This window comes from Rathayibacter sp. AY1A4, from assembly GCF_002930955.1.
Lineage (GTDB): Bacteria > Actinomycetota > Actinomycetes > Actinomycetales > Microbacteriaceae > Rathayibacter.
In genome coordinates this window covers 110608-164916 of the sequence record NZ_PSTN01000004.1, presented here as the reverse complement: position 1 = coordinate 164916, position 54309 = coordinate 110608, and the positions used below count along the sequence as shown (strand labels likewise).

Sequence of the window (54309 nt, the reverse complement as noted above, 5' to 3'; positions counted from 1 at the left end):
AGGCCGTCGGCGAAGGTCGGCAGACCCTGCACGTCGGCGCCCGCCACGGCGGCGTAGGTGTCGCGGGCGAACGCCGTGAAGGCGTCCTGGTAGCCCATCGGATGACCGCTCGGCACGATCGAGAGCCGGGCCGCATCGGGCGCGAGGATCGAGGCGTCGCGCGGCACCAGCAGGGCGCTGTCGCGCCGGCCGACCCACAGTGTCTCGGGGAGCTCCTGCTCGAAGCGCAGCGACTCCTCCAGCCCGGACACCTCGAGCACCAGCTCGTTGCGGTGGCCCGCGGTGACCTGCGAGACGAGGAGCGTGCCGACGGCGCCGCCCTCGAGCCGGACGATCAGGCCGGCCACGTCCTCGGTGCTCACCGGGCGGCCGCCGCGCTCGGCGTGGACGGTGCTCGTGATCGCGGCGAGCGAGTCGATCCGGTCGCCGGTGACGAACTCCAGCAGGTCGACCAGGTGCGAGCCGATGTCGCCGAAGGCGCGCGAGCGGCCGCCGGCGGCCGGGTCGACGCGCCAGTTGTCGTCGGAGGCGCCCAGCAGCCAGTCCTGGAGGTAGCTCCCGCGGACCGTGACCAGACGGCCGGTCTCGCCGGAGGCGACGCGGGCACGGGCCTCGCGCACCATCGGGTGGAAGCGGTAGGCGAACGGGACGGTCGCCACCACGCCGGCGGAGGACGCGGCCGCAGCGAGCGACTCCGCCTCCCGCAGCGTCGCGGCGAGCGGCTTCTCGCAGACCACGTGCTTGCCCGCCTCGATCGCCGCGAGCGCGAGTGCGGCGTGCGTGGCGTTCGGGGTGCAGACGTGCACGAGGTCGATGCTCTCGTCCTCGATCAGGGCCCGGGCGTCCGGGTAGGCGCGCTCGACGCCGAGCTCGGCCGCCGCCCGCTCGCCCTTCTCCGGGGTGGAGGAGGCGACTCCGGCGAGCACCGCTCCGGCGCTGCGGGCCGCGCGGCTGTGCACGGCCGCCATGAAGCCGCCGCCGAGCACGCCGACGCGCAGGGGCGCGGGCATCAGGAGAGGGTCGCTTCGGTCGGGTCCCAGCTCTCGGGCAGTGCGGGGCGGGGCGTCACGGAGCTGGTGACGAGGACCTTCTCGCCGGTCTCGGCGGCCTCGAGGAGCGAGAGCATCACGTCGGTGACGTGGTACGCGAGGTCTCCGGAGGCGGCCTCGGGGCGGTCGGCCCGGATCGCGCGGGCGAGCTCGAGCACGCCGGTGCCGCGGGAGGCGGTCGAGCCGGTCGCCGCGATGACCTCCGGCTCGGCGGACCCGCGGCGGTGGAGGGTGATCTCGCCGTCGTGCTGGTTCGGGTCGGGGAGGACGAGGGTGCCCTCGGAGCCGTTGATCTCGACGAAGCCGGTGCGCGGCAGGCTCGACTCGAAGCTCCACACGCCCTGGGCCGAGGCCCCGGACTCGAAGCGGAGCAGCCCGCCGATGTGCGTCGGGATGGTCACCGGGAACTCGGTGCCCTCCTTCGGGCCGGAGCCCACGACGCGGGTGGCGCGGGCCTGGGACGAGACGGCGGTGACGCTCTCGACGGGGCCGAGGTTCTGCACGAGCGTGGTGATGTAGTACGGGCCCATGTCGAGCAGCGGTCCGCCGCCCTCGGCGAAGAAGAACTCCGGGTTCGGGTGCCACGACTCGGGGCCGGGGCCCTGGAAGAGGGTGAGGGCCGAGAGCGGCGTGCCGATGGCTCCGCTCTCGATCACGCGCTGCGCCGTCTGGAGGCCCGCGCCCAGGAAGGTGTCGGGAGCGGTCGCGACGCGCAGCCCCTTCTCCTTCGCCAGCGCGAGCAGCTCGATCCCGCTGTCGCGGTCGAGCGAGAAGGGCTTCTCGGTCCACACGTGCTTGCCCGCCTCGACCGCGCGGCGCGCGACCTCGACGTGCGCGGCCGGGATCGTGAGGTTCACGACGATCTCGACGCCCTCGTGCGCGAGGAGCTCCTCGACGGTGCCGGAGGCGGGGACGCCGAAGGCCTCGGCCTGGGTCCTCGCCCGCTCGAGGTCGATGTCGGCGACGAAGAGCATCTCGAGGTCGGGGAAGACGGTGAGGTTGGTCAGGTACTGGGTGCTGATGTTGCCGGCGCCGATGACGCCGACGCCCACGCGGCCGGTGCCGCTCATGCGCCGAGCCCCGAGACGTAGCGGTGGGCCGACTCCAGGCCCTCGAAGATGTCGCCGGCGTAGGCGTCGAACTCCAGCACGGGCAGGGCCTGCGGAGCGGCGGCGAGGATCGCCGGGACGTCCATCGCGCCCTCGCCCGCGGGCAGCTGCTCCTGGGTGTCGGTCGAGATCGGGCCGTCCTTCACGTGCAGGAAGCGCACCTGGTCGCCGAGGCGTCCGAGCACCTCGACCGGGTCGTCGCCGCCGACGGCCGCCCAGTAGGTGTCGAGCTCGAGGACCATGCGCGGGTCGAGCAGGCCCGCGAGGTGCTCGAAGGCGCTGCGGCCGTCGACGCGGTTCTCGAACTCGAAGGCGTGGTTGTGGTAGCCGAGCACCAGGCCGCGGGCGGCGGCGGAGTCGACCAGCGCGTTCAGCTCGTCGGCGATGCGTGCGACGTCGTCCGCGGTGGTCCAGCGGGTCGGGTCGACGAAGGGGTCGATCACGGTCTCGACGCCGAGCGAGGCGGCCGTGTCGAGGATCTCGTCGACGGTGGCGTCGCCCTGCGGGCCGAGGAGGCGCGCGTGGGCGCTGGGAGCGCGCAGTCCGCTGGCCGGGAGCGCCGCGCGGTAGGCGTCGGCCAGGTCGACGAACCCGAAGAGCTCGACCGTGGTGAAGCCGATCGCCGCGAGGCGGTCGAGGGTGGCGGGAAGATCGGCCGCGAGCGGCTCGCGCACCGAGTACAGCTGGACAGAGAGGTCTGGGGGTGTGGCCACCGGTGGGGCTCCTGATCGCATCGGAAGGTGTGCCTCGAACCCTACGCGGACTTTTGCTCGCGGACAAGCAAAACTAGCCCTGCGCGCCCGCCAAGTCGGGCGCCCGCCGCACAGAAGCACGGGCGCTGTGGTTGACTCTGGCCATGTCCCCGCGCCGCCGCATCACCGTCAGCGCGGTCGGCGAGCTGCTGCTCCTGCTGGCCGACGGGGCTCCCCGGACGCGGGCCGACGTGGTCGCCGAGACGGGCCTGCCGCGCGCGGCCGTCTCCGCCCAGCTCGACGTCCTCACCGCCTCGGGCCTGGTCGCCCGGCAGGACGACGCCCCCTCCTCCGGCGGCCGTCCCGCCGCCCGCGTGGCCTTCGACCCCCGGGCGCGCAGCCTCCTCGCCGTCGACCTGGGAGCCGCGCACGCCGTCGTCGCCCTGACCGACCTCGACGGCACGGTCCTCGCCCGCCGCCGCGAGAGCATCGCCATCGCCGACGGCCCCCTCGCCGTCCTCGGCCACGCCCTCGACGTCGCCGCGGCCCTGCTCGGCCGGACTCCGGCGGCCGGCCCGCTCGCAGGAGTCGGCGTCGGCGTCCCCGGACCCGTCGAGCACGCGACGGGCCGCCCGGTGAAGCCGCCGATCATGCCCGGCTGGGACCGCTTCGACATCCCGGAGTTCGTCGGCCGCCGCCTCCCCGTGCCCGTCCTCGTCGACAACGACGTGAACCTGCTGGCGCTCGGCGAGCACGCCGACCACTACGCCGACGTCGACGACCTCCTCTACGTGAAGGTCTCCACCGGCATCGGAGCCGGGATCGTCAGCGGCGGCGCCCTGCAGCGCGGAGCCCTCGGAGCCGCGGGCGACCTGGGCCACGTGCAGGTCCCCGGCGACCGCGGCGAGGCCGACCTCGAGGCGATCGCGAGCGGCTCGGCGATCGCCCGCCGGCTGACCGAGTCCGGGATCGACGCCGCCAGCACCTCCGACGTCGTCACCCTGCTGACCGGCGGGGACCCCACCACCGTCGAGCTCACGCGCGCCGCGGGCCGCGACATCGGCGAGGTGCTCGCCACCTGCGTGAACCTCCTGAACCCGTCCGTCATCGTCGTCGGCGGCAGCATCGCCCAGGCCAGCCACGAGGTCCTCGCCGGGGTCCGCGAGGTCGTCTACCGCCGCTCCCTCCCCCTGGCGACCCGCGCGCTCGACATCGTGCAGGCCGCGGCCCAGGGCGGAGGCGTCCGCGGTGCCGCCCTGATGGTCCGGCGCCATCTCCTCTCCCCCGCGCACGTCGACGCCTTCCTCGACGCCTGAGCCGCCGGCTCGGGCCGTCGCGCCCCGGTGAGAGGCCGCGGGTCGGCGTGCCGATTCGACCGGGCGCCGCAGGGGGCAGAGAATGAATCGGTGCCCGACCTGCAGCTCTCCTTCCCCTGGGAGACGCAGCCCGTCTTCACGGACGCCGAGCCCCCGCACCTCCGGAGGGTCGTCGCCGACTCCTCGGACCGCGTCGCCTGGCTCCGCGCCCGCTCGCGCGGCATCACGGCGACCGACGTCGCCCGCCTCTCCTCCCCCGCCGCGATCGGCAGGGCCGCGCTCGACAAGCTCTACGGCACCGGCTTCGGCGGCAACGCCTTCACCGACCACGGCCGCGCCCGCGAGCCCGAGATCGCCGCCTGGGTGCGGAGCGAGCACGCGATCGAGCCCAGCAGCACCCTCTTCCACGCGAGCCAGGAGCGGCGCCACCTCGCCACGCCCGACGGCATCGGCCTCCGCGAGGACGGCCGGCTCGAGCTCTGCGAGATCAAGACCACGACGAAGCCGTGGCGGAGCATCCCGCGCCACTACCTGCGGCAGGTCTTCTGGCAGCAGTACGTCCTCGGCGCCGAGCGCACGCTCGTCGTCTGGGAGCAGCACCGCGACTTCGTGCCGATCGAGGGCGAGCCGAACTCCCGCTGGGTCGACCGCGACGAGGACGAGATCCACATCCTCGTGCGGCTGGCGGGGATGCTGATGGCCGAGCTGCACGAGCGGACGCGCGCCCGGTGACGGTCCTCCTCCTGCACGGCCTGGGCGGCGACCGCTCCCAGCCCCTGGGGCTGCTGCGCTCCGCCCTCCCCGCCGGCAGCGAGGTCATCGCTCCGGACGTCCGCGCCCACGGCGCCTCCGAGCTGCTCGGCGCGCCCGGCGACTTCGCCCTCGAGGCGCTGGCCGACGAGGTGACGGAGGAGGTCGTGCGGGCCGGAGCCGCGCACAAGCCGCTCACGGTGCTCGGCATCTCGATGGGCGCGGCGATCGCCCTGCGCCTCGCCGTCCGACGCGTGCTGCCGATCGACCGCGCCGTCTTCGTGCGTCCCGCCTTCACCGCCGAGCCGCTGCCCGAGAACCTCACCGTGTTCCCCGTCATCGCGCAGCTGCTGCACGACCACGGAGCGAAGCGCGGCGAGCGGATGTTCCGCGCCTCGGGCCCGTTCGCGCGCGCCGCCGAGGTGTCCCCCGCGTCGGCGGAGGCGCTGACGCTGCAGTTCCGCTCCCCGCGGGCGGCCGAGCGCGCCGTTCGGCTCGCCCAGATCCCGCGGAACGCCGCCTACCGAGACTCCGGAGAGCTGGGCGAGGTCATCGCGCGCACCCTGGTGATCGCGGCCGAGCGCGACCCCGTGCACCCGGTCGAGGTCGCGGAGGCGTGGGCTAGGGCTCTTCCGGATGCGGACTGCGAGCGGGTGCCGTCGCGGGACGAGGGCTTCGCCGCTCAGCAGGACCGGATCCGCGGGCACGTCCGCGGCTGGCTCGCTCGGCGCTGAGGTCCTCGAGCGCGAGCACCAGGCCGACGAACGCGAGCCAGAGCACTGCGATCGCCGTCGCCACGAACTCGAGCGTGCCGCCGAGCCGCAGCCACACGCGCAGGAGCGACAGGATCCCGCCCGTCCCGGCGACGACCGCCACCGAGATCCCCGCGGCGAGCGAGAGCCGCGCGACCGCAGGGCGCCCCCGCACGGTCGCCAGCTGGAGCATCGCGGCGCAGGCGGCCCCGAAGCCGAGCACGGCGGCCGAGGTGTGGATGAGGTCCTGCCAGCGGAAGGCCGGCCCGACCGGCAGCGGGCAGCCCGCCGTGCAGGTCACCTGCGAGGCGAGCGCGAAGCAGGCGGCCGCCAGGAGGATCGCGCCCGCCGGGCGGAGGGCGGGGAGCAGGCGGGCGCGCACCGGCCAGGCGCCCGCGGCGATCAGCGCGCCGCCGGCCGCCACGAGCAGAAGGGCGGCCTCGAAGGCGCCCGCCGTCGGCAGGTCCGGCGCGCCCATCTCGCTGACGTAGACCCAGCGGCTGGTGCCGATGCTGATCCGGGCGGCCAGGAGGACCACGAGCCCGGCCAGGACAAGGAGGGCACCGCCGACCAGCAGGGTACGTCGGCGTCGCATCCCCTCATCGTGCCAGACCGGGCGCCCGCGGCTCCGCGCGCCAATCTTCTCCCGAGGGTGACACCCCCGTAACAGCGCCGACTCATTGCCTCGATTGACTGGTCGCGGCGTCGGATGCGGGGATCGGGGGCGACGTCCTCGGCACGCTCCACCCGCACGCCTCAGCGACAGGAAAGGCGACGATGCACACCAGCGCGCTCGGGCACGGCCTCGCGATCGGCGAGATCCCGGAGGAGGTCGTCCTCCCCGACACGATGACGGCGGCGGTGATCGACGCGCCGGGCGACGCCTCCGCCCTGCACCTGGCGACCGTGCCGACACCCTCCGCCATCAACGCCGAGTTCACCGTGAAGGTGGTCGCGGCCGGCGTGAACCCGCTCGACGCGAAGACGCGCGCGGGCCAGGGGGTCGCCTCGCAGATCGCCTCCTACCCGGCGGTCCTCGGCCACGACTTCTCGGGCGTCGTCGTCTCGAGCCCCTACCCGGCGCATCCGCTGCGGCCGGGCGACGAGGTCTACGGCTTCGTCATGGTGCCGCGCTACTCGGGCTCCTACGCGGAGTACGTCAGCGTGCCGAGCGTCTCCATCGCGCGGAAGCCGTCGACGCTCTCCCACGTCGAAGCGGCCGGCGTCCCGCTCGCGGCGCTCACCGCCTGGGGCATGGTCGTCGAGCTCGCCAAGGCGCACGAGGGTCAGCGGATCCTCATTCACGCCGGGTCGGGCGGAGTCGGCCACTTCGCGGTGCAGTTCGCCGCCTACTTCGGCGCCTCGGTGATCGCGACCGGCTCGACCCGCAACCTGCAGTGGCTGCACGAGCTCGGCGCCGCGCAGGTGATCGACCACACGGCCGAGCGCTTCGACGAGCTGCTGTCCGGCGTCGACGTGGTCATCGATCTGGTCGGCAACGTCCACGACGACACGGGCTCGCGCTCGCTGAGGGTCCTCCGCCCCGGGGGCCTGATCGTGAACGCGCCCACCGGGAGCTGGCCCGGGTTCTTCGAGGAGGCGGCCGCTGCGGGCGTGCGCGCCTCCACCTACCGCGTCGCTCCCGACGGGGCGACCCTCGGCGTGGTCTCGCGCCTTCTCGAGTCGGGCGACGTCCGCGTCTTCATCGACGGCATCTTCCCTCTCGCCCGCGCCTGCGAGGCGCACGAGCAGCTCGAGACGGGCCACACCCGCGGCAAGATCGTCCTCACCGTCTCCGAGGGCTGATCTCCGCGAGGGGCCGCTCCGGTACGCGACGCGGAGCGCGTCGCGTGCCCGGGTGGCGTCTCGCGGGGAGGGTCAGGTGAGAGAGCGCTCGAGGACGAAGTCGTCCTCCCAGCGGTCGCCGACGAGGAAGCGCTTGCGGCCGACGACCGCGAAGCCGTGCTTGGAGTAGAAGCGCTGAGCACGCGCGTTCTCCTCGTTGACGCCGAGCCAGACGCCCGCGGCATCGTGAGCCCGCGCCTCCTCGAGGGTCGCGGCCATCAGCGCGGCCGCCGCTCCGGAGCCGTGCCGGCCGGGCAGGAGGTAGAACTTGCTGAGCTCGACGGTCGGACGCAGCCGGATCGCCGCGACGACGTCGGCGTCGGCGGGCTCCCCGCGCACGAGCATCGCGTAGCCGGTCAGCGCGCCGGAGTCGTCGTCGACCAGGAGCGAGCGGAGCGGATCGGCGAGGTGGTCGCGGAAGCGCTCGACCGAGAGCACGATGCGGACGAACTCGGCCTTCGCCTCCGCGGTGGTGTGCGGCGGGCAGGCCAGCGGGAAGGTCGCGGCGGCCAGCTCGGCAACGGCCTCGGCGTCGGCGGCCGACGCGCGGCGGACGGTCACGGGAGGCGCGGCGGAGTGGAGCGGCGGATCACCGGTCCAGTATGCCGGGACGACGAAGGAGGGGGCCCGCCGAAGCGGACCCCCTCCTCACGTCAGTGCGTGCCCGGCTCAGGCCAGGACGTTGACGTCCAGCGGGATGCCGGGGCCGAAGGTCGTCGAGACGGCGGCCTTCTGGATGTAGCGGCCCTTCGAGGAGGACGGCTTGAGGCGGAGGATCTCGTCGAGCGCGGTCTTGAAGTTCTCCTGGAGCTGCTCCTCGGTGAACGCGGCCTTGCCCACGACGAGGTGCACGTTGGCGTGCTTGTCGACGCGGAACTCGATCTTTCCGCCCTTGATCTCGGTCACGGCCTTCGCCACGTCCGGGGTCACGGTGCCGGTCTTCGGGTTGGGCATGAGGCCGCGGGGGCCGAGCACCTTTCCGAGACGGCCGACCTGGCCCATGAGCTCCGGGGTCGAGACGGCGGAGTCGAACGAGGTGTACCCGCCCGCTACCTTCTCGATGAGCTCGGCGCCGCCGACCTCGTCGGCACCGGCGGCAAGCGCGGCCTCGGCGGCCGGACCGGTAGCGAACACGATGACGCGGGCGGTCTTGCCCGTGCCGTGGGGCAGGATGACCGTGCCGCGGACCATCTGGTCGGCCTTGCGGGGGTCGACACCGAGCTTGAGGGCGACCTCGACGGTGCTGTTGAACTTGGCGGAACCGGTCTCGCGGGCGAGCGCGACGGCCTCGTCGGCCGTGTAGAACTTGCCCTCTTCGAGCTTGGCCGCGGCGGCCCGGTAGGCCTTCGACTTCTGTGCCATGTTGTTTCTCCTTGAAACGAGAATGTGGTTCTAGAGCCTGGCGGGCTCTCCCACGGGGGTGATGGAGTTCTGGTGGTGCCGCGATCGCGGCCGTGACTGCTGCTCGCGGGAGGCGGAGAGGTCCTGCGGAGGCGCTTCCGGACCGGGCGCGACCCCGCTGAGGGGCCGCCGTCGGGTTCTCGAGGCTTCCGCGGTGGGTCCGCGCCGGTGGGCGCGTCGCTCCCGCCGTCGAGCAGCCGTCGCGCTACTCGACCGTGATGCCCATCGAGCGGGCGGTGCCGGCGATGATCTTCGCGGCGGCGTCGATGTCGTTGGCGTTCAGGTCGACCTGCTTCGCCTCGGCGATCTCGCGGACCTGCGCCTGGGTGAGCTTCGCGACCTTCACGGTGTGCGGGGTCGAGGAGCCCTTGGCGACGCCGGCGGCCTTCTTGATGAGCTCCGCCGCGGGCGGGGTCTTCAGCACGAAGGTGAACGAGCGGTCCTCGTAGACGGTGATCTCGACGGGGATGACGTTGCCGCGCTGCGACTCGGTCTGCGCGTTGTACGCCTTGCAGAACTCCATGATGTTGACGCCGTGCTGACCGAGCGCCGGACCGATCGGGGGCGCGGGGTTGGCCGCGCCGGCCTTGATCTGGAGCTTGATCAGGCCGGTGACCTTCTTCTTGGGGGCCATTCTGATTCCTTTTCTCAGGGTTCGAGCGGTCGGGGGCTCCCGGCCGCTCTCCCGCGCATCCGACGGTGCCGGATCGCGGTGGAGGAGGGTCGTCCGGCGCGCACAGAGGCGGGCGCCGACACGAAAACCCGTACGAGCTTACACGAGCGGGGCCACCCCCGACAGGGCGGAGGAGGGGCCGACGCCCGGGTGCGCGTGGGGCGGTGCCGGAGGGAGCGCCGCCCGGAACGGCGAACGCCCCCTCCGACGTGCGGAGGGGGCGTTCACGCGGCGCGGAGGCGACGCGTCAGAGCTTGGTGACCTGGTCGAACGACAGCTCGACCGGGGTCTCGCGCTCGAAGAGCGAGACGAGCACGGTGAGCTTGCCGCTCTCGGGCTTGATCTCGCTGATCGAGCCGGGAAGACCCGCGAACGAGCCCTCCTTGATGGTGATGGTCTCGCCGATCTCGAAGTCGACCTCGGCGGGCAGCACGCGCTGGGCCTGCTTCTGGCCCTTGGCACCGGAGGTCTTCGAGGGGGCGACGTCCTTGATCTCGACGAGGCTCTTCAGCATCGTGAAGGCCTCCTCGAAGCGCAGCGGGGTCGGGTTGTGGGCGTTGCCCACGAAGCCGGTGACGCCCGGCGTGTGGCGGACGACCGACCACGAGTCCTCGTTGAGGTCCATGCGCACCAGCACGTAGCCGGGGATGCGCACGCGGGTGACCATCTTGCGCTGGCCGTTCTTGATCTCGACCACGTCCTCCATCGGGACCTGGACCTCGAAGATGTAGTCCTCGGCCTCGAGCGAGACCTTGCGGTTCTCGATGTTGGACTTCACGCGCTTCTCGAAGCCGGCGTAGGAGTGGATGACGTACCACTTGCCCGGCTTGCCGCGCAGCTCGGTGCGGAAGGCCTCGTACGGGTCGATGTCGGCGAGGTCCTCACCGGCGGACTCGGCGTCCTCGGCGGCGACCTCGGCCTCGTCCTCGACGGCCTCGAGGGCCGCTTCGGCCTCCTCGACGGTGTCGATGTGCGCGGCCTCGTCGACCGCGGAGTCGGCCTCGGGGTCGTCGACGGAGCCGATGGCGTCCAGCGCGGCCTCGAGGTCGGAGGCGAGGTCGTCCTCGGACTCGTTCTCGTCGATGATGCTCAGCGCACCCTGCTCGGCGGGCTCGACGGCGTCCTCAGCCTGCGACTGGACGTCGCCCTCCTGCTCCTCCTCGACCTCCGACGACTGCTCGGCAGCCGTCGCCCAGTCGACGTCGTCGCGGTTTCTGTCAGACACTCGTCACAACTCTCTCTCGATCGATCGGTCGCGCCCCTCGGGGCGCGTCCCGCTGTCGCCGGCACCCTCCGCTCGCGCGGCCCGGATGCTCTCGGGTCAGGCGGCGGGTGTGCCGAACACGTACGTCACGGCCAGGGCGAAGACCCAGTCGAGGAAGGACACCAGCGCCATCATGATGACGACGAAGATCAGCACGACCACGACGTAGTTGCCCAGCTCCTTGCGGGTGGGCGTCACGACCTTCTTCAGCTCGGCGATGACCTGCCGGATGAAGAGGGCGATGCGCGCGAACGGGTTGCGCCGCGCGGCTCGCTGCTGATTGGCGATCGCGACGACGTCCTCGCTCGGCTCGTCGACTGCTTTCCCGGCCACCTGCACGCACCTTTCCCGCACCGGAACCTCCGGTGTGGCCGACCGCCCGTCATGGGCGGCCCTGGACCGATGACCGCAGCGTCGCGGGGACCGCGTGCGACGGGCATCGATGTGCAGGGCGGACAGGGCTCGAACCTGCAACCTGCGGTTTTGGAGACCGCTGCTCTACCAATTGAGCCACCGCCCTATGGATGCCGTTGCGAGCATCCGAGGAGGAGACCGACCCGCCGCCCGTCCGCCGCGACCCTCGCGGGCGCTGTGGATGAGGGCAGAGATCGACTACCTCGGACGAGTGTACGTGGACCCGCAGGGCGTGTCCAGCCGAGCGGCGGGGGGCCTCGGAGCCCCGTGCGCGCGCAGGATACGCTGGCCGTCGTGTCCTCCACCACGCGCATCTCCGCCCGCATCGCCGCCATCGCCGAGTCCGCCACTCTGAAGGTCGACGCCAAGGCGAAGGCCCTCCAGGCCCAGGGCCGACCGGTCGTGTCCTACGCCGCCGGCGAGCCCGACTTCCTCACTCCCGAGCACATCGTCGAGGCCGCCTCGGCCGCCGTGCTCGACCCGGGGAACTACCGCTACACCCCCGCGGCGGGCCTCCCCGACCTCCGCGCGGCCATCGCGGAGAAGACGGCGCGCGACTCCGGATGGGCCGTCGACCCCTCGCAGGTCGTGGTCACCAACGGCGGCAAGCAGGCCGTCTACCAGGCCTTCCAGACCCTCCTCGACGACGGCGACGAGGTGCTGGTGCCGACCCCGTACTGGACCACCTACCCCGAGGCGATCAAGCTCGCCGGCGGCGTGCAGGTGGACGTGTTCGCGGGCGCCGACCAGGGCTACCTGGTCACGGTCGAGCAGCTGGAGGCAGCGCGCACCGAGCGCACCAAGGTGCTCCTGTTCGTCTCCCCCTCCAACCCCACCGGCGCCGTCTACTCGGCCGAGCAGACCCGCGAGATCGGCGAGTGGGCCGAGGAGCACGGCCTCTGGATCATCGCCGACGAGATCTACCAGAACCTCGTCTACTCCACCGGCGACCAGGACGACGCGAGCCCGCTCGAGCACGCGACCTCGATCGTCGAGGCGGTGCCGGCCCTGCGCGACCGGACGATCCTCGTCAACGGCGTCGCGAAGACCTACGCGATGACCGGCTGGCGCGTCGGATGGATGGTCGGCCCGGCCGACGCGATCAAGGGCGCCTCGAACCTCCAGTCGCACCTCTCGAGCAACGTCTCGAACATCTCGCAGCGCGCCGCGATCGCCGCCCTCACCGGCCCGCAGGAGCCGGCCGAGGAGATGCGCCTGGCCTTCGACCGCCGCCGCCGCACCATCGTCGCCGAGCTGAACTCGATCGACGGGATCGAGTGCCCGACCCCCGGCGGCGCGTTCTACGTCTACCCCGACGTGAACGGGCTGCTGAACCGAGAGTGGAACGGCACCACCCCGACGACCTCCCTCGAGCTCGCCGACCTCATCCTCGAGCAGGCCGAGGTCGCCACCGTCCCCGGCGAGGCCTTCGGACCGAGCGGCTACCTCCGCCTGTCCTACGCCCTCGGCGACGACGCGCTCCTCGAGGGCGTGCGCCGCTTGCAGCGGCTCTTCGGCACCGTTTAGCCTCTCTCCTCCTGCGTCGTCGATCGGCCGCGGTCGGCTCGACGTCGGGGTGCGTTGCAGAGAGCGGGACGCGTCCCGCGGACGATCCGCTGACACGCGGATCGCCGCTTGGCCGTGCCGCACGGTGACGGCGGGTACTGCGACGGGCCTGTCCGACAGGTGAGGGGTGCGTGGCATCTCGGGGCGGGGAGGGCAAGAGGGAGGCGGAAATCGGGGATCACTGTCGCCGGAGGGGTGCGACAGGGCACGCTGTGACGATGAGCGAAGACCACGCCGTCCGAGTCCGCGACCTGCGGAAGGACTACGGGGGCGCTCCGGCGGTCGCGGGAGTCTCCTTCGACATCCACCGGGGCGAGACCTTCGCGCTCCTCGGCCCCAACGGCGCCGGGAAGTCGACGACCATCGAGATCCTCGAGGGCTACCGCGACCGCTCCGGCGGCGAGGTGTCGGTGCTCGGGGTCGACCCGCGCCACGGCGACCTGGCGTGGAAGGCGCGTCTGGGGATCGTCCTGCAGTCCAGCGGCGAGTCCGGCAACGCGACGGTGCGCGAGCAGATCGCGCACTTCGCCAGCCTCTATCCGCGACCGCGCGACGTCGACGAGACCATCGAGGCCGTCGGGCTGACGTCCAAGGCCCGCTCGCGCATCGGGCGCCTCTCCGGCGGCCAGCGCCGCCGTGTCGACGTCGCCCTCGGCATCATCGGCCGTCCCGAGCTGGTGTTCCTCGACGAGCCCACCACGGGCTTCGACCCCGAGGCCCGCCACTCCTTCTGGGACCTGATCGCTCTGCTCAAGAGCGAGGGCACGACCATCCTGCTCACCACCCACTACCTCGACGAGGCCGCCCGCCTGGGCGACCGCGCCGCCGTGATCTCCGGCGGGCGGCTCCTGGCCATCGGCCCGATGAGCGCGATCGGAGGGGACGAGGCGCGCGTCCCGATCGTGCAGTGGCGCGAGGACGGCGTGCTGCACCGGCTGCGCACCACCGAGCCCGCCCGGACCGTCGCCGAGCTGCACTCCCGGATCGGGGAGCCGACGGCCCTCGAGGTCGTCCGCCCCAGCCTCGAGGACATCTACCTCGACCTCATCCGCGAGGACCGCGACGCGGTCGACCTGATCGGAGAGCCCGCGTGACCGCCGTCGCCACCCGCCCCCGCACCCTCTCCACCGGCCCGGGACGCACCGTCCGCCTCGGACTCGCCCGCGCCCGCTACGAGATCCGCTCGTACTTCCGCGCTCCGGACCAGGTGTTCTTCACCTTCCTCTTCCCGGTGCTGCTCCTGACGATCTTCTCGGTCGCGTTCGGCGACACCGCGGTGATGCAGGCGAACCCGCAGGACCCGGGCATCCCGATGGCGGAGTACTACGTGCCGGGCCTGGCCGCGGCCGGGATCCTGCTCTCGGGCGTGCAGAACCTGGGGGTCGACATCGCGGTCGAGCGCGGCGACGGCACGCTCAAGCGGCTCGCGGGAGCCCCGCTGCCGGTCTTCAGCTACTTCATCGGCAAGTTCGGCCAGGTGCTCGTGACGAGCCTCGCGCAGACGGCCCTGCTGCTCCTGGTCGCGGCGACGGTGTTCTCGGTCGAGCTGCCCACCGACAGCGGGCGCTGGGCGACCTTCGCCTGGGTCTACCTGGCAGGAGTCGCGACGTCGGCCATCCTCGGCATCGCCGTCTCCGCGCTGCCCCGCTCGGGCAAGAGCGCGACCGCCGTGATCGTGCCGCCGCTGCTCGTGCTGCAGTTCATCTCGGGGTCGTACCTGTCGTTCACGACGCTGCCTGACTGGCTGCAGAACACGGCGAGCGTCTTCCCGCTCAAGTGGATCGCGCAGGGCATGCGCGCCGTGTTCCTGCCGAGCGGGTTCGAGGAGGCGGAGGTGAACGGGTCGTGGGACCTCGGCGGCGTCGCGCTGGTGCTCGGGATCTGGCTCGTCGTGGGGCTCGTCGCCTGCCGCTTCGGCTTCCGCTGGATCCGCCGCGACAGCTGAGCCGGAGGAGGCCGCGGCCGGAGGGCGCTCGTCCCCGGGAGCGCGGCGCCTGCGGGCGCAGACCGCGCGGACTCAGACCGCGGTGCCGACCACCACGGGCTCGGGGTGCAGCAGCACGCCGAACTCCGCCAGGACGCGGCCCTGGACGTACCGGGCGAGCTCGGCGACCTGCTCAGCCGTCGCTCCTCCGCGGTTGGTCAGGGCGAGGGTGTGCTTGCTCGACACGGCGGCCCGCGAGCCGGGCAGGGCGAAACCGCGCGAGACGCCGGCGTGCTCGATCAGCCACGCGGCGCTGAGCTTCACCAGGCCGTCGGCGCGGAGAGGCACGGGCAGCCCGACGGGCGCTCCTGCCTCGACCGCGGCGAGCGGAGTGATGACGGGCGCCTCCGCCGTCGGCTCGACCGGCCAGCGCGGCGCCTCGGGCGGCAGGGAGTCGGCGAACGCGCTCGTGACGAGGGGGTTGGTGAAGAAGGAGCCGGCGCTCGCGGTGTCCGGGTCCTCCGGATCGAGGACCATGCCCTTGCCCGCACGCAGCGCCAGCACGGTCTCGCGCACCCGCGCGAGCGGCACGCGGTCGCCGAGCGCGACTCCGAGCGCCGACGCCAGCTGACCGTAGGCGACGGGAGTGCCGTCGCCCTCGGCGCCGACCTCCTCGAGCGCGAACTCGACGGCCAGCACCGCGCCCCGGCGGCCCTGCTTGATCACGGAGGTGCGGTAGGCGAACTGCAGCTCCTCCGCCGTCAGCCGGACGGGCTCGCGGGCGCCCTCGTCGAGGAAGTCGACCGCGACCAGCGTGTCCGAGAGCTCCTGGCCGTAGGCGCCGATGTTCTGCACCGGCGACGCACCGACCGTGCCGGGGATGCCGCTGAGGGCTTCGAGGCCCGCCCAGCCGCGCTCCACGGTCGTCGCGACGAGGCCGTCCCACGACTCGCCCGCCTGGACCCGCAGGAGCACGCGCCCCGGCTCGTCGGAGGGGAGCCGCTCGACGCCGGTGGTGCGCACGCGCACGACCGTGCCCTCGACCCCGTCGTCGCCCACGAGGAGGTTGGAGCCGCCGCCGAGCAGCAGCCACGGCTCGTCGTCCGACCACAGGCCGACGAGCGTCTCGACCAGCTCCGCCTCGGTGGCGGGCTCGACGAGGCGCTCGGCGGGTCCGCCGACGCGGAGGGTGGTCAGGGCGGAGAGCAGCGGCGCGGAGGTCACGCGAGTCGGACCCGCGCCTGGGACTTGCCGAGGACGGACTGGCCATCGACCGAGACGGCGAGGTCGACGCGGACCCAGCCCTCCTCGGCGTTCACAGCGCCGATCCTGGCGACCACGTCGATCGCGGCGCCGTCGCGCGGGTCCACCACGACGGGGCGGGTGAAGCGCACCTGGTAGTCGACCACGCGTCCGGGGTCCCCGACCCAGTCGACGACGACCTGCACCGCGGTGCCCATCGTGAGCATGCCGTGCGCGAGCACGCCGGGCAGGCCGACCTCGGCGGCGACGTCGTCGCGGTAGTGGATGGGGTTGAAGTCGCCCGAGGCGCCCGCGTAGCGCACCAGGGTGCCGCGGTCGATCGGGAAGCGGCTCTCGGCGACGACCTGGCCGACGCTCAGCTCGGCGAGAGCGGGCAGTGCGGTGCTCATTCGTCTCCCCTGACCACGAGGGTCGAGATCGCGGTGACGACGTGCTCGCCGCTCGCGTCGACCATGCGGGACTCGGTGGTGACCATCGAGTGGGCGCCGAGCTTCTTGATGGCGGCGACCGAGAGGGTCGCGGTCAGCTCGTCGCCGGCGACGACCGGACGGGACAGCACGAAGCGCTGGTCTCCGTGCACGACGCGGCTGAAGTCGATCCCGCCGTCGGGCTCGGCGAGCAGCTGCTGGAGCGTGAACTCCTGCACGACGACGGCGAAGGTGGGCGGAGCGACGAGGTCGGGGTGCCCGGCGGCGCGGGCGGCCTCGACGTCGTGGTGCAGGGGGGAGGTCGCGGAGACGGCGCGGGCGAACTCGCGCACCTTCTCGCGCCCCACCTGATAGGGCTCCGTGGGCGCGAAGACGCGCCCGACGAGTTCGGGGTTCACTGGCACCCGGCCATACTAGGCGCTGCCGTCGCGGGGCCCTCGGGGCTCCGGAGGCGCCACCGGTGGCCACCCGGGTATGACCACCGGCAATTTCCCATCCGTGTATGGCTGACCCGCGGCCGAACTTCTCCGAAGCTGGCGGGCATGTCGACACCCACTCCCGAGCGCGACTGGGCGACCTACGCCCGCGAGCTCGGCACCAACATGCACCGGGCCCGCATCGCCAAGGGCGCCAGCCAGGAGCGGATCGCCCACGCGGCCGGGCTCGCGGGCTACACCTACCAGAAGTTCGAGAAGGGCGAGTCGAAGCCCGGCTCGCCCGCGAACCCCACGCTGCACACCCTCCTCGCGCTCTGCGAGGCGCTCGAGATCGAGCTGACGGACCTCCTGCCGCCCGACCCGCCGCGCACCTCACGCGGCGCCGAGTAGCCGGAGCACCGCGCCGGCCAGCCGCGACCCCGAGCTGAGATCGAGGTCGACCTCGCCGAGCCCGTCGGCCTCCAGGCGGAGCCTGTCCTCCCCCGACTCCCCCGGGCGGCACAGGGAGACGTGCACCGTCGCGCCCGCGGCCCCGTCTCGGCCCGCCCAGAGCACCACCGGGAGCGAGCTCGCCGCGGAGCGGTGCAGCCGCTCCCCCGCCGCGACCAGCTCGTCGTGCTCGCCCGCGCACCAGCGCGGGCACCCCTCGTCGTTCCTGCCGTCCATCCGCTCCTCCACGTTCCGCACCCCTCGGTCGAGGAGACCAGCCCACCAGGCGGTACCGACACCGAGGGCCCGCCGCGCCCCGATCCCGACCGGGGTGTGGACAGGAGACGGTCGTCCGCCCGTTGTGGAGGAGCGAGGACCAGGGTCCCATACGCAGGTGGTGCCGCCAGGGGTCCGGCACGAAGCACCGGCGCGGTGTCAGCGGTGGACGATCAGCCAGGTCGCGATCGCCGTGGTCGAGCCCGTGTTGACCATGCGGTGCGGCCGCTCGCACGGGAACGTGATGGCGTCGCCCGGCCCGAGGACGACCGACTCGTCCTCGAACTCGACCGTCAGCTCTCCGAGCGTCACCGTCCCCATCTCGAACCCGTCGTGGCGGAGCAGCTGCCGGTACGCCGTCGAGGTCGAGCCCGGCGGGTAGGTCGACTCGAAGAAGTCGACGGCGTCCAGCGGACGCGGCGCCAGACGGCGGAACAGCACTCCGCCCTCGAGCGCCACGGGCGCCGACTCGCGCGCCCGGACGACCGCGGTCTCGACCGGCGCCGACGCGCCCTGGTCGAACACGGCGGACAGCGGGACCCCCAGCGCGTCCACGAGGGCGATCAGCCGGCCGACCGAGGGCTGCATCGCTCCGCGCTCGATCTGCGAGACGGCGCTCACGGAGATGCCGAGTCGCCCGGCGAGTGCCTTCAGCGACAGGCCCGCCGAGAGCCGCAGCTCCCGCAGCCGGGCGCCGAGCCCGGCCCCGTCCGCGATCGCCCGGGCGGCCGCCTCGTCGGGCGCGGTGTCGTCGGAGGGCATGGCCCGTCCCCTCTCGCGGATCGTCACACAGCCGTAACGGAGCCGAAACGAGCGGCGGCCTCCCGACTCGTAGCGTGGCCCGCGTGAAGTGATCACTTCACTCAAGACGCTCTCCGCGACGCCCCGCCTCCTCGGCCGGACGTCCCGACCACCCTGACACATCCGCTCCGTGCCGCTCTGCGCACGACCGCCCGAGAGGTGGATCCACCCATGTCCGACCGCGCCACCGCACCCCGAGTCACCGCTCCCCCCGTCGATCCGGATCCCGCCGCCGCGGCGAGCGCCGGCTACGACGACCGCCTCTCCAACGAGGACCTCGCCCCGCTCCGGAAGCAGCGCTGGTCGAGCTACAACATCTTCGCGTTCTGGATGTCGGACGTGCACAGCGTCGGCGGGTACGTGACCGCGGGCTCGCTCTTCGCGCTGGGCCTGGCCGGCTGGCAGGTCCTCGTCGCCCTGGTGGTGGGCATCGTGATCGTGCAGGTCTTCTGCAACCTCGTCGCCAAGCCCAGCCAGGTCACCGGCGTGCCCTACCCCGTCATCAACCGCGCGATCTTCGGCATCCGCGGCGCGAACATCCCGGCGATCATCCGCGGACTGATCGCGATCGCCTGGTACGGCGTGCAGACCTACCTGGCGGCGCAGTCGCTGAACATCGTCTTCCTCAAGTTCTTCCCGGGCATGGCCGCCCTGAACACGCCCGAGGCGTCGTTCCTCGGCCTCTCGGCTCTGGGCTACCTCTCCTACGCGATCCTCTGGGTCGCGCAGGCCGCGCTGTTCTGGCGGGGCATGGAGTCGATCCGCCGCTTCATCGACTGGGCGGGACCGGCGGTCTACGTGGTGATGCTCGTGCTGGCCGTCTACCTGGTGTCGCAGGCGGGCTGGGAGAACATCTCGCTCACCCTCGGCTCCGGCGAGCCGCTCGACCTCGCCGCCGCGGTGCCGGTGATGATCTCGGCCGTCGCCCTGGTCGTCTCCTACTTCTCGGGCCCGATGCTCAACTTCGGCGACTTCTCCCGGTACGCCCGCAGCTACGGCGCCGTGAAGCGCGGCAACCTGCTCGGCCTCCCGATCAACTTCCTCTTCTTCTCCCTCCTCACCGTGATCACCGCCTCGGCGACCGTGCCGGTCTTCGGCGAGCTGATCACCGACCCGATCGAGACCGTCGAGCGGATCGACACCTGGTTCGCCGTGCTCCTCGGCGGCCTCACCTTCGTCATCGCGACGATCGGCATCAACATCGTCGCCAACTTCATCTCCCCCGCGTTCGACTTCTCCAACGTCAACCCGAAGAAGATCAGCTGGCGGATGGGCGGCATGATCGCCGCCGTCGGCTCGGTGCTGCTCACCCCGTGGAACTGGTACTCGAACGACACCGCCATCCACTACACGCTCGGCATCCTCGGCGCGCTGATCGGACCGCTGTTCGGCGTCCTCATCGCGGGCTACTACCTGATCAGCCGCCAGCGCGTCTGGGTGGACGACCTCTACACGATGAGCGAGAAGGGCCGCTACTGGTTCTCGCGCGGCTTCAACCCCAACGCCGTCTGGGCGACCGTGATCGGCGGAGTCCCCTCCGTCGCCTCGGTGCTCGTGCCGCGCTGGATCGCGGAGGCGGGAGGCGCGGAGTTCACCTGGCTCGGCGACTACAGCTGGTTCCTCGGCTGCGGGCTCGGATTCGTCGCGATGGCCGTGCTCGAGCGGCGCGCGCCGCGGATCGGGCGCCTCGACGAGGACCTCGAGCACGTCAGCGACGGCTCGACCGTCTGATCCGGCCGGCTCGGAGGAGGGATCCGCCCCGGCCGCTCCGCATCCCGCGGACCGGCGGCCGGGCGGGTCCCTCCCCCTCCCGGCACCCGAACCGAGGAACCACCATGCGCATCACCGTCGTCAACCCGAACACCAGCACTGCGATGACCGCGGCGATCGGCCGGGCCGCCCGCTCCGCCGCCTCGCTCGGCACCGAGATCACGGCCGTCACCCCGCCGATGGGTCCGGCGTCGATCGAGAGCCACTACGACGAGGCGCTCGCCGTGCCCGGCGTCCTGCACGAGATCGCCCGGGCGGAGGCGGCCGGCAGCGACGGCGCGGTCATCGCGTGCTTCGGCGACCCGGGCGTCGACGCCGCGCGCGAGATCGCGAGCGGCCCGGTCGCGGGGATCGCCGAGGCCGCCATGCACATGGCCGCGCTCGTCGGCCGGGGCTTCAGCGTGGTCACCACGCTCTCGCGCACCAGCGGCCGCGCCTGGGACATCGCCCGCCGCGCCGGGTTCGGCGACGCCTGCCGCCAGGTGCGCGCCTGCGACATCCCGGTGCTCGAGCTCGACGACCCCCGCTCCGACGCCCGCCGCGCGATCCTGGCGGAGTGCGCCGCAGCGCTGGCCGTCGACGGGTCCGACTCGATCGTGCTGGGCTGCGCGGGCATGGCCGACCTGTGCCGCGACCTCTCACGGGAGCTGGGCGTGCCCGTGATCGACGGCGTCGCCTCGGCGGTGCGCCTGGTGGAGGGGCTCGTCGCGATGGGCGTCAGCACCTCGCGGCGCGACGAGTACGCCGCGCCGCGGACGAAGGCGATGGCGGGGCTGCTCGCTCCGTTCGAGCGGGTCTGAGGTTCCACGTCCCGTGCAGTCGGGCGTTCTGCCGGACCCCCGACCCGGACCCACCTGCGAGGATCGGGGGATGAGCGTCCTCCGCGATCTCGGCCTCGGTGCCCGGCTCTTCCTCCGCGGCTTCCGCACCTGGGTCCGCTCGCCGCGGGCGATGCTCCTCGGCGCGATCCCGCCCCTGATCGTCGGCCTGGTCTTCGTCGGCGTGCTGGTCCTGGTGCTCACGCGGGTGCAGGACGCGGTGACCGCGCTCACCCCGTTCGCCGGCGGCTGGGACGAGGGCACGGCCGCCACCGTCCGCCTGGTGCTCTCGATCGCGGTGGTCGGCGCCGTGCTCGCCCTCGGCGTGGTCCTCTTCGCCGCGGTGACCCTGCTGGTCGGCGACCCCTTCTACGAGCGGATCTGGCGGCGGGTCGAGGACGACCTCGGCGGCGTGCCCGACGAGCGCGAGACCACCTTCTGGCAGGGGGTCGGCCGCGGCCTCCGCGACTCCGCCGTGCTGGTCGCCACCTCCCTCGGGATCGGCGTGGTCCTGGTGCTGCTGGGCCTGGTGCCGCTGGTCGGCTCGATCGTCGGCCTCGTCGCGGGCGCCCTGGTCGGCGGGAGGGCCCTCGCGCTCGAGCTGACCGGGTTCGCGGGCGACGCCCGGGGGCTCTCCCTCCGCGACCGCCGCCGCCTCCTCGGCGAGCACCGCGCGGTCTCGCTCGGCTTCGGCATCGCCGTCTACCTGGCGTTCCTCGTCCCCGGGGGCGCGGTCGTCGCCACCCCCGCCGCGACGGCCGGCGCGACCCTTCTGCTCCGGACCCTGCGGGGCGAGTCGACCGAGCGGCCGGCCGCCTGACACCGCTTGGCCGCCGCCCGGCTCTCCCCTAGACTCGCCGCGTGCGCACGTCGATCCGAAGCCCCTGGTGGCCCGCCTCCTAGGCGGACCGACGCGCAGACCCCTCGCACGCGACCGCCTCCTCCGGGCGGTCGTTCTGCATGTCAGGGCCCGGGTGGGGCACGACCCGATACAAGGACCACGATGACCTCGCTCCTCTCCCGCATCCTCGCCTCCGACGGGACGCTGCCGTTCGCGGTGGTCCTCCGCCAGGGCCGCGACGCCGTCGACGTGTTCACGGGCGACGTGCTCGACGTCGAGGGCCTGGCCGACATCCCGCTCGACGGCGACGACGTGCTGACCCTCGTGCCCTACCGGCAGGTGCGCGAGCGCGGCTTCGCGGCGAAGGACGACGGAGCCCCGCTGCGCAACCTCGTGGTGCGCGAGCGCGAGAGCGTCCCCCTGGCCGAGGTGCTGCGGCTCCTGCCCGAGCGGGAGATCCCGGTCGAGGAGCGCGGCTTCGACGTGCCGGACGACGAGTACGCCGACATCGTCCGCCGGGTGATCGAGGACGAGATCGGCCGCGGCGAGGGCGCCAACTTCGTCATCAACCGCGCCTTCGTCGCGCAGACCGACGCGCCGCCCGTCGAGGCGGTCCTGGCCTGGTTCCGCCGCCTGCTCACCGACGAGTCCGGCGCGTACTGGACCTTCGCGATCCACACCCCCGGCGTCGACGGCGCGCAGACGGTCACCGCCGTCGGCGCGACCCCCGAGCGCCACGTCTCGGTGCGCGACGGCGTCGCGATGATGAACCCGATCAGCGGCACCTTCCGCCACCCCGCGGCCGGACCCACCGGGGAGGAGGTGCTCGCGTTCCTCGCCGACGTCAAGGAGAGCGAGGAGCTCTTCATGGTCGTGGACGAGGAGATGAAGATGATGAGCGCGGTCTGCCCGGACGGCGGCCGCATCCTCGGGCCGTTCCTCAAGCAGATGTCGCGGCTCAGCCACACCGAGTACCTGCTCGAGGGCCGCACCGGACTCGACGTGCGCGAGGTCCTGCGGCTGACGATGTTCGCGCCCACGGTCACCGGCTCGCCGATGGAGAACGCGTGCGCCGTGATCGCCGAGTACGAGAAGGAGCCCCGCGGCTACTACTCCGGCGTGCTCGCCCTCTTCGAGCCGGAGGAGCACGGCTACACGGTCGACGCCCCCATCCTCATCCGCACCGCCTACCTCCGCGCGGACGGCCGCCTCACCGTGCCGGCCGGCGCGACGCTCGTGCGCCACTCCACCCCCGAGGGCGAGGTCGCCGAGACGCGGGCGAAGGCGTCGGGCGTCCTCTCCGCCCTCGGCCTGCTGCCGCACCGCGAGGTGCCGCCGGCCATCGACCTGAACGCGCAGCCGGGCGTGCAGGAGGCGCTCGAGGCGCGCAACGAGCGGCTCGCCTCGTTCTGGCTCCGGCCCCAGGCGCCCGAGCACATCGCCGGCCTCGCCGGGCACACCGCGCTGATCGTCGACAACGAGGACCAGTTCACGACGATGCTCGCCCACCAGCTGCGCCACCTCGGGATGGACGCCCGGGTCGAGCGCTGGTCGGAGGTCGCCGACGTGCTGAGCGACGACCTCGTCGTCTTCGGCCCCGGCCCGGGCGACCCCCGCGACGACTCCGACCCGCGGATCGCGCACCTGCGCTCGCTGATGACCACGCGCCTCGAGGCGGAGCGGCCGATGCTCGCCGTCTGCCTCAGCCACCAGATGCTGTCGCTGCTGGCGGGCCTCCCTGTCGAGCCGCTGCCCGCGCCCCGCCAGGGCGTGCGCCTGGCGGTGGACGTGTTCGGCGAGGACGCCGCGATCGGCTTCTACAACACCTTCTCCTCCGTCGCCCCCGGCGTCGCGCGCACGCCCCGGCTGGGGCTCGAGGTGTCGGTCGACCCGGAGACGGGAGTGGTCAACGCCCTGCGCGGCGAGCACGTCGCGTCGGTGCAGGGGCACCTGGAGTCGGTGCTCTCCTCCGACGGACTGCGCACCCTGGAGCGGCTGGTCCGCACCGCGACCGCCCAGCCCGCGCGCGCATGAGCGGCCTGCGGCTGATCGCGTCGCCCGCCTACCCGGCCGAGCTGCAGGAGGCGGTGGCCGCCGCCGTGCGCGCGGCGGCAGAGGCGGCGCGCGGCTGGTACGGGCGCGGCGACAAGGTCGCGGCGGACGAGGCGTCGGTCGCGGCGATGCGCGCCGTGCTGGCCGACGCTCCGTTCGACGGCGTCGTCGTGATCGGCGAGGGCGAGAAGGACGAGGCCCCGATGCTCGCGAACGGCGAGCGCCTCGGCCGCGCCTCCGCTCCCTCCTGCGACGTGGCGGTCGATCCGCTCGACGGCACCCGGCTGACGGCGGAGGGGCTCACCGGCTCGGTGAGCGTGATCGCGCTGGCCCCGCGAGGCACGCTGTTCGACCCGCGCGACGTGTTCTACATGGACAAGCTGGTCTGCTCCGGAGCGGGCCGGGGCGCCGTCTCGCTCGACCTCCCTCCCGCCGAGAACGCCGCACGGCTGGCGGCGGCGCTCGGGAAGCCCGTCGCGGAGCTGGTCGTCGTCGTGCTCGACAAGCCGCGTCACTCCGGGCTCATCGCGGCTCTGCGCGCGGCCGGGGTCGCGCTCGAGCTGCGCGGCGAGGGCGACGTGTCGGTCGCGATCGAGGCGGCCGATCCCGCGGGCCGCGTCGACCTCGTCCTCGGCATCGGCGGCACCCCGGAGGGAGTGGTCGCCGCGTGCGCCGTCCGCGCCCTCGGCGGGGTGATGGAGGGGCGCCTCGCCCCCCAGACCGCTCCGGAGCGCGCCAACGCCCTGGCCGCCGGCCACGACCTCGACCGCCTGCTGACCCTGGAGGACCTGGTCTCCTCGGACGACGTGCTCTTCGCGGGCTGCGCGGTCTGAGACCTCTCCCGCGGGCAGGACCTCGCCCGGGAACGCCGAAGGCCCCGGTTCGACGCGCGAACCGGGGCCTTCTCGCTGTAGCGGGAGCGGGACTTGAACCCGCGACACCACGATTATGAGCCGTGTGCTCTAACCACCTGAGCTACCCCGCCGCGCGTTCTTCGCAGGTCTGGCCTGCGGGGAACGGAGCCCCCTGTGGGAATCGGACCCACTACCTCTTCCTTACCAAGGAAGTGCTCTACCAATGAGCTAAGGGGGCGCACCTGCGGGTCTGACAGCCCCTCTCGGGGCGTGCCCGCGATTTGGCACCGTTAGACGATAGCACCTCCGCGGAGCGTCGATGACCGCGGGGGACGCGCCCCCGCGGCCGCCCGTCTGCGGCTACGCCCGGCTCGCCTCGTCGAGTGCGGCGAGCTCCTCGGCGCTCAGCTCGAGGGAGGCCGAGGCGATCAGCGCCGGCAGCTGCTCCATCACGCGGGCGCTGGCGATCGGCGCGACCACTCCGGGCTGCGAGCGGAGCCACGCGAGCGCCACCGTCGCCACCTCGGCGCCGTGCGCCTCCGCCGCCGCGTCGAGCGCCGCCAGCACCCGGCGGCCGCGGCCGTCGAGGTAGCGGGAGGCGCCGTCGGCGCGCGGACCCTCGGGCGTCGATCCGTCGCGGTACTTGCCGGTCAGGAATCCTGACGCCAGGGCGGAGTAGGGGACGACGGCCAGCCCCGCCTCGCGGGCGAGGGGCAGCAGGTCGGCCTCGATCCCGCGCTCCACGAGGTTGTAGTGCGGCTGCAGCGCGACGGGCGCGTGCAGGCCCTCCTCGCCCGCGATGCGCAGCCACTCCGCGACGCGCTCGGCGCTGAAGTTCGACACTCCGATCGCGCGGACGAGGCCCTGGTCCACGAGCTCGGAGAACACGGCGGCGATGTCGGCCATCGGCACGGCCTCGTCGTCGAAGTGGGCGTAGTAGAGGTCGATCCGGTCGGTCGCGAGGCGCTCGAGGGAGGCGCGGGCGGCCGCGCGCACGGTGTCGGGCGCGAGGCCGGTGAACTGCGGGTGGCGGCCCGCCTTCGTCGCGATCACCACGTCGTCCCGGTCCCCCGAGCGCTGCGCGAGCCACTCGCCGATGATCGTCTCGGACTCGCCGCCCGTGTTGCCCGGGACCCAGGCGGAGTAGGCGTCGGCGGTGTCGATGAAGTCGCCGCCCGCGGCCGTGTAGCCGTCGAGGACGTCGAAGGAGGTCTGCCGGCCCGCGGTCCAGCCGAAGACGTTGCCGCCGAGCGAGAGCGGGAAGACGTCGATGCCGGAGTCGCCGAGCGGCGAGCGGGTGACGGAGGAGGATGCTGCGCTGTCGATGCTCATCCCCCGATTCAAGACCCGCTCCCCGCCGTGATCGATCCCCCTCCCGCGCATGCGCGGCAAGGACTCAGGCTCTCAGCGCCGCGGGTAGTCGGCGTAGGCGAAGCGAGTCGAGTCCGGCGCCCAGCCGGAGACGTTGATCGTCCCCTGCCCGCCGTGGAGGCGCTCCAGCACACGGCCGGGCTCGAGCGTCGAGCGCCCGGGGAGGTCGAGCAGCCGCAGCTCGACGTCGACGTTCTCGGGGTGCCCGGCCGTCCCCTCCGGATAGGCGAGATAGAGCAGGTGAGCGCCGTCGGGCGACTCGTGCGGGAACCAGTCGACCGTGTCCGACTCGACCAGGCGGGAGAGCGCGGAGCCGTCGAGGCCGATCCGGAACAGCTGCGCACCTCCTCCGGCCCGCTCGGAGTTGAAGACGAGGGTGCGGCCGTCGGCCGAGACGTCGACGCCGTCGTCCGCCGGCTCGTCGTCGGTCAGGGCGGTGAGCGCGCCTCCCCCGGCCGGCATCGTGTACACGTCGGTCCGCCACCGCCCGGAGGCGTCGCCGCCGCCGATCAGCGCGAGGGTCGCGCCGTCGGGTGAGACGCCGTGCAGGTAGTGCTTGAAGCGCGCGCCCTCGCGCTCGGCGGTCAGGCGGCGGGCGGGGGCGGAGCCGTCGAGCTCGACCGCGTACAGGTGCCCGTCGCGCGCCGAGACGTAGGCGAGCCCGCCGGACGGGGCGAGCACGTGGTCGTTGTTGAGCTCGGCCGGCACACCGTCGAGCGGGATCGGCTCGAGCACGGGCGTCCCCTCGAGCGGCAGTCGGAAGAGGCCGCCGTCGCCGTTCACGATCAGGGCGGAGCCGTCCGGAGTCCAGTTCGGCGCCTCCACGAGGAGGGAGTCGGACTCGAAGACGGTCGTCGACTCCCCCGTCGCGAGGTCGTGGACGCGGAGTCGGCAGAGCTGGTCGGGGAGGAGCGAGCGGGCCATGCTCCCCACGGTAGGGCCCTGGCGGATCACGACGGGGCCGTCAAGCCTCCGCGCACTCAGGTTCCGCGGGAGGGCGCTCCGATATTCTTGATCGACTTATGCGCTGGGTACACCTTGGGAGGAACATGTGATGCTCCTCATCCTCGTGATCTCGTTCGCGATCGCCGTGGTGACCCCCTGGCTGGTGGACCGGTTCGGGCCGAAGACGTTCTACGCGCTGGCGCTGATCCCGGCCGCGAGCTTCGTCGCCACCGCGACCGCCCTGCCGACGATCCTCGACGGCGGCGAGATCCGCGAGTCGGTGCCGTGGATCCCCGCGCTCGACATCGCCCTCTCCTTCCGCCTGGACGCGCTCTCGATCGTCCTCGCCCTCGTGGTCAGCGGAGTCGGCGCCCTGGTCCTCGCCTACTGCGCGACGTACTTCAGCCGCGACGAGCCCTCGCTGGGCCGGTTCGCAGCGCTCCTGTCCGCGTTCGCCGGAGTGATGTACGGGCTGGTCACGGCCGACGACGTGATCATCCTCTTCGTCTTCTGGGAGGCGACGAGCGTCCTCTCCTACCTCCTCATCGGCCACTACAGCGGGCGCAAGGAGAGCCGGGGTGCCGGGCTCCAGGCGCTCCTGGTCACGACTCTCGGCGGGCTGGCGATGCTGGTCGGGATCATCGTCCTGATCGTGCAGGCCGGTACCACCAGCCTCTCCGGGATCGTCGCCGCCGCCCCCTCCGGCCCGATCGTGTCGACGGCCCTGGTGCTCGTGCTGCTCGGCGCGTTCTCGAAGTCGGCCCTGGTGCCGTTCCACTTCTGGCTGCCGGCCGCGATGGCCGCTCCCACGCCGGTCAGCGCCTACCTGCACGCCGCCGCGATGGTGAAGGCCGGCATCTACCTCGTCGCGCGCCTCGCGCCGGGCTTCGCCGACGACTCCGTCTGGCTGCCCGTGGTGGTGAGCGTCGGAGTCTGGACCATGCTCGTCGGCGGCTGGCGCTCGCTCCGGCAGTACGACCTCAAGCTCGTGCTGGCCTACGGCACCGTCAGCCAGCTCGGCTTCCTGACCGTCGCCGTCGGCTTCGGCTCGCGCGACGCCGCGCTGGCCGGACTGACCCTGCTCGTCGCCCACGCCCTCTTCAAGGCGCTGCTCTTCCTCACCGTCGGCATCGTCGACCACCGCGCCGGCACGCGCGACCTCCGCAAGCTCAGCGGCCTGGGACGGCAGGCGCCGGTGCTCGCGGGCGCCGCCCTCGTCGGCGTGCTGTCGATGGCGGGCATCCCGCCGCTGCTGGGCTTCGTCGCCAAGGAGGCCGTGTTCGCGAGCCTGATCTCGGCGATCGAGCAGGGCTCGTTCTGGGCCTGGGTCGCGCTGGTCGGCCTCGTCCTCGGCTCGATCCTCACCGTGGCCTACTCCGCGCGCTTCTTCTGGGGCGCCTTCGCCCGGAAGAAGGGGCTCGAGGACACGCACCTGCACGCCGAGCCGTGGACCTTCACCGCCGCCCCGGTGCTGCTGGCCGCCGCCAGCATGATCGGCGGGATCGCCGCCTCCATGCTCGACCCGCTCGTCGCCGTCTACGCGGACACCCTCCCCTACGCCGCCCCGGACGCCGACCCGGAGCTCGCCGCCGCCGCGGAGGCCTCCGACCACGGCGGCTACCACCTCGCGCTCTGGCACGGCTTCGAGCCCGCGCTGGCACTCAGCGCCCTCGTGATCGCCGTGGGACTCCTGCTCTTCGCCAAGCGCGTCGCCGTCGCGCGCGCCCAGTCGATGCTGCCCAACCGGATCGACTCCGCCGAGGGCTACTGGGCCACCGTCCGCTGGCTCGACCGCGTCGCCAGCACGGTCACCGAGTCCGTCCAGCGCGGCTCGCTCCCCCGCTACCTGACGGTGATCTTCGCGGTCTTCGTCCTCGGCGTCGGCGGTGCGGCCGCCCTCAACCGCACCTGGCCGGGCGATCTCGTCTTCTGGGACAGCCCGGGCCAGCTCGCGGTCGCCGCCGTGATGATCCTCGCGGCGGTGCTGTGCGCGATCGCCCGCAACCGCGTCGCCGCCGTGCTGCTGGCCGGCGCCACCGGCTACGGGATGGTGGCCCTCTTCGCCCTGCAGGGCGCACCGGACCTCGCCCTCACCCAGGCGCTGATCGAGACGGTGACCCTCGTGGTCTTCGTCCTGGTGCTGCGCCGCCTCCCGACCCGCATCGCCGCGAAGCACCAGCCGATGCGCAAGCGCCTGCGCGCCGTCATCGGCATCGCGGTCGGAGCGGTCATGGCCCTCGCCGCCACCATCGCCCTCGGCGCCCGGACCGCGACGCCGATCTCGGCCGAGCTGCCCCGCCTCGCCTACGAGGAGGGCAAGGGCCGCAACATCGTCAACGTCCTGCTCGTCGACATCCGCGCCTGGGACACGATGGGCGAGATCTCGGTCCTCGTCGTGGTCGCCACCGGCGTCGCGAGCCTGATCTTCCTCTCCAGCCGGGCCGGAGGCGCTCCCCGCCTCGAGTCGCAGAGCGCCGACGACCGCCGCGAGCGCGCGATGGACCTGACCGCCTCCTCCGCCGACGCCGAGCGCGACGGCGACCGCGGCTCCTGGCTCGTCGCCGGGCGCACGCTCCGGCCGGAGAACCGCTCGATCGTGCTCGAGGTGCTGGTGCGCCTGCTCTTCCACCCCGCGATGATCGTGTCGGTCTACCTGCTCTTCACCGGACACAACACCCCGGGCGGAGGCTTCGCGGGCGGCCTGCTCGCCGGTCTCGCCCTCGTCGCGCGCTACCTCGCCGGCGGCCGCTTCGAGCTCGGCGAGGCCGCGCCGATCGACGCGGGCAAGGTCCTCGGACTCGGCCTCTTCTTCGCCGTCGGCACCGCCGTCTCCTCCCTCGCCTTCGGCCTCGAGGTCCTCGAGTCGAGCTGGCTCGACCTCGAGGTGCCGGTGCTGGGCGAGCTCCACCTGGGCACGTCCACCCTCTTCGACATCGGGGTGTACCTGATCGTGATCGGCCTCGCCCTCGACATCCTCCGCAGCCTCGGCGGCGAGGTCGACCGCCACGGCGAGGAGGCCGAGCAGGGCTCCCCCTCGGGCGACGGCGTCACGCACTCGACGGACAGCACCCCCGGCCCCGGCCAGGGCACGGTCGACGGGCTCGAGACCTCGCTGCCCACCGGCTCCACGGTCGTCGGCGGACCGGGCAGGGGGGACGGCGCATGAGCATCACCCTCGTCCTCGTCGTCGTGATGGCGGTGATGTACGCGGCGGGCGTCTACCAGATGCTCGAGCGCAGCCTCACCCGCATCCTGATCGGGTTCCTGCTCGTCGGGAACGCGACCAACATCCTCATCCTGCTGATGGCCGGCCGCTCGGGCATCGCGCCGTTCGTCACCGACGACGGGCGCTCCTACGAGCAGATCGCCGCCGAGATGGCCGACCCGCTGCCGCAGGCGCTGATCCTCACCGCGATCGTGATCACCTTCGGGGTGTCCGCCTTCCTCCTCGCGATGATCTACCGGCGCTGGCGCCTCGCCAACGCCGACCAGGTGGAGGACGACGAGACCGACGCCTCCGTCCGCGAGGACGCGGCGGGCATCTCGGCCCAGACCACCGCCGACGACCGGGCGCTCGACGTCCTGCTCGAGTCCAGCGACGAGGGCACCGCCGCCAAGCACGGGGAGAGCGCCATGACCGACGACAGGAAGGAGGACCGATGAATGCCCTGATCCCGCTCGTCGTCACCCTCCCCCTCCTGGGAGCGGCCGTCGCGCTGATCCTCGGACGCCACCGGCGCGCGCAGATCACCGTGAACATCGTGACGCTCTCGAGCGTTCTGGTGATCTCCTCGGTGATGCTCGTGCTGGTCCTCACCGGCGACGGAGGCGGCAGCGCCGTCTACGTGGGCGGCTGGGAGCCGCCGTGGGGCATCGTGCTGGTCGTCGATCCGCTCGCCGCGCTGATGCTCGTCATCACCTCGATCACCCTGCTGGGCGTCCTGCTGTTCTCGGTCGGCCAGGGCCTCGTCGACGGCAACCGCGAGACGCCGGTCACGATCTTCCACCCGACCTACCTGATCCTCTCGGCGGGCATCCTCAACGCCTTCGTCGCGGGCGACCTGTTCAACCTCTACGTCGGCTTCGAGATCCTGCTGGCCGCAAGCTACGTGCTGATCACCCTGGGCGGCACCGCGCCGCGGATCCGCGCCGGCACGACCTACGTGGTCGTCAGCCTGGTCTCGAGCGTGTTCTTCCTCTCGGCCATCGGCCTGCTCTACGGCGCCACCGGCACGGTCAACATGGCGCAGCTCTCGATCCGCATCGCCGAGCTCCCCGCCGACGTGCAGCTGGTGCTCCACGTGGTGCTGCTGCTCGGCTTCGGGATCAAGGCGGCCGTGTTCCCCCTGTCGTTCTGGCTCCCGGACTCGTACCCCACGGCTCCGGCGCCGGTCACCGCCGTCTTCGCCGGACTCCTCACCAAGGTCGGCGTGTACGCGCTGATCCGCACCGAGACCCTGCTCTTCCCGGGAGGGAGGCTGAGCGAAGTGCTGCTGGTGGTGGCGCTGCTGACGCTGATCGTCGGCATCCTCGGTGCGGTCGCGCAGGCCGACATCAAGCGGATGCTGTCCTTCACGCTGGTCTCGCACATCGGCTACATGGTCTTCGGGATCGCCGTGGGCACCCCGGCCGGCTACGCGGCGACGATCTTCTACGTCATCCACCACATCACGGTGCAGACGACGCTGTTCCTCGCGACCGGCCTGATCGAGCGCGTCGGCGGCACCACCTCGATCCTGCGCCTCGGCGGGCTGCTCAAGGCCTCGCCGCTGCTGGCGCTGCTCTACTTCATCCCCGCGATGAACCTCGGCGGGATCCCGCCGTTCACCGGCTTCCTCGGCAAGGTGGGGCTCTTCGTCGCCGGCACGGAGTCGGCCGTCGACCAGCCCTCGTGGCTGATCTGGGCCGTCATCGCCGCCGGAGCCGTGACCTCGCTCCTGACCCTCTACGCCGTCGCGCGCGTCTGGAACATGGTGTTCTGGCGCCGCCAGGAGGAGGTGCCCGGCTACGAGTCGCCCCTGATCGACCAGCTGCAGGAGGACCCCCACGACACGGGCAGCATCCGCACCCGCCACTCGCCGCCGATGATGGTGCTCGCCACCGCGGGGATGGTCGTCGTCGGCGTCGTGCTGACCGTCGGCGCCGGTCCCCTCTACGACGCGAGCGAGCGAGCGGCGAGCGCGGTCGCCGACCCCGCGACCTACATCGCGACCGTCTACCGCGACTCGTCCTTCGGAGAGGAGGGGCCGCGATGAGCCCCCGCCGCCGCGTCGACATCTGGAACCGCGTCGCGATGTTCGTGACCCTCGTCGGGATCTGGGTGCTGCTCTGGGACGACGTCTCGGTGCTGTCGATCGTCACCGGCTTCCTGGTCGCCCTGCTGATCACCCGGGTGTTCTACCTGCCGCCGGTCGAGTTCTCGAACCGCATCAACCCGTGGTTCGTGCTCCTCTTCCTCCTGCGCCTGCTGGCCGACATCGCGGTGGCCTCGGTGCGGGTGTCCTGGCAGATCCTGACCCTGCCCGTCCCGGTGCACAACGCCATCGTCGCCGTGCACCTGCGCAGCCGCTCCGAGGGGATGCTCGTCTGGACGACGGAGGCCGTCTCGCTCGTCCCCGGCTCCCTGGTGATCGACGTGGACCCGCAGCTGAACGTCCTCTACCTGCACGTGCTCGGCGTGACCCACGACGAGGGCGAGCGGATCGACGAGGTGCGCCGGACGGTCCTCCGGACGGAAGCGCGCATCGTCCGGGCCATCGGCTCCCGCGAGGACGTGCAGCGCGTGAATCGGCCGATCGAGGCCGGATCGGGGGTGGTCCGGTGATCGACTGGCTGATCTGGATCCTGGTGCCGGTCTTCGGCGCCGCCTGCCTGCTCGCGCTCGTGCGGATCCTCCGCGGTCCGTCCGTGCTCGACCGGGTCGTCGCGGCCGACGTGCTCGTCGCGACGATCATCTGCGGGATCGGCGCCGAGATGGCGGTCAATCACCACGCGCGGACCCTGCCCGTCGCGCTCGGGCTCGCGCTGTTCGCCGTCTTCGGGTCGATCAGCGTCGCCAAGTTCATGGCCAACCGCGAGGAGGACTGACGTGGACCTGTTCTTCGACGTGCTCACCGCTGTGCTGCTGCTGGTCGGCGCCCTGCTCTCGCTGCTGGCCGCGATCGGCCTGATGCGGTTCGACGACCTGCTCTCCCGGATGCACGCGGGCACGAAGCCGCAGGTGCTCGGACTGATCTGCGTGATGCTCGCGGTCGCCATCCGGAACCCCGGCTTCGCCGCCGCGGGGACCATCGTGCTGGTGATCGGCTTCCAGCTGCTGACCGTGCCCGTCTCGGCGCACATGGTCGGCCGGGCGGCCTACCGGGCCGAGGCCGTCTCTCCCGGGTACCTCGTCGCCGACGAGCTCGCGGAGGCGGTCACCCGCGCCGACGAGCAAACCCGCGCGACCGGGCCCGAGACCGCGCACGCGTCCGAGGAGCGGGCGCGCACCTCCTCCGCGCCCCCGCCCGAGGACGAGGACAGCCCGGCCGCGACCGCCTAGGCGACGAGGACGAGCTGCACGGCGGAGGCGCCGGTCATGCTGCGCAGCGCGAATCCGCCGATCGCGAGGGTGACGGCGACCAGGCCGCCGACCAGCAGCACCAGCAGCGGCACCACCCACAGCAGCGCCCGTCGGCGTCGGGCTCGGGCCTCGTCCGGCGTCTCATCGATCACCCGTCGACTGTACGGGACGGCGGAGGGCGTGCCCCCGGCGCCCCTGAGCCGCCCGATAAACTCGACCCCATGACCCTGGACTCCGCTCTCTCCGGCGCGCCCGAGAACTCCCCCGGCCCCGACTCCGAGGCCGAGCACCGCCGGGGAGCCGAGTGGTGGCGCACCGCCGTCATCTACCAGATCTACCCGCGCTCCTTCGCGGACGCGGACGGCGACGGCATCGGCGACCTGCCCGGCATCGCCTCGCGCCTCGAGAGCCTCGCCGAGCTCGGCGTCGACGCGATCTGGCTCTCGCCCTTCATGACCTCGCCGCAGAAGGACGCGGGCTACGACGTCGCCGACTACTGCGACGTCGATCCGCTCTTCGGCACCCTCGCCGACTTCGACGCGATGCTCGCCCGCGCTCACGCCCTGGGCATCCGGATCATCGTCGACCTCGTCCCCAACCACTCCTCCAGCGCCCACCGCTGGTTCCAGGAGGCGCTCGCCGCTCCCGCGGGCAGCGCCGAGCGGGCGCGCTACCTGTTCCGCGACGGCCGGGGCGAGTCGGGCGAGCTGCCCCCGAACAACTGGGAGTCGGTCTTCGGCGGCCCCGCGTGGACCCGCGTCATGGAGCCCGACGGCTCGGCCGGCCAGTGGTACCTGCACCTCTTCGACACCTCGCAGCCCGACTTCGACTGGACGAACGAGTGGGTGCGCGAGCGCTTCCGGGAGGTCCTCCGATTCTGGCTCGACCGCGGCGTCGACGGCTTCCGCGTCGACGTGGCGCACGGGATGATCAAGGCTGAGGGGCTGCCCGACTACACGCCGCCCGCCGACAGCGGGTCGATGGGCGGAGTCGCTCCCGCCGACGGCGAGGAGCCCGCCACCGCCCCCTACTGGGCGCAGGACGGCGTCCACGAGATCTACCGCGACTGGCACTCCCTGCTCGCCGAGTACCCGGACGACCGCGTGCTCTGCGCCGAGGCGTGGGTGCAGCCGCTCTCCAAGCTCGCCCGCTGGGTCCGCCCCGACGAGATGCACCAGGCCTTCAACTTCGCCTACCTCGAGACCCCGTGGAGCGCACCCGCCCTCCGCGACATCATCGACTCCTCCGTCGAGGCCTTCGCCGCCGTCGGCGCCCCGTCGACCTGGGTGCTGTCGAACCACGACGTCGTGCGCCACGCGAGCCGCCTGGCCCTGACGTCCGACAACCCGCAGGGCTACGGCATCGGCCCGCGCACGCAGGGACTCCCCGACCCCGTCCTGGGGCTGCGCCGCGCTCGTGCCGCGACCGCCCTCATGCTCGCGCTCCCCGGCTCCGCCTACGTCTACCAGGGCGAGGAGCTCGGGCTCCCCGAGGCGATCGACCTGCCGGACTCGGCGCGTCAGGACCCGACCTGGTTCCGCACCGGCGGCGAGCGCTACGGCCGCGACGGCTGCCGGGTGCCGATCCCGTGGGAGGCGGACGCGCCCGCGTACGGCTTCAGCGGCTCCGGCGACTCCTGGCTGCCGCAGCCCGGCGACTGGGCGCCGCTCGCCCGCGACCGCCAGCGCGGTGTCGAGGGCTCGACGCTCGAGCTGTACCGGTCCCTGCTCGCGGTGCGCCGCGCCGAGGACCTGGGCTCCGGCGCCGTCGAGTGGCTCGAGGGCTACCCGGAGGACGTCGTGGCGTTCCGCAACGGAGCCGTCACGGTGATCGCGAACCTCGGCGAGGCTCCGGTCGAGCTGCCCGTCGGCTCCGTGGTGCTGTCCTCGGAGGAGCTGCACGAGCCGGCGCTGCCCGCCGACACCACGGTCTGGCTGCGCGCGGAGTAGCGGGCCGCGGGGTCCGCCCGGCGGCTCCCGCGTCCCGCCGCCGGGTCAGCGCCCGGCGTTGGCCTTGAGCCAGAGGTAGGAGTCGACCTTCGTCACGCCGTCGAGGCGGATCTCGAAGTGCAGGTGCGGGCCGGTCGACATGCCGGTCGTGCCCACCAGGCCGAGGAGCTGACCGACCTTCACCGGGTCGCCCTCGGACACGGCCGCCGAGCCGTGCTGCATGTGCGCGTACACGCTCGAGACGAGCTGCCCGTCGATCTCGTGGTCGACGATCACGTGCACGCCGAGCGAGCCCTCGCCGTCGATGACCGTGCGCACGACGCCGTCGGCGATCGCCTGGATGGGCGAGCCGTCGCCCGGGTTGAAGTCGGTGCCGCCGTGGTTCACCGAGCAGCCCGCGCAGTTGCGGTAGCCGAAGCGGTCGCCCACCGGCACGCCGACGGCGAAGGGCCACTGGATGGACGCGTTCGGGTCGTTGGTGAAGCCGGTGTCGGAGGTGCGGACGATGTCGGCGACGTTGGTCTGCGTCTTGCGCTCCTGCACGCCGAAGCCGTCGCGGGCGACCGTCTCGGCGCTGACCTCGCCGGCGACGAACGACTGCGCGCCGCGGCGGGCGTCGGCGCCGAAGGGGGTCGAGAGGCTCTGCGCCTGCACGTCCTCCGCGGTCAGGAGCGATGTGGCCGGCAGAGAGGTCGCCGCCACGATGGCCGCGACGAAGGAGAGGGCGACGAGTCCGCCGACCCGGGCCCGGCGCACGGGCCGGAGCGGCGTCGCGCGCGGTGCGGGGACGGGGGCCGGGGCCGGGGCGCTGCGGACCGAGGCGACGCGGCGCTCCGCTTCGCGCAGCTGCTCCGCCGTGGGAGCCGCGAGGAGGTCGTCGGAGCCGCTCGCCAGCGAGACGTCGGAGGCGAGGGCCAGAGCCCGCTCGCGCTCGCGGAGCTCGCGACGGGAGAGGGGTGGAGTCGATTCGCCGGGGGTCGATGCAGGGGCAGCGGGGGCGGGCGAATCGGGGCTCACGAAATCGATGTCTTCCGTCGGGGGCAGGGGACGAGCGGGCCTCCAGGGAGAGGCACCGCTCGGCTCCGTGAGCGCAGCCTGTGCGAACATCACGAATTCATAAAGGATAACCACGGCCGGCGGGGTCCGGCCAGAGGCCGCCGCGCACAGGCGCGATCGGGGCACGACGCGCGGCGAGCCCCGGCGGGATCCTGCGCCGATCCGCCTCTCGGCGCACGGAATCCTTGTCGGCTCGGCCCGGGAGAGCGGTTACACCTCGTCCGCACGCAGGCGGCGCAGCAGATCCTCCAGCTCGGCGAAGAGAGGATCCGGTGCCGCGATGAGCAGGCCGGAGCCGAAGGGCGCGCCGTCGAGTCCCGCGACCCGCGCGCCCGCCTCCTCGGCGATGAGGGCGCCCGCAGCGAGGTCCCACGGGTTCAGGCCCCGCTCGTAGTACGCGTTCAGCTGCCCGGTGGCCACCGAGCACAGGTCGAGCGCCGCCGAGCCGATGCGGCGGATGTCGCGGACCGAGCCCAGGAGCTCCTGCACCACGGCGCCCTGACGCATCCGGCGGCCCGCGTCGTAGCCGAAGCCGGTGCCCACCAGCGCGAGCGAGAGGGAGGAGGGAGCCGAGACCTGCAGCACGACTCCGTCCCGCTCGGCTCCCCCGCCTCGGCTGGCCGTGGTCACCTCGCCCGTCGCCCCGTTCACGACCGCGCCGGCGAGCGCGGTCCAGGTCGCGGGATCCGGCTCCCCCTCCACCACAGCGATGCTGACCGCGTAGGAGGGGATGCCGTAGAGGTAGTTGACGGTCCCGTCGATCGGATCGACGACCCAGGTCAGCCCGCTCGTGCCGCCCCCCGACCCCGACTCCTCGCCGAGGAAGCCGTCGTCCGGACGCGCCTCGGCCAGGCGCCGGCGGATCAGCTCCTCGACCTCCCGGTCCGCGGCCGTCACCACGTCCTCGGGGGACGACTTCGACGCGGCGATCTCGACACCGTCCTGCCGCCGCTGGTGGGCGAGGTGCGCCGCCTCGACGGCGATCGAGCGGGCGATGGCGAGGAGGGGGGCGTTGTCGCTCATGGCCCCAGCCTAGGGATCGGGCCCATCATGGGGGGATGAGCACCCCTATCGCCCTCACGGGAGCCACCGGAGCCGTGGGCGGTCGCGTCGCGCGCGAGCTCGCCGACGCCGGTCACGCCCTCCGCCTGCTGGTCCGCGACCCGTCCCGCGCGCCCGAGCTCCCCGGGGCCGAGGTGGTGCGCTCCTCCTTCGCCGACGCGGGCGACTCGCTCGAGGGCGTGCGCCTCCTCCTGATGGTCTCCGCCTCCGAGAACGAGGAGCGCCGCGCCGAGCACCTCGCGTTCGTCGACGCAGCCGCCGCCGCGGGTGTCGAGCACGTCGTCTACACCTCCTTCGCCGGAGCCGCACCCGACGCGGTCTTCACCCTCGCCCGAGACCACGCGGCCACCGAGGACGCGATCCGCCGCTCCGGCATGGGCTGGACGTTCCTCCGCGACAACCTCTACCTCGACTTCCTGCCCGCGATGCTCGGCGACGACGGCGCGATCCGCGGACCCGCGGGATCGGGCCGTGCCGCCGTCGTCGCGCGCGAGGACGTGGCCCGCGCCGCCGCCGCGGTCCTCCGCTCCCCCTCCGAGCACCGCGGAGCCGCCTACGAGCTGACCGGGCCCGAGGCCCTCACCCTCGACGAGGTCGCGGCGACCCTGACGGCGGCGGGCCGCCCCGCCGTGTACGTCGACGAGACCCTCGAGGAGGCGTACGCGTCACGCCGCCGCTGGAACGCACCGGACTGGCAGCTGGACGCCTGGGTCAGCACCTACTCCGCGATCGCCGCCGGCCAGCTGGAGCACGTCTCGGGCGACGTCGAGCGGCTGACCGGACGGCCGCCGCTCTCTCTCGCAGCGTTCCTGGAGCAGGAGGCGCGGGGCTGAGGCGACGGCGCGGGCCGGACCGGTCCTCCCCCGGAAAGGCGCTCCGCCGGAAGGGCGATCCCCCGACATGCGGAACGCCCCGCGCATCTCGTGATGCCGGGGCGTCTGCCGGGTGTTCCTGCTCGGTGGCGAGTGAGGGATTCGAACCCCCGAAGGCTACGCCGTCTGATTTACAGTCAGATCCCTTTGGCCGCTAGGGTAACTCGCCGTGGCGCACCCGACCGCGTGTTCACAACCGGAGGCGCTCAGCAAGGATACCCACGCGACCGGCGGATCGGAAATCGGTGCCGCGAGGCCTCAGTCCGCCTCCGCCGCGTAGCGGGACGCCGCCTCCGCGACCTTCCCCGCGTAGCTCCCGGCCGGGTTGTAGGCCGCGATCGCCGCCCGCCATCCCGACTCGGTCGAGAGGTCGCCGCCGGCGTCGCAGAGGTACCGGGCGGCGGTCACCGCCTGCTGGTCCACGTTCTGCGGATCCCATCCGCTCGACGCCCACGCCATCCACGTCGCCGGGATGATCTGCAGCGGACCCATCGCCCGGTCGACCTCGGCGTCGCCGTCCAGAGCCCCGCCGTCGTTGTCGGGGACCCGGTCGAAGCGCGCTCCGTCCAGGCGCGGACCGTAGATCGGCTCCGTCGGCCGCCCGTCCTCGCCCAGCTCGCCGCCGTCGATCGTGCCGTGCCTGCTCTCGACGTAGCCGATGCCGGCCAGGGTCGCCCAGTCCAACCGGCAGTCGGGGTCGACCGACGCCGTGAGGAGGGCCGTGCCCGCGTAGGCGGTGAGCGCACGCAGCGGGATGCCGCTCCCCTCGGACGCCGTGCCCAGCCACGCCTCGTCGGCGAGCAGTCGCACCGGCGTCGCCGCGGCCTGCTCGGGATCCTCCAGCACGACGGGGTCGGCCGCGACGGGAGCGGTCGCCGCGGGAGGGACGGTGGACAGGCCCTCCTCGACCGTCAGCGCGGGCGGCCGCTGGCCGCAGCCGGCCAGGAGGAGGCCGGCGAGCGGGACGAGGACGAGAACGGGGAGGCGGCGCACCCCTCAGAGGTACCAGCCGCGCCTGGGGCCGGGCTCCGCCACGCCTGAAAGCTAAACTCGGAGCCATGGCAGATTCAACGTTCGACGTCGTCAGCAAGATCGACAAGATGGAGGCGGACAACGCCCTGAACCAGGCCCACAAGGAGGTCGAGCAGCGCTACGACTTCAAGAACGTCGGCGCCTCGATCGCCTGGAGCGGCGAGAAGATCCTGATCAAGGCCAACACCGAGGAGCGGGCGAACGCCATCCTCGACGTCTTCCAGTCGAAGCTGATCAAGCGCGGCATCAGCCTCAAGAGCCTCGACGCGGGCGAGCCTTTCGCGTCCGGCAAGGAGTACCGGATCGAGGCCACCCTCAAGGAGGGCATCGACCAGGAGCACGCGAAGAAGATCAACAAGCTCATCCGCGACGAGGCGCCGAAGTCGGTCAAGTCGCAGATCCAGGGCGACGAGCTCCGCGTCTCCTCGAAGAGCCGCGACGACCTCCAGGCGACCATGGCGCTCCTGCGCGGGGCCGACCTCGAGCTCGACCTCCAGTTCGTCAACTTCCGCTGAGGAATGACGCACACGGGAGCACGCGCGTGACCGCCGGAATCGACGAGCCCGACCGGCGGGGCCGCACCGGACTCGACAGGGACGGGCTCGACCTCGTCGGGAACCCCGACGTGGTCGTGAAGGAGGTCACCCTCCTCTCGAGCGACTGGTACGTCCTCCGCACCACCCGCTTCGACTACCGGCACCGCGACGGCAGCTGGACGAGCGAGCAGCGCGAGACCTACGACCGGGGTAACGGCGCGGCGGTCCTGCTCTACGACGCCGAAGCGCGCACCGTCGTCCTGATCCGGCAGTTCCGCTACCCCGCGTACGTGAACGGCGACCTCGACGGGATGCTCCTCGAAGTGCCCGCCGGTCTCCTGGACGAGGACGGGCCCGAGGAGGGCGCCCGCCGCGAGGCGTCCGAGGAGACCGGACTCGAGGTCGGCCGGCTCGAGCACGTGTTCGACGCGTTCATGAGCCCCGGCTCGGTCACCGAGAAGCTGCACTTCTACGCCGGGCGCTACCGCGCGGGCACCCGCAGCGGAGCGTTCGCGGGACTCGCCGACGAGGGCGAGGACATCGAGGTCCTCGAGCTCTCGTTCGACGAGGCGCTGACCCAGATCGGCGTGCAGATCGTCGACGCGAAGACGATCATGCTCCTGCAGTGGGCGGCCCTGTCCGGCCCGTTCTCGCGCTGACGCGCGAGCGTCGCGGCTGCGGACGCGTCAGCGCGCGTACTCGGCGAGGGCGCGTCCGGTCAGCGTGTCCGCCGCCGCGAGCCCGACCGGAGTCCCCTCGAAGACGATCGTCCCTCCGTCGTGCCCGGCTCCGGGCCCCACGTCGATGATCCAGTCCGCGTGCGCCATCAGGGCGCGGTGGTGCTCGATCACCACGACCGAGTTCCCGGAGTCGACCAGCCGGTCGAGCAGTCCGAGCAGCGTGTCGACGTCCGCGAGGTGCAGGCCCGTGGTCGGCTCGTCGAGCAGGTAGACGGATCCGGACGAGGCCATGTTGATCGCGAGCTTGAGGCGCTGGCGCTCGCCCCCGGACAGCGTGTTCAACGGCTGTCCGAGCGTGAGGTAGCCGAGACCGACGTCGACGAGACGGGCGAGCACCGTGTGCGCCGGTCCGCTCGCGAAGAACTCCGCGGCGTCGACGATGGGCATCGAGAGCACCTCGTGGATGTTCCTCCCGCGGAGGCGGTACTCGAGCACCTCAGCGGTGAACCGCTTGCCGTCGCACTCCTCGCAGACCGACGAGACCGTCGCGGCGGGGCCCAGCTCGGTGAAGATCATCCCGGCCCCCTTGCAGACGGGGCAGGCGCCTGCCGAGTTCGCGCTGAAGAGCGCCGGTCTCACACCGTTCGCCTTCGCGAAGGCCGCCCGGATCGCGTCGAGGACCCCGGTGTAGGTCGCCGGATTGCTGCGCCGCGACCCGCGGATCGGCGACTGGTCGGCCACCACCACACCCGGCCGACCCGCGAGCGAGCCGTGCAGGAGCGACGACTTGCCCGAGCCGGCGACTCCGGTGACGACGGTCAGCACGCCCAGCGGGACGTCCACGTCGACGCCGCGGAGGTTGTGCGTGGAGGCCCCGCGGATCTCCACCGCCCCGGTCGGACGGCGCACGGCCTCCTTCAGCGGGACGCGGTGACCGAGATGACGGCCCGTCAGGGTGTCCGACGTGCGCAGCTGCGCCACCGTCCCCTCGAACCGCAGCTCGCCGCCGTGCGCGCCGGCCCTCGGACCGAGGTCGACCACGTGATCGGCGATCTCGATGATCTCCGGCTTGTGCTCGACCACCAGGACGGTGTTGCCCTTGTCCCGCAGGCGCCGCAGCAGCTCGATCATCCGCGAGACGTCGTGCGGATGCAGACCCGCCGTCGGCTCGTCGAAGACGTACGTGACGTCCGTGAGGCTCGACCCCAGATGCCGCACCATCTTGACCCGCTGCGCCTCACCGCCCGAGAGGGTGCCCGACTCCCGATCGAGCGACAGGTAGCCGAGGCCGACCTGGACGAGGGCGTCGAGCGTCCCGAGGAGGGTCTCGACGATCGGAGCGACGGACGGCGCCTGCAGTCCGCGGAGCCACGCGGCGAGGTCGGTCGCCTGCAGCGCGGCGCACTCGGCGATGTTCCGGCCCCCGATGCGCGACTCCAGCGCCACCCGGGTGAGCCGGCCGCCTCCGCACTCGGGACAGGCGGCGAAGGTCGCCACCCGCTCGGCGAAGGCGCGGATGTGCGGCTGCGCCGCCTCCTTCGCCAGGTAGAGGCGGGTGACCTTCACCAGGAGGCCCTCGTAGGTCATCGTCATCCCGGCGATGGCCATCTTCGTGGCCGGACGGTGGAGGAACGCGTCCATCTGCTCGGGCGTGAAGTCGGCGATCGGCACATCGGCCGGATAGAGGCCGGACTCGGCGAGGCCCTTCCAGTACCAGCCGCCGACGACGAAGTTGGGGATCGCGTCGAGAGCGCCGCCCTCGAGCGACTTCGAGCGGTCGATCAGCGCGTCGAGGTCGATGCTCGACACCCGGCCCGTCCCCTCGCACCGCGGGCACATCCCCTCCGGCAGGTTGAAGGAGAACGCACCGCTCGTGCCCGCGTGCGGATCGCCGATCCGGCTGAAGAGGATCCGCAGCATCGTGTACGCGTCGGTCGCCGTGCCGACCGTGGACCGGCCGTTCGACCCCATCCGCTCCTGGTCGACGACGATCGTGGCCGACAGTCCGTCGAGCGACTCCACGTCCGGGCGGGCCGGCGACCCCATGAACTGCTGCACGAAGGCGGAGTAGGTCTCGTTGATGAGGCGCTGGGACTCGGCCGCGATGGTGCCGAAGACGAGCGACGACTTGCCGGAGCCCGAGACCCCGGTGAACACGGTGATCCTCCGCTTCGGAATGTCGACGTCGATCCCCCGGAGGTTGTTCTGGCGCGCACCGCGCACCCGGATGAGGTCGTGGGGCGCGGCCGTGGTCATGCTGTCTCCGTCCAGAGCGGTGCCCGAATCCTAGAGGAGGTGCGCGGCGTCCGCGCCGGAACGACGAACGGCCCTCCGGACTGCACCGGAGGGCCGTTCGGAGACCACGCGTCAGAGCGCGGCCGGCTCCGCCCGCGAGATCGCGATCATGTCCTCGCGGGGAACGACCTTCACCCGCGCACGGCCCTCGGGCTCGCCGAGCGCCATCTCGTGCTCGTCCAGCCGGTGCCAGCCGTCGAGATCCGTGTAGGCGATCTCCCGCTCCTCGAGCAGGGCGACCACGGCCGCCTCCTCGGGGTGCTCGGGCGTCCACCAGGACGCCTGGTCGTTGAGCACGTGCGCGACGGTCTCCATGGCGTCGGACTTGGTGTGCCCGATGAGGCCCACCGGTCCGCGCTTGATCCAGCCGGTCGCGTAGACGCCGTGGACCTGCTGGTCCTCGTCGTCCAGGACCTGGCCCTCGCGGTTCGGGATCACGCCGCGCATCTCGTCGAACGGGAGGCCGTCGAGCGGCGAGCCGAAGTAGCCGACCGCGCGGTACACGGCCTGCACCGGGACCTCGCGGATCTCACCCGTGCCGCGCACTCCGCCCTCGCCGTCCGGCTCGGTGCGCTCGTACCGGATCGCGCCGACCCGACCGGATCCGTCGTCCACGAACTCGAGCGGCTTCGCCCAGAAGTGCAGGTGGAGACGACGCGAGGCGCTCCCGACCTCACGGGTGCGCCACTGGTTGAGCACCCGGTTGATGACCATGACCTGCTTGTTGGTCGCGATGGCGGCCTCCGAAGCGGGATCGAGGTCGAAGTCCTCGTCGGCGACGATCATGTCGACGTCGCGCAGCTCGCCCAGCTCGCGCAGCTCCAGCGGCGTGAACTTCACCTGAGCGGGACCGCGGCGCCCGAAGACGTGCACGTCGGTGACAGGAGACGCCTTCAGCCCCTCGTAGACGTTCGGCGGGACCTCGGTGGGCAGGAGGTCCTCGGCGTGCTTCGCCAGCATCCGCGAGACGTCGAGCGCCACGTTGCCGTTGCCGATGACGGCGACGGAGGACGCCTCCAGCGGCCAGGTGCGCGACACGTCGGGGTGGCCGTCGAACCAGCTGACGAAGTCGGCCGCACCGTAGGAGCCCTCGAGCTCGACACCCGGGACGTCGAGCGGAGCGTCCCGGACGGCGCCGGTCGCGAAGATCACGGCGTGGTAGTGCCGCTTGAGATCCTCGAGCGTGATGTCGGTCCCGAAGTGCACGTTGCCGAAGATGCGGATGTCGCCCCGGTCGAGCACCTCCCGCAGCGCGGTGATGATCCCCTTGATGCGCGGGTGATCGGGCGCCACGCCGTAGCGGACCAGGCCGTAGGGCGCGGGCAGGTGCTCGAACAGATCGATCGAGACGTCGTACTTCTTCTCGGCCTTGATCATGAGGTCGGCGGCGTAGATGCCCGCGGGACCCGCGCCGACGATGGCCAGCCTGAGCTTGGTCATTGCGTTCCTCCTGCCGGGGCGCCGCAGCGCACAACCGGTCTCATTCCTGCGGCGCAGGGCGCGCCGCGACGATCGGGGTCAGCCGTTGCGCTCGACGACGGTGTCGGCGAAGCGCGTCAGCGCCTTGCGGACGGAGCCGTCGGGCAGCGGAGCGAGGGCGGCGACGGCCTCGTCGGCCCACCGGTGGGCCTCGGCGAGGGTCTGCGCGGTGACGTCGTGATCGCGCAGCTGAGCGATGGCGTCCGAGATGTCGGCGCTCTGCTCCTCCGTGTGCGCGATGGCGTCGTTCGAGCGGCTCACATAGCTCTCGATGCGGGCGAGGAGAGCCGCGGCGTCCCTGTCCGAGGAGGCGCGCTCGCGCAGGCGCAGGATCGGCAGCGTCGACACGCCGGCGCGGATGTCCGTGCCGGGGTTCTTGCCGGTCTCCTCCGGCTGGGGAGAGAGGTCGATGACGTCGTCGACGATCTGGAAGGCGACGCCGATCTTCTCGCCGAAGACGCGCATGGCCTCCTCGTACTCCTCCGGAGCCTCCGAGAACGCGACTCCCGTGCGGCCCGCCGCGGCGATCAGGGACCCGGTCTTGTCGGCCAGGACGGACAGGTAGTGCTCGACCGGGTCCTCGCCGTCGGTCGGGCCGACCGTCTCGTGCAGCTGCCCGAGGACGAGCCGCTCGAACGTGTCGGCCTGGAGCCGGATCGCCTTGTCGCCGAGCTCGACCATCAGCTGGTTCGCGCGGGCGAAGAGCAGATCGCCCGTCAGGATGGCCACGTTGTTGCCCCACACGGTCTGCGCCGACGGGACGCCGCGGCGCTTCTCCGCCTCGTCCATGACGTCGTCGTGGTAGAGCGATGCGAGATGGGTGATCTCGATCGCCTGCGCGCCCAGCAGGACCTGCGGCGTGTTGCCACGGCCCAGCGACGCGGCCAGGAGGGTGAGCATCGGGCGCACGCGCTTGCCGCCCGCCTCGAGGAGGTACCGGGTGGAGACGTCGGCCACGGCGTCCGCGAAGGACAGCTGCCGGACGAGACCCTCCTCGACCTGCTCCAGACCCGCGTCGATCGTGCGGGCGAGAGCGCGGTCCGACGAGGAGGAGAAGATGCGCTCGGAGAGGCCGAGCTGCGCCGTCAGAGACGGGCTGCGACGGGCGACGGGCGCAGTGGCGTTCACAGGGAAACCCTAACGTCTCGGCCTGTGCGGACCCCGGTCGTCATCGGGTCGCCGCGATCGGCTTGACGCCGCGGTGCAGCGCCACGATGCCCGCGGTCAGATCGCGGTAGGCCACACGCTCGAAGCCCGCCGCGCGGAGCCAGGCGGCGACGACGCTCTGCTCCGGCCAGGCCCGGATGGAATCGCCGAGATAGTCGTACGCAGGATTGTTCGACGACGCGAGGCGCACGACGGCGGGCATGACCCTCGACAGGTAGAAGTCGTACGCGGCGGCCAGCGGAGCGATCGGCGGAGTCGAGAACTCGCAGATCACGATCCGGCCGCCGGGCTTCAGCACACGCAGGAACTCGGCGAGCGCCGTCCTCGGCTCGGCCACGTTGCGCAGACCGAACGAGATGGTCACGGCGTCGAACGACTCGTCCTCGAACGGGAGGTCCATCGCGTCGGCCTGGACGAACTCGATCCGGTCGTTGCCCGCCTGACGGCGACGGCCGACGGCGATCATCCCCGGGGAGAAGTCGGCTGCGACGACCTGGGCGCCCGACCGCGCCAGCGACGCGCTCGACGTTCCGGTGCCGGCCGCGATGTCGAGAATGCGCTCACCGGGAGCAGGGTTGACGGCGCGAGTCGTCGCGATCCGCCAGAGCCGGTCGTTCCCCACCGAGAGGAGTCCGTTCACCAGGTCGTAGGCGGGAGCCACGGTGTCGAACATCGAGGCGACCTCGTCGGGCCGTTTGGTGAGGTCTGCCTTCGTCACGATCCGCAAGTCTACGGCGAGACGAGGGACGGCGGCTGTGCATCCGCCGCCCCGCGCCCGGTCGGCGCGCTCCCCCCTGGGGAAGCGCCGGGACCGCCCCGCTCCGCCTCGCGCGGCGGCCCCGGACCGGATCACGGTAGCAACGGAGCCCTGCGCCCCGAGCCCCGCGGCATGGGACGTCCCACCTTCTGGCGCGGGCGTACCCTGCTGAGGTGACGCTCATCGGCGCTGGAACCCCCCTGCTGCGTGCGGAGACGACTCCACTGGACTCTCCGCCGTCGCTCCTCTCCCACTCCGACCCGAGGCGGCCCCTCCTCTGGCAGCGCGACGGCGCCGGGCTCAGCGGACGCGGCGAGGCCCTGCGCCTCGAGTTCTCGGGCCCGGAACGGCTGCGGGAGGCGGCGGCAACCTGGCGTCGGCTCTGCGACGCGGCGACGGTGGAGGACCGGGTCGGACTGCCCGGGACGGGGCTGGTCGCGTTCGGGACCTTCGCTTTCTCGAGCCGATCCGAGGCGACGAGCGTGCTGATCGTGCCGCGCACCGTGATCGGGACGCGCGACGGCCGGTCATGGCTGACGCGGATCACGATCGGCGAGGCGGAGAGACCGTATACGCCGAGCGAGGAGCCGCTGGGGGCGGAGTACCACGTGCCGCTCTCGCCCGGTGCGCTGCCGCCGGACGGGTACCGCGCGGCGGTCGCTGCCGCGGTGGAGACGATCCGGGCGGGTGAGCTGTCCAAGGTCGTGATCGCGCGCGATCTGCAGGGGCGGCTCCCGCCGGGGGCGGACCTGCGTCGGATGCTGGGTGCGCTCACCGAGCGGTACCCGGACTGCTGGGGCTTCGCCGTGGACGGATTCCTCGGCGCCAGTCCGGAGACGCTGGTCGCGGTCGATCGGGGCGAGATCTCGGCGAGGGTGTTGGCCGGCACGGCCGCACGAGGCGAGGATCCCCTCGCCGACGCGGACGTGGAGGCCGCTCTGCTCGAGAGTCCGAAGGACCGCTCGGAGCACGCTTTCGCTCTCGCCAGTCTGGTCCGGGAACTCGAGCCCCACACACGGGAGCTGACGGCGGGCGCCGCCCCGTTCACGCTCCGCCTGCCGAATCTCTGGCACCTCGCGACGGACGTCCGAGGAATTCTGGACGACTCCTCCAGCGCGCTCGATCTCGTCGATGCTCTTCACCCGACCGCTGCAGTGGCCGGCACTCCGACCGCCGATGCCCTTGCGCTCATCGAGCACCTGGAGCCCTTCGACCGCGGTCGGTACGCAGGACCCGTCGGCTGGATCGACGGCAACGGCGACGGCGAGTGGGCTGTCGGACTCCGCAGCGCCGAGGTCACGGCCGAGGGCGCGGTCACGGCCTGGGCGGGCGCCGGCATCGTGGCCGACAGCGTTCCCGAGTCCGAGCTCGCCGAGACCCGCATGAAGTTCCGCCCGATCACCGACGCGCTGGCATGACGCACGTCGGGAGTCGCTGAAGCCGTCGGCTACCCCGCCGGGTCCCCGTCGAGCCGGGGAGCACCCGGCCGTCGTCCTGCACCCACCGGCGGACGCCCGGGCAGTGCCGGCGGCCGGGTCGTCACGCGACGGCCGGTCGGTGTGGTCCAGTCCGCTGTGCCGTCCGGATGGAGCAGATACGTCCAGCGGTCGCCGTGGCGCACGTGGTGGTGGGCGACGCACAGGGAGGCGAGGTTGTCGGGAGTCGTCTCTCCCCCGTTCCGCCATTCGACGCTGTGGTCGGTCTCCGTCGAGGACGCCGGCCGGGTGCAGCCCGGGAAGCGGCAGGTCTGGTCGCGGAGGCGGACCAGCAGCCTCATCCTCGGCGGCGGGAGGCGGTGGCGGCGCCCGACGGAGACGACCGCGCCGGTCTCCTCGTCGGTCAGCACGGGAGTGAAGGCGGCGTCGTCGTCGATGAGCGCTCGCACCGCCTCGGCGGGGATCGGCCCGTAGCCGTCGAGCTCGGCGGCCGCCTCGTCGTCACCTGCGGCGGTGCTCGCCGCCACGGTGACTCTCACCTCGGCCCGCAGCCCGGTCGAGGGCGCCGCGGCTCCCTCCGGAGTGGTCCCCGCCACGTCCCCGTGGCAGAGCAGGTCGGCCCACGCATCGGCGCGGAGCTGCGCCAGCGTCCGCAGATCGCGGTCCCCTTCGGCGCCGTCCCGCAGATCCCTCGCGATGCGGTCGAGCCGGGCGAGCGCTCCGACGGCCTCGGGCGCGGGGACGTGCGCGCAGACCGTCGCCATGCCGTCGATCCCGGCTGTCATCCACACCCGGCGGTCCTCGCGGGCGCGAGCGTGCCGCTCAACGAGGGGCTCGTCGTGCAGCTCCTCCCGCACCCGCGCGAGGGCGTGGCGCAGCTGCCCCGGGGTCAGCGTCTCCGCGAGGTCGACGGCCCGGTCGTCGTAGGCCGCGCGCGCCGCTGCGGGGAGGGTCGCCGCGACGGAGCAGATGAGCTGGCCGGCCTCCCAGCGCATCCTGGCGTCGGCGAGCGCGGAGCGGGTCCGCGGCAGCTCCTCCATCAGGAGCGAGGCGTGCAGCAGCTCCCTGGCGGCGGTGCGCTCGGAGACCCCGAGGGCGACGGCGAACTCCGCTCGGATCGACCGTTCGACGAGGTCCGTCGCATCCTTGCTGTCCGTCGAGGAGCCTCGGGCGAACGCGTCGGGACAGGTCAGCGCCGCGCGGTGTCCCGCGTGCAGCGCCTCCGCCGCGGTCAGGAGCACCGGGGAGGCGCTCCTCGCGAGCGCCGCCGCCCGGTCGCCGAGGGCGAGGACCTCTCCTCGCACCGTCTCCGCATCAGCCATGCCTCCAGCGAAGCAGCAGCAGACGAGCTGCGGAGCTCGAACGAGGCGTCCCCGGGAGAACAGCGTCCGACGACGACCTGTGGAGGACCGTCCGACCGGACCCGCGCGGACTCAGCGCTCGAGCCGGATCTCCACGATGCCCGGCCCGTCACCCGGCGAGGTCAGCGCCTGCTCCAGCTCGCCGCGCGTCGCCGCACGACGGTGGCCCCACCCGTAGGCGCGCGCGAGAGCCTCCAGATCGGCGTTCTGCGGGGTGAACTGCACGCGGTCGAACGCATCGGGATGCGAGCTCGACGCGACCTCGAGTCCGTCGAAGATCGTGCCGCCCCCGTCGTTCACGACGACGAGCTGCACGCGCGGGCGTCGCTCTCCGGGCGGGAGGAGGAGGCCGCCGGCCTCGTGGAGCAGAGTGAGATCGCCGAGGACCGCCCGGGTGACTCCGCCGGCTCCCTGCTCGGTCGCCTGCGAAGCCACCGCGATCCCGAGAGCCGTCGAGATCGTGCCGTCGATGCCGGCGAGGCCGCGGTTCGCCAGGACGGATATCCGCTTGCCCGGCAGGGTCCCGTCGGCGACGCGGATCAGCCGCGACGCTCCGAACAGCAGCCGGTCGTGCGGCCAGGTGACCTTCCAGACCGCGGCGACGACGAAGTCGCGGGTGAGCGGTGCCCTGATCGCGGCGAGGGCGTTGCGCGCGTAGCCGCGGCGGTCCTCGACCGACATCGACCCGGCGTCGGGGACCTCGTCCAGCTCGTCGGGGTCGACCGTCAGGGCGCGGCTCGCGGACACCCAGGATCCGGCCCAGGCGCGCTCGCCGCGCTCGGGACGCGGCGACCCCTCGGGGCGGACCACGTCGACGCCTCCGACGCGGCGGGCGCGCCGGCCGGGGTTGTAGAACTGCTCGCGCACGGCGTCCACGACGATCACCTCGACGTCCTCGCGCCGCAGCAGCTCGGGGACCTCGCGGGAGAGCGTCGGGTGTCCGAGCACGATCGCCCGGCGGATGCGTCCGCCGAAGTCGGGCTCGCCGAGCAGGCCCCGCCAGGCGACGACGAGCTGCGGTCCGAAGCGGGCGCCGGAGGAGACCTCGGCCAGCAGCGGCCAGTCTCCGGCGCGAGCGATCTCCTCGGCCGCGGCGCCCGCCTTGTCCCCGGCGATGACGACCGTGAGCGGCTCACCAGGACCGGCGGTCACGACGGCACGCGGGATCCCGGATCCGGCGGCGGGCGACGAGACCGGTTCGACCCGCTCCATGTGGGGCAGAGCGGAGGAGAGCGGATCGCGGAAGGAGAGGTTCAGGTGGACCGGCCCGCGGCGCGCCGCGGTGACGGCACGATCGGCGAGCGCCCGCGCGTCCTCGGGCAGGGAGGCGTCGTCCGGAGCAGCGACGTCCTCGAACAGCCGCGCGGCTCGCCCGTACAGCTCGCGCTGCTCGGCCGTCTGGTTCGAGCGGATGCCGCGCAGCTCGTCGGGCCGGTCGGCGGTCAGGACGATCATCGGCACGTCCGAGGCGTCCGCCTCGAGCACGGCCGGGTGCAGGTTCGCGGTCGCCGTGCCGGAGGTCGTGATCACGAGCGCCGGCATCCGGGATTCGAGGGCGAGGCCCAGCGCCAGGAACCCCGCGGAGCGCTCGTCGATCCGCACGTGCAGCCGGATGTCGCCGCGGGTCTCGAGCTCGGCCGCCACCAGGGCGAGCGCCTGCGAGCGGGAGCCCGGAGCGACGACGACGTCGCGGACGCCGAGCGCGACGAAGCGGATGAGGAGGTCGACCGCGAATCGGGTGGAGGGGGCGACCGGCCGGTGCTCAGGCATCCCGGCGGCCGGGGCCGTCGGCCTCGCCCTGCTCGTCCATGTCGGCGAGGTCGCGCTCGAGCTGGGCGATGCGCTCGGCCTGCAGGCGCTCCTCCTCGGGGTCGCGCTCGGTGCGGAGGGTGCCGAGGAAGTCGGGGTCGTCGTCCGGAGCGGTGTAGCGGCGGCCGGCGGCGCGCTGCTTGCGGGGGCGGCCGATCCAGAACCACAGTCCCGCACCGATGACCGGGAGGATCAGCACCACCAGGAGCCAGGACCACTTCGGGATCGCCCGCACGGCGTGACGGTTGCTCATCGCGACGTCGATCACGGTGTAGACCGTGAAGACGGCGAGGGCCACGAGCAGGCCGATGACGAGGCGGATCATGGACACGAGTCTACGTCCGGCACCCCCGTCGGGGAGGGTCCGCACGGACGCTGGACAGGAGGCTCCCACGGTGCTCACGGAAGCGCGTGCAGGGGCCGACGTACACTGTCCCGGTGAAACTGAGCCGCGCGGTCGTCGTCTACTCGCTCCTGCGCCTGGCGATGTTCGCCGGCGTCTTCGTGCTGGTGTACCTGCCGGCGCGCACCTTCGTCGACTCGGAGCTGACGGCAGCGGTCACCGCGGGCTTCGTCGCCGCGATCGCGAGCCTGTCCCTCTCCTACATCCTGCTGAGGAAGCCCCGCGAGCGCATCGCGGAGGCGATCTACGAGCGCCGCAAGGACGTCCCGCGCGCCCCGACCGACGACGACGTCGAGGACGCCGCGGTCGACGCGACCCGCGACGACCGCTGAGCCGGGCGCTCCCGCCGGCGAGGCCTCCCCTCGGACGCGCTGACCCCGCTCGCACCAGGCCCGGCGCGCAACAGCCGATCTCACCCGATCCGGCCCACCCGAGCCCGCCTCGTGCGAGCCGCCGCTCTAGAACGCCAGCGCCGCCCCGAGGATGACCGCGTAGGCGAGCCCGCCCAGGCTGGTCAGCTGCAGCGCCAGGATGAGCTCCTTCGCCGTCTTCGCCGTCAGGGTGATCAGGATGGCCGGCAGGATCATCAGAAGCACGAAGAGCGTCAGCCACGCCAGCGGGTAGAACAGCGCGAGGATCACCGCGATGCCGAACGGGATCAGCACGAAGCCCGTGTAGATCGCCCGGGACACGGCCGGTCCCGCGAGGACCGCGAGGGTCCGCTTGCCCGAGAGGCGGTCGGTCGGGATGTCGCGGATGTTGTTGACCATGAGCACGGCGCAGGCGAACAGGCCCGCCGCCACGGCGCCGAGCCACGACTCCTGGTTGGTGCGGCCGATCTGCACGAACGTGGTGCCGACGGTGGCGACCAGGCCGAAGAACACGAAGACGAAGAGCTCGCCGAGCCCGAGGTAGCCGTAGGGGCGGCGTCCGCCGGTGTAGAACCAGCCGGCCGCGATCGCCGCCGCGCCGACGATCAGGAACCACCACTGCCCCGAGAGGGCGGTGAGCACGAGGCCGGCGACGGCCGCGATCCCGAAGAAGACCAGGGCGACGGTGAGCACCTGGCGGGGCTTCGCCGCTCCGGAGCCGGTCAGCCGCGAGGGTCCGACGCGGTTGGCGTCGGTGCCGCGCACGCCGTCGGAGTAGTCGTTGGCGTAGTTGACGGCGATCTGCAGGGCGAGCGAGACGGCCAGGCAGAGCAGGGCGCGCACCCAGTGCCAGCCCTCGTCGACGACCTGGGTCGCTCCGGTGCCGATGAGCACGGGGGCGACGGCCAGCGGGAGGGTGCGGAGGCGGGCGCCGGCGATCCACTCGCGGGGACCGGCGGGCTTCACGACGACCGCTCGCGGGCTGCCCCCGGGGCGGCCGCTGGAGGACTTCTTCTTGCGACTCGTACTCGACACGGAGGGAATCCTACCCATCGGCCCGTCGACGCTCGGAGCCGGTCAGGCCTGCTCGGCGAGCGCCTCGAGGGCGCGGCGGTCGGGCTTCCCGGAGGCGAGGAGGGGGATGCGGCCGACCGGCAGCACGGCCGCGGGAGCGGCGGCGCGCCCGAGGCGGTCGGCGATCAGGGCGCGCAGGTCGGTGAGCGCGGGAGCCTCCTCCGCCGTCACGACGACCGGGACCTCGCCCCACTGCTCGTCCACCCGCCGCACGACGACCGCGTCGGGGACGGGCCCCTCGCGGAGCACGGCCTCGACGGCGTCGAGCGAGACCTTCTCCCCGCCCGACACGATCACGCGGTCGAGCCGACCGGTCACCCGGAGGCGCCCGTCGACGATCGAGCCCGCGTCGCCCGTGCGGTACCAGCGCTCCCCGTCGATCTCGAGGAAGGCGGCGGCGCTGCGCTCGTGGTCGATCGCGCCGTCGGCGTCGAGGTAGCCCTCCGCGAGGGTCGGCCCGCCGAGCAGCACCTGCCCGTCCTCGACGCGCATCCGCACGTCGTGGAGCGGGACGCCGTCGTAGACGCAGCCACCGGACGTCTCGCTCGATCCGTAGGTCAGGCGGATGCGCACGCCGAGGGCGGCGGCGCGGTCCCGCAGCGGCTGCGGCGTCGCCTGGCCGCCGATCAGGAGCGCGTCGAACGAGCGGAGCGCCTCGGCCGCGGCCGGATCGCGCTCGGCGAGGTCCAGCAGCCGCGCGAGCTGCACGGGGACCAGCGAGGAGTACCGCCGCTCCTCCGCCGGCATCGTCCGAGCGAGAGCGAGGAAGGCCGCCGCGTCGAAGCCGCCTGCCGGGAGGACGACCGGGTCGGCCTCCGCGGTCAGCGAGCGGACGAGCACCTGCAGTCCCGCGACGTAGTGGGTCGGCAGGCAGAGCAGCCAGCGTCCCGGCCCGCCCAGCTCGGCGAGGGTCGCGGAGGCGCTGGTGAGCAGTGCCGCTGTCGAGAGCGCGACCCGCTTGGGCGGCCCCGACGAGCCCGAGGTCTCGACGACGACGGCGACGCGCTGCGGCACGACGGCATCCTCGGAGGCGGTCGCAGCGCCGGGGGCGGAGACGCGGATCGCCGGGCCGCTGCCGTCCAGGGCCGCGCGCAGAGCGAGGAGGACGGACTCGACCGTCGCGTCGACACCCGCGAGCGGGCGGGTCACCTGCGTGCCCTCCGGCTCAGAACTGCCACGGGAACGGCGACCAGTCGGGCTCGCGCTTCTCGAGGAAGGAGTCTCGTCCCTCGACGGCCTCGTCGGTGCCGTAGGCGAGGCGCGTGGTCTCGCCCGCGAAGAGCTGCTGGCCCACGAGGCCGTCGTCCACGGCGTTGAACGCGTACTTCAGCATCCGGATGGCCGTGGGCGACTTGGTGAGGATCGTCT

Annotated in this window: 55 protein-coding genes and 4 tRNA genes (2 of these 59 cut by a window edge); 25 read left to right on the top strand and 34 right to left on the bottom strand. The window is 72.8% G+C overall.

Going from position 1 to position 54309, the window contains the following annotated elements; genetic code table 11:
• The 3 genes in view from C5B92_RS04410 to C5B92_RS04400 are tightly spaced (each overlapping or abutting the next) and all read right to left on the bottom strand, a layout consistent with a single transcriptional unit that may run on beyond the window.
• Nucleotides 1-1010 carry the 5' portion of a Gfo/Idh/MocA family protein gene (locus C5B92_RS04410; RefSeq protein ID WP_104350102.1) on the bottom strand. It extends 100 nt beyond the left edge of the window, so only the first 1010 of its 1110 coding nucleotides appear in the window; the start codon lies at nt 1008-1010; its stop codon lies off the left edge, out of view.
• Nucleotides 1010-2119, bottom strand: a complete 1110-nt coding sequence (locus C5B92_RS04405) for a Gfo/Idh/MocA family protein (protein WP_104350101.1) — start codon at nt 2117-2119, stop codon at nt 1010-1012. Before C5B92_RS04405 ends, C5B92_RS04410 begins: the two co-directional genes overlap by 1 nt.
• Entirely contained in the window at nt 2116-2871 is a 756-nt protein-coding gene (locus tag C5B92_RS04400) for a sugar phosphate isomerase/epimerase (RefSeq protein WP_258061254.1), read from the bottom strand. Before C5B92_RS04400 ends, C5B92_RS04405 begins: the two co-directional genes overlap by 4 nt.
• Nucleotides 2872-3014: 143 nt before the next feature.
• On the opposite strand from C5B92_RS04400, the gene C5B92_RS04395 reads away from it, so the two are divergent.
• The 3 genes from C5B92_RS04395 to C5B92_RS17170 all read left to right on the top strand — a co-directional run bounded on the left by C5B92_RS04395 (nt 3015) and on the right by C5B92_RS17170 (nt 5650).
• Complete coding sequence (locus C5B92_RS04395; protein ID WP_104223637.1) at nt 3015-4166, top strand: ROK family transcriptional regulator; 1152 nt, start codon at nt 3015-3017, stop codon at nt 4164-4166.
• Nucleotides 4167-4265: 99 nt separating this feature from the next.
• Nucleotides 4266-4898 (top strand): YqaJ viral recombinase family protein, encoded by a 633-nt coding sequence (locus tag C5B92_RS17175; RefSeq protein ID WP_104238303.1) that lies wholly within the window; start codon nt 4266-4268, stop codon nt 4896-4898.
• Complete coding sequence (locus C5B92_RS17170) at nt 4895-5650, top strand: alpha/beta fold hydrolase (protein WP_181028730.1); 756 nt, start codon at nt 4895-4897, stop codon at nt 5648-5650. Before C5B92_RS17175 ends, C5B92_RS17170 begins: the two co-directional genes overlap by 4 nt.
• Here C5B92_RS17170 and C5B92_RS04385 read toward each other — a convergent pair.
• The gene (locus C5B92_RS04385; RefSeq protein WP_104223635.1) at nt 5538-6263 is read right to left on the bottom strand and encodes a DUF998 domain-containing protein; all 726 of its coding nucleotides are present in this window, start codon (nt 6261-6263) and stop codon (nt 5538-5540) included. The two genes, C5B92_RS17170 and C5B92_RS04385, sit on opposite strands and share 113 nt — an antisense overlap.
• A 182-nt stretch (nt 6264-6445) precedes the next feature.
• On the opposite strand from C5B92_RS04385, the gene C5B92_RS04380 reads away from it, so the two are divergent.
• Nucleotides 6446-7474 carry an NADP-dependent oxidoreductase gene (locus C5B92_RS04380; protein ID WP_374952914.1) on the top strand — a complete coding sequence of 343 codons (1029 nt, stop codon included), beginning with the start codon at nt 6446-6448 and terminating at the stop codon, nt 7472-7474.
• Between the two features lie 72 nt (nt 7475-7546).
• On the opposite strand, the gene C5B92_RS04375 is transcribed toward C5B92_RS04380, so the two are convergent.
• From C5B92_RS04375 to C5B92_RS04350, 6 genes are all read right to left on the bottom strand, one after another.
• Nucleotides 7547-8074 (bottom strand): GNAT family N-acetyltransferase, encoded by a 528-nt coding sequence (locus C5B92_RS04375; RefSeq protein WP_104254829.1) that lies wholly within the window; start codon nt 8072-8074, stop codon nt 7547-7549.
• Nucleotides 8075-8182: 108 nt separating this feature from the next.
• Nucleotides 8183-8875, bottom strand: coding sequence for a 50S ribosomal protein L1 (rplA, locus tag C5B92_RS04370; RefSeq protein ID WP_104223633.1), 693 nt, complete (start codon nt 8873-8875; stop codon nt 8183-8185).
• 244 nt (nt 8876-9119) lie between these two features.
• The gene (gene rplK, locus C5B92_RS04365; RefSeq protein ID WP_104223632.1) at nt 9120-9548 is read right to left on the bottom strand and encodes a 50S ribosomal protein L11; all 429 of its coding nucleotides are present in this window, start codon (nt 9546-9548) and stop codon (nt 9120-9122) included.
• Between the two features lie 286 nt (nt 9549-9834).
• The gene (gene nusG / locus C5B92_RS04360; protein ID WP_104223631.1) at nt 9835-10812 is read right to left on the bottom strand and encodes a transcription termination/antitermination protein NusG; all 978 of its coding nucleotides are present in this window, start codon (nt 10810-10812) and stop codon (nt 9835-9837) included.
• A 96-nt stretch (nt 10813-10908) separates the two neighbouring features.
• On the bottom strand, nt 10909-11184 hold the full coding sequence (secE, locus tag C5B92_RS04355) for a preprotein translocase subunit SecE (protein WP_068208793.1): 276 nt from the start codon (nt 11182-11184) through the stop codon (nt 10909-10911).
• A 114-nt stretch (nt 11185-11298) separates the two neighbouring features.
• Nucleotides 11299-11371 (bottom strand) — tRNA-Trp (locus tag C5B92_RS04350).
• A gap of 179 nt (nt 11372-11550) precedes the next feature.
• On the opposite strand from C5B92_RS04350, the gene C5B92_RS04345 reads away from it, so the two are divergent.
• The 3 genes from C5B92_RS04345 to C5B92_RS04335 all read left to right on the top strand — a co-directional run bounded on the left by C5B92_RS04345 (nt 11551) and on the right by C5B92_RS04335 (nt 14776).
• Nucleotides 11551-12792, top strand: a complete 1242-nt coding sequence (locus tag C5B92_RS04345) for a pyridoxal phosphate-dependent aminotransferase (protein ID WP_374952915.1) — start codon at nt 11551-11553, stop codon at nt 12790-12792.
• 257 nt (nt 12793-13049) lie between these two features.
• Nucleotides 13050-13925, top strand: a complete 876-nt coding sequence (locus C5B92_RS04340) for an ABC transporter ATP-binding protein (RefSeq protein ID WP_104254889.1) — start codon at nt 13050-13052, stop codon at nt 13923-13925.
• Entirely contained in the window at nt 13922-14776 is an 855-nt protein-coding gene (locus tag C5B92_RS04335; protein WP_104223629.1) for an ABC transporter permease, read from the top strand. The genes C5B92_RS04340 and C5B92_RS04335 overlap by 4 nt, the downstream gene beginning before the upstream one ends.
• 72 nt (nt 14777-14848) lie before the next feature.
• On the opposite strand, the gene C5B92_RS04330 is transcribed toward C5B92_RS04335, so the two are convergent.
• From C5B92_RS04330 to C5B92_RS04320, 3 genes are read right to left on the bottom strand one after another with little or no spacing between them, the layout of a single operon-like run.
• Entirely contained in the window at nt 14849-15979 is a 1131-nt protein-coding gene (locus C5B92_RS04330) for a UDP-N-acetylmuramate dehydrogenase (RefSeq protein WP_104254831.1), read from the bottom strand.
• A complete protein-coding gene (locus C5B92_RS04325; protein ID WP_104254832.1) occupies nt 15976-16407 on the bottom strand; it encodes a MaoC/PaaZ C-terminal domain-containing protein in 432 nt (143 codons plus the stop codon). The genes C5B92_RS04330 and C5B92_RS04325 overlap by 4 nt, the downstream gene beginning before the upstream one ends.
• Nucleotides 16404-16850, bottom strand: coding sequence for a MaoC family dehydratase N-terminal domain-containing protein (locus tag C5B92_RS04320; RefSeq protein ID WP_104227045.1), 447 nt, complete (start codon nt 16848-16850; stop codon nt 16404-16406). Before C5B92_RS04320 ends, C5B92_RS04325 begins: the two co-directional genes overlap by 4 nt.
• Before the next feature lie 138 nt (nt 16851-16988).
• Between C5B92_RS04320 and C5B92_RS04315 the strand changes: the two genes are divergently transcribed.
• Entirely contained in the window at nt 16989-17273 is a 285-nt protein-coding gene (locus C5B92_RS04315; protein ID WP_104223625.1) for a helix-turn-helix domain-containing protein, read from the top strand.
• On the opposite strand, the gene C5B92_RS04310 is transcribed toward C5B92_RS04315, so the two are convergent.
• Nucleotides 17256-17549, bottom strand: a complete 294-nt coding sequence (locus tag C5B92_RS04310; RefSeq protein ID WP_104254833.1) for a DUF6907 domain-containing protein — start codon at nt 17547-17549, stop codon at nt 17256-17258. The two genes, C5B92_RS04315 and C5B92_RS04310, sit on opposite strands and share 18 nt — an antisense overlap.
• 198 nt (nt 17550-17747) lie before the next feature.
• Nucleotides 17748-18350, bottom strand: a complete 603-nt coding sequence (locus tag C5B92_RS04305) for a helix-turn-helix domain-containing protein (protein WP_104350100.1) — start codon at nt 18348-18350, stop codon at nt 17748-17750.
• Between the two features lie 210 nt (nt 18351-18560).
• Between C5B92_RS04305 and C5B92_RS04300 the strand changes: the two genes are divergently transcribed.
• From C5B92_RS04300 to C5B92_RS04280, 5 genes are all read left to right on the top strand, one after another.
• A complete protein-coding gene (locus tag C5B92_RS04300; RefSeq protein ID WP_104254834.1) occupies nt 18561-20120 on the top strand; it encodes an NCS1 family nucleobase:cation symporter-1 in 1560 nt (519 codons plus the stop codon).
• A gap of 104 nt (nt 20121-20224) precedes the next feature.
• Nucleotides 20225-20959: an aspartate/glutamate racemase family protein gene (locus C5B92_RS04295; RefSeq protein ID WP_104350099.1), complete on the top strand. Its 735-nt coding sequence runs from the start codon at nt 20225-20227 to the stop codon at nt 20957-20959.
• Nucleotides 20960-21029: 70 nt separating this feature from the next.
• On the top strand, nt 21030-21797 hold the full coding sequence (locus C5B92_RS04290) for an EI24 domain-containing protein (RefSeq protein WP_104350098.1): 768 nt from the start codon (nt 21030-21032) through the stop codon (nt 21795-21797).
• Between the two features lie 183 nt (nt 21798-21980).
• Nucleotides 21981-23852 (top strand): anthranilate synthase family protein, encoded by a 1872-nt coding sequence (locus C5B92_RS04285; protein WP_104254835.1) that lies wholly within the window; start codon nt 21981-21983, stop codon nt 23850-23852.
• Nucleotides 23849-24703 carry a fructose-bisphosphatase class II family protein gene (locus C5B92_RS04280; RefSeq protein WP_104350097.1) on the top strand — a complete coding sequence of 285 codons (855 nt, stop codon included), beginning with the start codon at nt 23849-23851 and terminating at the stop codon, nt 24701-24703. Before C5B92_RS04285 ends, C5B92_RS04280 begins: the two co-directional genes overlap by 4 nt.
• A 78-nt stretch (nt 24704-24781) precedes the next feature.
• Here C5B92_RS04280 and C5B92_RS04275 read toward each other — a convergent pair.
• From C5B92_RS04275 to C5B92_RS04260, 4 genes are all read right to left on the bottom strand, one after another.
• Nucleotides 24782-24855, bottom strand: a tRNA-Met gene (locus C5B92_RS04275).
• Between the two features lie 35 nt (nt 24856-24890).
• Nucleotides 24891-24962 (bottom strand) — tRNA-Thr (locus C5B92_RS04270).
• Nucleotides 24963-25084: 122 nt separating this feature from the next.
• Nucleotides 25085-26056: an aldo/keto reductase gene (locus C5B92_RS04265; protein WP_104260450.1), complete on the bottom strand. Its 972-nt coding sequence runs from the start codon at nt 26054-26056 to the stop codon at nt 25085-25087.
• A 72-nt stretch (nt 26057-26128) separates the two neighbouring features.
• A complete protein-coding gene (locus tag C5B92_RS04260; RefSeq protein ID WP_104350096.1) occupies nt 26129-27019 on the bottom strand; it encodes a PD40 domain-containing protein in 891 nt (296 codons plus the stop codon).
• Between the two features lie 130 nt (nt 27020-27149).
• Between C5B92_RS04260 and C5B92_RS04255 the strand changes: the two genes are divergently transcribed.
• Genes C5B92_RS04255 through mnhG form a run of 6 tightly spaced genes read left to right on the top strand, consistent with a single transcriptional unit; the run spans nt 27150 to nt 33581 of the window.
• The gene (locus C5B92_RS04255; RefSeq protein ID WP_104350095.1) at nt 27150-30206 is read left to right on the top strand and encodes a Na+/H+ antiporter subunit A; all 3057 of its coding nucleotides are present in this window, start codon (nt 27150-27152) and stop codon (nt 30204-30206) included.
• Nucleotides 30203-30703 carry a Na(+)/H(+) antiporter subunit C gene (locus C5B92_RS04250; RefSeq protein ID WP_104223614.1) on the top strand — a complete coding sequence of 167 codons (501 nt, stop codon included), beginning with the start codon at nt 30203-30205 and terminating at the stop codon, nt 30701-30703. Before C5B92_RS04255 ends, C5B92_RS04250 begins: the two co-directional genes overlap by 4 nt.
• A complete protein-coding gene (locus tag C5B92_RS04245; protein ID WP_104223613.1) occupies nt 30700-32295 on the top strand; it encodes a Na+/H+ antiporter subunit D in 1596 nt (531 codons plus the stop codon). Before C5B92_RS04250 ends, C5B92_RS04245 begins: the two co-directional genes overlap by 4 nt.
• The gene (locus C5B92_RS04240) at nt 32292-32864 is read left to right on the top strand and encodes a Na+/H+ antiporter subunit E (protein WP_104234245.1); all 573 of its coding nucleotides are present in this window, start codon (nt 32292-32294) and stop codon (nt 32862-32864) included. The genes C5B92_RS04245 and C5B92_RS04240 overlap by 4 nt, the downstream gene beginning before the upstream one ends.
• Nucleotides 32861-33127, top strand: a complete 267-nt coding sequence (locus tag C5B92_RS04235; RefSeq protein WP_308470711.1) for a monovalent cation/H+ antiporter complex subunit F — start codon at nt 32861-32863, stop codon at nt 33125-33127. The genes C5B92_RS04240 and C5B92_RS04235 overlap by 4 nt, the downstream gene beginning before the upstream one ends.
• A gap of 1 nt (nt 33128) precedes the next feature.
• Nucleotides 33129-33581, top strand: a complete 453-nt coding sequence (mnhG, locus tag C5B92_RS04230; protein WP_258061253.1) for a monovalent cation/H(+) antiporter subunit G — start codon at nt 33129-33131, stop codon at nt 33579-33581.
• Here mnhG and C5B92_RS17165 read toward each other — a convergent pair.
• Nucleotides 33578-33754, bottom strand: a complete 177-nt coding sequence (locus tag C5B92_RS17165; RefSeq protein ID WP_159939698.1) for a hypothetical protein — start codon at nt 33752-33754, stop codon at nt 33578-33580. The genes mnhG and C5B92_RS17165 overlap by 4 nt on opposite strands.
• Before the next feature lie 69 nt (nt 33755-33823).
• Here C5B92_RS17165 and C5B92_RS04225 point away from each other — a divergent pair, with 69 nt between their 5' ends.
• Nucleotides 33824-35551: a glycoside hydrolase family 13 protein gene (locus tag C5B92_RS04225; RefSeq protein ID WP_104254840.1), complete on the top strand. Its 1728-nt coding sequence runs from the start codon at nt 33824-33826 to the stop codon at nt 35549-35551.
• Nucleotides 35552-35596: 45 nt separating this feature from the next.
• Here the strand turns inward: C5B92_RS04225 and C5B92_RS04220 are convergent, their stop codons facing one another.
• Nucleotides 35597-36568: a M23 family metallopeptidase gene (locus C5B92_RS04220; protein WP_146079254.1), complete on the bottom strand. Its 972-nt coding sequence runs from the start codon at nt 36566-36568 to the stop codon at nt 35597-35599.
• 249 nt (nt 36569-36817) lie between these two features.
• Complete coding sequence (locus C5B92_RS04215) at nt 36818-37630, bottom strand: inositol monophosphatase family protein (protein ID WP_104350094.1); 813 nt, start codon at nt 37628-37630, stop codon at nt 36818-36820.
• A 35-nt stretch (nt 37631-37665) separates the two neighbouring features.
• Between C5B92_RS04215 and C5B92_RS04210 the strand changes: the two genes are divergently transcribed.
• Nucleotides 37666-38502, top strand: coding sequence for an SDR family oxidoreductase (locus tag C5B92_RS04210; protein WP_104254842.1), 837 nt, complete (start codon nt 37666-37668; stop codon nt 38500-38502).
• Between the two features lie 126 nt (nt 38503-38628).
• Here the strand turns inward: C5B92_RS04210 and C5B92_RS04205 are convergent.
• Both C5B92_RS04205 and C5B92_RS04200 read right to left on the bottom strand, forming a co-directional pair.
• A tRNA-Tyr gene (locus C5B92_RS04205) sits at nt 38629-38710 on the bottom strand.
• Nucleotides 38711-38799: 89 nt separating this feature from the next.
• Nucleotides 38800-39534 (bottom strand): hypothetical protein, encoded by a 735-nt coding sequence (locus tag C5B92_RS04200; protein WP_104254843.1) that lies wholly within the window; start codon nt 39532-39534, stop codon nt 38800-38802.
• A gap of 65 nt (nt 39535-39599) precedes the next feature.
• Between C5B92_RS04200 and C5B92_RS04195 the strand changes: the two genes are divergently transcribed.
• Nucleotides 39600-40088, top strand: coding sequence for a YajQ family cyclic di-GMP-binding protein (locus C5B92_RS04195; RefSeq protein WP_104223606.1), 489 nt, complete (start codon nt 39600-39602; stop codon nt 40086-40088).
• A gap of 26 nt (nt 40089-40114) precedes the next feature.
• Nucleotides 40115-40768 carry an NUDIX domain-containing protein gene (locus C5B92_RS04190; RefSeq protein WP_104254844.1) on the top strand — a complete coding sequence of 218 codons (654 nt, stop codon included), beginning with the start codon at nt 40115-40117 and terminating at the stop codon, nt 40766-40768.
• 27 nt (nt 40769-40795) lie between these two features.
• Here the strand turns inward: C5B92_RS04190 and C5B92_RS04185 are convergent, their stop codons facing one another.
• The 4 genes from C5B92_RS04185 to ubiE all read right to left on the bottom strand — a co-directional run bounded on the left by C5B92_RS04185 (nt 40796) and on the right by ubiE (nt 46448).
• Nucleotides 40796-43045 (bottom strand): excinuclease ABC subunit UvrA, encoded by a 2250-nt coding sequence (locus tag C5B92_RS04185; RefSeq protein WP_104254845.1) that lies wholly within the window; start codon nt 43043-43045, stop codon nt 40796-40798.
• Nucleotides 43046-43156: 111 nt separating this feature from the next.
• Nucleotides 43157-44524 (bottom strand): FAD-dependent oxidoreductase, encoded by a 1368-nt coding sequence (locus C5B92_RS04180; RefSeq protein ID WP_104249783.1) that lies wholly within the window; start codon nt 44522-44524, stop codon nt 43157-43159.
• Between the two features lie 78 nt (nt 44525-44602).
• The gene (locus C5B92_RS04175) at nt 44603-45691 is read right to left on the bottom strand and encodes a polyprenyl synthetase family protein (protein WP_104233415.1); all 1089 of its coding nucleotides are present in this window, start codon (nt 45689-45691) and stop codon (nt 44603-44605) included.
• A 40-nt stretch (nt 45692-45731) separates the two neighbouring features.
• Complete coding sequence (gene ubiE / locus C5B92_RS04170) at nt 45732-46448, bottom strand: bifunctional demethylmenaquinone methyltransferase/2-methoxy-6-polyprenyl-1,4-benzoquinol methylase UbiE (protein WP_104254891.1); 717 nt, start codon at nt 46446-46448, stop codon at nt 45732-45734.
• 212 nt (nt 46449-46660) lie between these two features.
• On the opposite strand from ubiE, the gene C5B92_RS04165 reads away from it, so the two are divergent.
• Nucleotides 46661-47905: an isochorismate synthase MenF gene (locus C5B92_RS04165; RefSeq protein ID WP_374952913.1), complete on the top strand. Its 1245-nt coding sequence runs from the start codon at nt 46661-46663 to the stop codon at nt 47903-47905.
• Nucleotides 47906-47934: 29 nt separating this feature from the next.
• Here the strand turns inward: C5B92_RS04165 and C5B92_RS04160 are convergent, their stop codons facing one another.
• The 3 genes from C5B92_RS04160 to C5B92_RS04150 all read right to left on the bottom strand — a co-directional run bounded on the left by C5B92_RS04160 (nt 47935) and on the right by C5B92_RS04150 (nt 51418).
• Nucleotides 47935-49245 carry an HNH endonuclease signature motif containing protein gene (locus C5B92_RS04160; protein ID WP_104254846.1) on the bottom strand — a complete coding sequence of 437 codons (1311 nt, stop codon included), beginning with the start codon at nt 49243-49245 and terminating at the stop codon, nt 47935-47937.
• Between the two features lie 111 nt (nt 49246-49356).
• Entirely contained in the window at nt 49357-51054 is a 1698-nt protein-coding gene (gene menD, locus C5B92_RS04155) for a 2-succinyl-5-enolpyruvyl-6-hydroxy-3-cyclohexene-1-carboxylic-acid synthase (RefSeq protein ID WP_104254847.1), read from the bottom strand.
• Nucleotides 51047-51418 (bottom strand): PLD nuclease N-terminal domain-containing protein, encoded by a 372-nt coding sequence (locus C5B92_RS04150; protein ID WP_104225908.1) that lies wholly within the window; start codon nt 51416-51418, stop codon nt 51047-51049. The genes menD and C5B92_RS04150 overlap by 8 nt, the downstream gene beginning before the upstream one ends.
• 113 nt (nt 51419-51531) lie before the next feature.
• Between C5B92_RS04150 and C5B92_RS04145 the strand changes: the two genes are divergently transcribed.
• Nucleotides 51532-51828, top strand: coding sequence for a DUF4229 domain-containing protein (locus C5B92_RS04145; protein ID WP_104239140.1), 297 nt, complete (start codon nt 51532-51534; stop codon nt 51826-51828).
• A 126-nt stretch (nt 51829-51954) separates the two neighbouring features.
• Here the strand turns inward: C5B92_RS04145 and C5B92_RS04140 are convergent, their stop codons facing one another.
• The 3 genes in view from C5B92_RS04140 to C5B92_RS04130 are tightly spaced (at most 24 nt apart) and all read right to left on the bottom strand, a layout consistent with a single transcriptional unit that may run on beyond the window.
• On the bottom strand, nt 51955-52920 hold the full coding sequence (locus tag C5B92_RS04140; RefSeq protein ID WP_104254848.1) for a 1,4-dihydroxy-2-naphthoate polyprenyltransferase: 966 nt from the start codon (nt 52918-52920) through the stop codon (nt 51955-51957).
• A gap of 24 nt (nt 52921-52944) precedes the next feature.
• On the bottom strand, nt 52945-54090 hold the full coding sequence (locus C5B92_RS04135; protein WP_104254849.1) for an AMP-binding protein: 1146 nt from the start codon (nt 54088-54090) through the stop codon (nt 52945-52947).
• A 16-nt stretch (nt 54091-54106) separates the two neighbouring features.
• Nucleotides 54107-54309: the final stretch of a 1,4-dihydroxy-2-naphthoyl-CoA synthase gene (locus tag C5B92_RS04130; protein ID WP_068255374.1), read on the bottom strand. 709 nt of this gene lie beyond the right edge of the window; only the last 203 of its 912 coding nucleotides appear in the window; its start codon lies off the right edge, out of view — the gene reads right to left on this strand; the stop codon is at nt 54107-54109.

Excerpts from the sequence above, each read along its gene's own strand:
- C5B92_RS04405 (WP_104350101.1), bottom strand. The coding sequence starts at position 2,119 with ATGAGCGGCACCGGCCGCGTGGGCGTCGGCGTCATCGGCGCCGGCAAC.
- C5B92_RS04395 (WP_104223637.1), top strand. The coding sequence starts at position 3,015 with ATGTCCCCGCGCCGCCGCATCACCGTCAGCGCGGTCGGCGAGCTGCTG.
- C5B92_RS04385 (WP_104223635.1), bottom strand. The coding sequence starts at position 6,263 with ATGCGACGCCGACGTACCCTGCTGGTCGGCGGTGCCCTCCTTGTCCTG.
- C5B92_RS04380 (WP_374952914.1), top strand. The coding sequence starts at position 6,446 with ATGCACACCAGCGCGCTCGGGCACGGCCTCGCGATCGGCGAGATCCCG.
- rplA (WP_104223633.1), bottom strand. The coding sequence starts at position 8,875 with ATGGCACAGAAGTCGAAGGCCTACCGGGCCGCCGCGGCCAAGCTCGAA.
- rplK (WP_104223632.1), bottom strand. The coding sequence starts at position 9,548 with ATGGCCCCCAAGAAGAAGGTCACCGGCCTGATCAAGCTCCAGATCAAG.
- C5B92_RS04340 (WP_104254889.1), top strand. The coding sequence starts at position 13,050 with ATGAGCGAAGACCACGCCGTCCGAGTCCGCGACCTGCGGAAGGACTAC.
- C5B92_RS04325 (WP_104254832.1), bottom strand. The coding sequence starts at position 16,407 with ATGAGCACCGCACTGCCCGCTCTCGCCGAGCTGAGCGTCGGCCAGGTC.
- C5B92_RS04315 (WP_104223625.1), top strand. The coding sequence starts at position 16,989 with ATGTCGACACCCACTCCCGAGCGCGACTGGGCGACCTACGCCCGCGAG.
- C5B92_RS04310 (WP_104254833.1), bottom strand. The coding sequence starts at position 17,549 with ATGGACGGCAGGAACGACGAGGGGTGCCCGCGCTGGTGCGCGGGCGAG.
- C5B92_RS04305 (WP_104350100.1), bottom strand. The coding sequence starts at position 18,350 with ATGCCCTCCGACGACACCGCGCCCGACGAGGCGGCCGCCCGGGCGATC.
- C5B92_RS04300 (WP_104254834.1), top strand. The coding sequence starts at position 18,561 with ATGTCCGACCGCGCCACCGCACCCCGAGTCACCGCTCCCCCCGTCGAT.
- C5B92_RS04295 (WP_104350099.1), top strand. The coding sequence starts at position 20,225 with ATGCGCATCACCGTCGTCAACCCGAACACCAGCACTGCGATGACCGCG.
- C5B92_RS04290 (WP_104350098.1), top strand. The coding sequence starts at position 21,030 with ATGAGCGTCCTCCGCGATCTCGGCCTCGGTGCCCGGCTCTTCCTCCGC.
- C5B92_RS04285 (WP_104254835.1), top strand. The coding sequence starts at position 21,981 with ATGACCTCGCTCCTCTCCCGCATCCTCGCCTCCGACGGGACGCTGCCG.
- C5B92_RS04280 (WP_104350097.1), top strand. The coding sequence starts at position 23,849 with ATGAGCGGCCTGCGGCTGATCGCGTCGCCCGCCTACCCGGCCGAGCTG.
- C5B92_RS04265 (WP_104260450.1), bottom strand. The coding sequence starts at position 26,056 with ATGAGCATCGACAGCGCAGCATCCTCCTCCGTCACCCGCTCGCCGCTC.
- C5B92_RS04260 (WP_104350096.1), bottom strand. The coding sequence starts at position 27,019 with ATGGCCCGCTCGCTCCTCCCCGACCAGCTCTGCCGACTCCGCGTCCAC.
- C5B92_RS04255 (WP_104350095.1), top strand. The coding sequence starts at position 27,150 with ATGCTCCTCATCCTCGTGATCTCGTTCGCGATCGCCGTGGTGACCCCC.
- C5B92_RS04250 (WP_104223614.1), top strand. The coding sequence starts at position 30,203 with ATGAGCATCACCCTCGTCCTCGTCGTCGTGATGGCGGTGATGTACGCG.
- C5B92_RS04245 (WP_104223613.1), top strand. The coding sequence starts at position 30,700 with ATGAATGCCCTGATCCCGCTCGTCGTCACCCTCCCCCTCCTGGGAGCG.
- C5B92_RS04240 (WP_104234245.1), top strand. The coding sequence starts at position 32,292 with ATGAGCCCCCGCCGCCGCGTCGACATCTGGAACCGCGTCGCGATGTTC.
- C5B92_RS04225 (WP_104254840.1), top strand. The coding sequence starts at position 33,824 with ATGACCCTGGACTCCGCTCTCTCCGGCGCGCCCGAGAACTCCCCCGGC.
- C5B92_RS04215 (WP_104350094.1), bottom strand. The coding sequence starts at position 37,630 with ATGAGCGACAACGCCCCCCTCCTCGCCATCGCCCGCTCGATCGCCGTC.
- C5B92_RS04210 (WP_104254842.1), top strand. The coding sequence starts at position 37,666 with ATGAGCACCCCTATCGCCCTCACGGGAGCCACCGGAGCCGTGGGCGGT.
- C5B92_RS04195 (WP_104223606.1), top strand. The coding sequence starts at position 39,600 with ATGGCAGATTCAACGTTCGACGTCGTCAGCAAGATCGACAAGATGGAG.
- C5B92_RS04185 (WP_104254845.1), bottom strand. The coding sequence starts at position 43,045 with ATGACCACGGCCGCGCCCCACGACCTCATCCGGGTGCGCGGTGCGCGC.
- C5B92_RS04180 (WP_104249783.1), bottom strand. The coding sequence starts at position 44,524 with ATGACCAAGCTCAGGCTGGCCATCGTCGGCGCGGGTCCCGCGGGCATC.
- C5B92_RS04160 (WP_104254846.1), bottom strand. The coding sequence starts at position 49,245 with ATGGCTGATGCGGAGACGGTGCGAGGAGAGGTCCTCGCCCTCGGCGAC.
- menD (WP_104254847.1), bottom strand. The coding sequence starts at position 51,054 with ATGCCTGAGCACCGGCCGGTCGCCCCCTCCACCCGATTCGCGGTCGAC.
- C5B92_RS04150 (WP_104225908.1), bottom strand. The coding sequence starts at position 51,418 with ATGATCCGCCTCGTCATCGGCCTGCTCGTGGCCCTCGCCGTCTTCACG.
- C5B92_RS04140 (WP_104254848.1), bottom strand. The coding sequence starts at position 52,920 with ATGGGTAGGATTCCCTCCGTGTCGAGTACGAGTCGCAAGAAGAAGTCC.